The sequence below is a fragment of the Vibrio sp. Hep-1b-8 genome (genome assembly GCF_006124995.1).
GTDB lineage: Bacteria > Pseudomonadota > Gammaproteobacteria > Enterobacterales > Vibrionaceae > Vibrio.
This window is the reverse complement of record NZ_QEWN01000013.1, coordinates 1-52742: the sequence shown is the minus strand read 5'-3', so window position 1 is coordinate 52742 and position 52742 is coordinate 1. Positions and strand designations below refer to the sequence as shown.

Below are 52742 nucleotides of genomic sequence, written 5' to 3'. Positions count from 1 at the left end.
GTACTTCGCCATCTGTTCAGGAGTTTGGATGTTAGTCCCATCTTCTGGCTTGCGGTCGTTACCGATAATGTATGGTTTGATCGCTTCAAGGCGCTCAATGAACGGCGTCATATCAACGATAAGATCTTTCTCAATCGGGAAGTTCGCTAGTGGTTCAATTTTCACACCGTTCGGGTAGTCACGTAAGAAGCTCTTACACGCTAGCTTAGGTACACCGTTTACCATGATGCCGCATGAACCACAGATAGCCATACGACAAGACCAGCGGTATGACAGATCTTTGTCTAGGTTATCTTTGATGTAGCCTAGCGCATCAAGCGTAGACATGGTTTCATCAAACGGTACTTCAAAGGTTTGAAAGTGCGGCTCTGCGTCATGCTCAGGGTCATAGCGCAGAATCTCGACTTTTTGGATGCGATTGCCTGACATTATGCTTGCTCCTCTGCATTCTTCTCTGCTGCTTTAGCTGCTTCTTCAGCCGCTGCTTTCTCTGCTGCTTCACCGTATAGACGAGCTTTTGGCTGTGACTTAGTGATTGTCACTGTGCTGTAGTCGATTGCAGGTGCTGCATCTTCTTTGTAGAAGGCCAGAGAGTGCTTGAGGAAGTTCACATCGTCACGCTCCGTACAACCATCATCTAGACGCTGGTGGGCACCGCGAGACTCTTTACGTAAGATTGCTGAGTGAACCATAGCTTCTGCTACTTCTAGGCCATAACCCACTTCGATAGCGTATAGAAGGTCAGTGTTAAACACTTTGCCCTTATCTTTGATGCTGATGCGCTTGTAACGCTCTTTTAGTTCAGTGATTTTGTCGATCGTCGCTTGCATCAGATCTTCTTGGCGGTAGATACCACAGCCCGCTTCCATGGTGTGACCCATTTCAGTACGGATTGTTGCCCAGTTCTCATCACCTTCTTGGTTCATCAGAGCGGCAATACGTTCTTCAACCGCTTTAACTTGAGCTGCGATGGACTCTTCGTTCCAGCCTTTGAATTCAGCCGCACGTTTCACAGCTTGCTCACCCGCTACACGACCGAATACCACAAACTCAGCCAGTGAGTTTGAACCTAAACGGTTCGCACCATGCAGACCTACAGACGCACACTCACCGACTGCGAACAGACCTTTAATGCGTGTTTCACATTCGCCGTTAGTCTCAATACCACCCATGGTGTAGTGCACGGTTGGACGAATTGGGATGGGTTCTTTTGCTGGGTCTACGTTTACGTAAGCTTTAGCCAGTTCACAGATGAACGGCAGACGTTCTTGAAGGTACTCTTCACCCAAGTGGCGAAGGTCTAGGTGCACCACGTCACCCAGAGGGTGCTTGATGGTGTTGCCTTTTTGTTGTTCATGCCAGAAAGCTTGAGAAACTTTGTCACGTGGACCCAGTTCCATGTATTTGTTCTTCGGTTGACCAACTGGAGTCTCAGGTCCCATACCGTAATCTTGTAGGTAACGGTAGCCGTTCTTGTTAACGATAATACCGCCTTCACCACGACAGCCTTCCGTCATTAGGATGCCTGTACCTGGTAGACCGGTTGGGTGGTATTGAACGAACTCCATATCACGTAGAGGTACGCCGTGGCGGTAAGCCATTGCCATACCATCACCCGTAACGATACCGCCGTTCGTATTACAGTGGTAAACGCGGCCAGCACCACCAGTAGCTAGAACAACCGACTTGGCTTTGATCGTAACCAATTCACCTTCTGACATGTGAATCGCGATAAGACCCTGAACCTCGCCTTCATCGACAAGAAGGTCTACCACAAAATATTCATCAAAACGTTTGATGTTTTGGTACTTCATCGAGGTTTGGAACAAAGTGTGAAGCATATGGAAACCAGTCTTATCGGCAGCAAACCATGTACGTTCAACCTTCATACCGCCAAAGCGACGAACGTTAACTTCACCGTTCTCTTTACGGCTCCATGGGCAACCCCACTGTTCCATTTGAATCATTTCGCGAGTTGCGTTCTTCACGAAGTACTCAACAACATCCTGTTCACAAAGCCAGTCACCACCACCAACGGTATCGTTGAAATGGTTGTCTAGGCTATCTTCATCCTTGATAACTGCGGCTGAGCCACCTTCTGCAGCGACCGTATGGGAACGCATTGGATAAACTTTAGAAATCAGTGCAACTTCTAAGTCAGGGTTTGCTTCAGCTGCTGCTATAGCAGTGCGAAGACCAGCGCCGCCTGCGCCGATCACTGCGATATCTGTGGTGATAATTTGCACAGTTATCCTCCAGTGTGAAAATGCGGAATAGTCCGCTTGTTATAATTAATTGGGGAATGCCCCAAAAGTGGTAGGGCTAGTGTAGAAGAGCTACATGGCAGAAAAATTGATGTATTTGGGTTTTTGCTCTGGTAGTGCATATAAGAGCATAAAATTTATAGGTTATGTGATTGCAATCACGGCAAAGAAGGTTTGCTCTTCTTAGATCGCACCGTGTTTTGTTAAATGACTGTTGCGTAACATTTGTTTGATTGATAACAGGCTGGTGGCGAATGTTTTCTGCACTGTAATACGATAAATACTTGCTTCAAAAATAGACAGAGTGGTGTGTTGTGCAGAGTACAAATGTCGACGTTTATTGCTAGGAAAAGTCGGATAAACTTGATACTTTCTCGCCAGATTAACCCAAAGAGAGTTTTCCAATGAACCACGACTGGCAGCCAACTGCTTCAATTGAACAGCTTCGTCAACGTGCTGATCTAGTGAGTCAGATTCGTCAATTCTTTCGTGCCCGAGATGTATTGGAAGTCGATACACCCGCGATGAGTCATGCCACCGTCACCGATATTCATCTGCATACTTTTCAAACAGAGTTTGTCGGCCCTGGTTATGCCGATGGTAGCAAACTCTATTTTATGACTAGTCCAGAATTTCACATGAAACGCCTACTGGCAGCGGGTAGTGGCTGTATCTATCAGATTAATAAAGCTTTTCGCAATGAAGAAAACGGTCGTTACCATAATCCGGAGTTTACTATGCTGGAGTGGTATCGCGTGGGTTTTGACCACCATAAATTGATGGATGAGATGGACGATTTGCTACAACTTGTTCTCAAATGTGGCCAAGCTGAGCGCATGACCTACCAGCAAGCCTTCATCAATGTACTTGGAGTGTGCCCTTTAGAAAGTACGATGGGTGAGCTGAAGGAGGTTGCAGCCAAGTTGGGTTTAAGGGATATCGCTGAACCAGAACAGGATAGGGATACGCTTCTCCAACTGCTGTTCAGTGTGGGTGTGGAAGCTAAGATTGGCCAAAATGTCCCTGCTTTTGTTTACGATTTTCCAGCGTCACAAGCGGCATTGGCAAAAATCAATGCGGAAGATCCAAGAGTGGCGGATCGTTTCGAGGTTTACTTTAAAGGTATCGAACTGGCGAATGGCTTCCATGAGCTCGACAATCCGAGTGAACAACTAAAACGCTTCGAATCAGACAATGCTAAGCGAATAGAGATGGGGCTCAACCCACAGCCGATCGACTACCACCTTATTGCCGCTCTGAAATCGGGGCTGCCAGAATGTGCTGGAGTCGCCTTAGGCATTGATCGCTTAATTATGCTTGCGTTCGGCTGTGATCACATTGATCAGGTGACGGCATTTCCGTTTCCAATTGCGTAGCGAAAAGTGCAACAGATTCTTATTCTGAGTGTAATTGGCTCGCTTAGGCATCTTAACCTCGCTATACTTCCAATCTGAATTTTTAGCCTAGGGCAGTCACACATTGTTGGAAATGTGGGCGGTTCTATCATCAAAGAGCACAGGACATGCAAGAGTACATCGCATTTTTTCAAGAGAACATGATTCTATCTTTGGTATGGGTGGGTCTATTAGTCGCCCTTATCATGAACATTGTTAAATCATCTACTGCCGCTTACAAAGAGATTACAGCTGCACAAACGACACAACTTATGAACCGTGAAAATGGTGTAGTTGTTGATATTCGTAGTAAAGATGAGTACCGCAAAGGGCATATTACAGATGCAGTTCACATTTTGCCGTCTGATATCAAGGCTGGCAACTTGGGTAGTCTTGAAAACCACAAATCAGCCCCAATCATTGTAGTATGCAAGACAGGTCAAACGGCTCAAGAGAGTGCTAATCTTCTTGCCAAAGCAGGCTTTGAAAACGTCAACCTGCTTAAAAATGGTTTGATTGCTTGGAGTGAAGCCAACATGCCTTTGGTTAAAGGTAAAAAGTAGATTAACTCGCTAATACCTTAAACGCTGATTGAAAAATCAGCGTTTGTCTTAGAGAGATGTGAACAGTTCCACGAAAATCATTGGAAACCTAGTCATTCCCAACTCTCTCGGTTAATCTCCAAGCAGATATTTTATTGCAGGATTAAAGGATTTTTAAAATGGCTGAAGCAGCACCACAACAAGAAGCGCAAAACTTCGCAATCCAACGCATCTTCCTTAAAGATGTTTCTTTTGAAGCTCCAAACTCACCTAGCATGTTCCAAAAAGACTGGAACCCAGATGTTAAACTGGATCTAGATACTCAAAGCCGTGAACTTGGTGAAGGTGTTTATGAAGTGGTTCTTCGTCTAACAGTGACAGTGAAGAACGCAGAAGAAACAGCGTTCCTATGTGAAGTTCAGCAAGGTGGTATTTTCACTGCTGAGAAAATGGAAGCAGGCCAGCTAGCACATTGTTTAGGTGCATTCTGCCCGAACATCCTATTCCCATACGCGCGTGAGACGATCTCAAGCTTAGTCGTTAAAGGTACGTTCCCTCAACTAAACTTAGCACCAGTTAACTTTGACGCTCTGTTTATGAACTACCTACAGCAGCAAGCTCAGCAAGAAGGCCAAGCTGAAGCATAATCAGTGAGACCTCTGATCAGTCAGAGGTATGGTATAAAATGCACAGAGTGTCTTGCACAAGATACGATGTGCATTTTTTGTTTTACGTGCCAGTTACTGGGTTTTTGTTACTAATTTCTAAACGCTAGAGAGTAGTAACAAGATTCTAGTCAACCTAATGACAATCAGGCGGAACAATGAAAGACAACACCAACAATGCTTACGGTAAAGAAATTGCAATGACAGTCCTAGGTGCTGGCTCATACGGCACTTCACTTGCAATCTCACTCGCGCGAAATGGTGCGAACGTAATCATTTGGGGCCACGAACCAGAACATATGGCTCGTCTAGAAGCCGACCGAGCTAATCACGAGTTTTTACCTGGGATTGAATTCCCAGATTCACTGATCGTTGAATCCGATTTAAAAAAAGCGGTTCAAGCGAGTCGCGATCTTTTGGTGGTCGTTCCAAGCCATGTGTTTGGTATTGTGCTAAATAACGTCAAGCCATACCTGCGTGAAGACTCTCGAATTTGCTGGGCGACGAAAGGTTTGGAGCCAGAAACGGGTCGGCTACTTAAAGATGTAGCAAATGAAGCGCTTGGTGAAGGGTACTCGTTAGCAGTCCTTTCAGGTCCTACCTTTGCTAAAGAGTTGGCGATGGGAATGCCGACTGCCATTTCTGTGGCTTCTCCTGATGCTGCTTTTGTTGCCGATCTTCAAGAGAAAATTCATTGCAGTAAGACATTTCGAGTTTATGCCAACAGTGACTTTATCGGCATGCAATTAGGTGGTGCGGTTAAGAACGTGATTGCGATTGGTGCAGGCATGTCTGATGGCATCGGCTTTGGTGCCAATGCGCGTACAGCACTCATCACCCGTGGTCTTGCTGAAATGACACGTCTTGGTGCTGCGCTAGGTGCTCAACCAGAAACCTTTATGGGTATGGCTGGTCTTGGTGACCTTGTTCTGACCTGTACCGATAACCAGTCGCGCAACCGTCGTTTTGGTTTAGCGTTAGGTCAGGGTAAAGATGTCGATACGGCACAGCAAGAAATTGGTCAAGTAGTGGAAGGTTACCGCAATACCAAAGAGGTCTACCTATTGGCTGAGCGTATGGGCGTAGAGATGCCGATTGTTGACCAAATTTATCAAGTATTGTATCAAGGAAAGGATGCCAACTTGGCGGCCAAAGATTTACTTGCCCGAGATAAGAAAGCGGAAGCATAAGAGTACGACAGCAACACTGGATTTGTATCTAGATACTAGGGATTCAGTTCTAGGAAACGACATGAAACAATGTGAGAAACAGAAGGTATGGCACACCATTGTGAAGGAAGCACGTGAGCTTTCTGAGCAAGAGCCAATGTTAGCCAGCTTTTATCATGCGACCATTATTAAGCATGATAGCCTAAGCGCAGCGCTTAGCTATATTTTGGCAAACAAGCTAAATACGGCTTCTATGCCTGCAATGGCGGTTAGGGAAGTGGTAGAAGAAGCGTTGAATGCTGATCCGAGTATCAGCTCAGCAGCGGCCTGTGATATCTGCGCTACTGTTACTCGAGATCCTGCTGTTGCTATGTACTCAATGCCACTGCTCTATTTAAAAGGCTACCACGCGCTTCAGGGGTATCGAGTTGCCAACTGGCTATGGAAGCAGGGGCGTATCGCTTTAGCAACCTATCTACAAAATCAAATTTCTGTTGCGTGTCAGGTTGATATCCACCCAGCGGCTAAGATTGGCTATGGTATCATGCTTGACCATGCCACTGGGATCGTCATTGGTGAAACAGCGGTTGTTGAGAACGATGTGTCGATTCTTCAGGATGTCACGTTGGGCGGTACAGGTAAAGAGTGTGGCGATCGCCATCCTAAAATCCGTGAAGGTGTCATGATTGGTGCGGGTGCCAAAATACTGGGTAATATTGAAGTGGGAGAAGGGGCGAAGATTGGTTCTTGCTCGGTCGTGCTTCAACCAGTGCCTGCCCATACAACCGTTGCTGGTGTACCTGCTAAGATTGTGGGTCGCCCAACAACCGATAAACCGTCGTTGGATATGGATCAGCAATTTAACGGCAAGTCGCAAAGTTTTATCGGTGGCGATGGGATATAGCGTTAAGAACGCTTCGTTCCGAGTTTGGGTTTTATTAATTGAATTTTAAAGAAAAGGGTTGGCACTAGGTGCCAACCCTTAAATTTTTCTCACTTCTCGGTTACGCTAGCGTATCCAATTCAGTCAGTACTTCTTGAGCCCACTCAACCCATGCTTGGCGAATCAGTAGGTTTCTGCGAAGCGTTAGACGTTCTAGACGTTGCTGCTTATCAAGTGTTGATGGCGTTGAGTAGTAAGCGTTTTCAATCTCTTGATAGTGAGCTACGAGCTTACGTGACTCTTCAACAAGTTCACCTAGCTGGGTACGGAATGGCGCAGAAGGTTGCACGGCACAAGCCATCAGCTTTGCAGAGAACTCGTCGCGAACCGTTGGGTGTGCGGTTGGTTGGTCGAACCATTCACCAAGAGCGGCGCGGCCCGAATCAGTAATTGAGTAAACCTTACGGTCTGGTTTTCCTTCTTGGGGTTCAAGAACACAAGTAACAAGATTGTTCTGAGCCATCTTATTAAGCTCACGGTACACTTGCTGGTGGCTCGCCTTCCAGAAGTAACCAATAGTCGCTGAAAATTCTTTAGTGATATCGTATCCAGTAGCGTCGCGCGTGCTTAATACGGTCAAGATAACGTGTGGTAATGACATGTCTTCAATCCAAATGGTCAATAAACTACAAAACTTAACCACTTCTTACAGTCGTGCTTCTAAAGGCACTCATTATCAGTATTTAAAGTGGCACCAACAAAGTTGGTCATGTCACCTAAAAAAGCCGTTTATCACCTAGGATCGATAAAAAGATTATCGAAAGCTGCAGTCTGTAGATTATATAGTTAACCGCAGCGGTTGAGTAGTATATCTAAATAATAAGCATAAAGTAGAATAGAAGGACAAAATATCCCAAAAAAGTTACAAATAACTGCTTTAGGTTTATTTTGCGGGATATTTATCTTTGTTATGGTTGCTAATGTCTCTCGGGTGACATTATTTACTATCAAAGAAAAGGTTGGTGTGATGACACCAACCTTTAACTGTGAGGGTTAGCCCGTGTTTCGCATACCCGCAGCAATACCCGCTATCGTAACCATCAGCGCTTCTTCCAGTTCTGGAGCGGCTTCTTGATCTTGACGAGTACGGTAAAGCAGTTCTGCTTGCAGCATGTTCAATGGTTCAACATAGATGTTACGTAAGCGGATGGACTCTTGTCCCCAAGGGTCACTTTGCATCAGGTTCTCGTTGTTCTCTACATTAAGCACTGCTTTGATATCTTTCTGCAGTTGTTCACGTAGACGATCACCCAGTGGCAGTAGTTTAGGGTCTACCAAGCGTTCATCATAGTAACGAGAAATTTCCATATTGCACTTAGTGTAAACCATCTCAAGCATACCAAGACGTGTAGAGAAGAATGGCCATTCGCGACACATTTCCTCTAATAGCGCTTGATGTCCTTTGTCTACGGAGTATTGAATTGCCTCACCTGCACCTAGCCATGCTGGAAGGACAAGACGGTTTTGACTCCAAGAGAAAATCCATGGAATTGCACGTAGGCTTTCTACGCCACCGTTAGGATTACGTTTAGCTGGTCGAGAACCAAGCGGTAGCTTACCCAGTTCCAACTCTGGCGTTGCTTGACGGAAGTAAGGCACAAAATCTGGCTCGCCACGAACGATGTTTCGGTATGCTTCACAGCTGACCTCTGACAAGACGTTCATCAAATCACGCCATTCTTGTTTTGGCTCTGGTGGTGGCAGTAGGTTTGCCTCAAGGATTGCACTTGCATAGAGGCTAAAGCTATTGACAGCAACTTCTGGAAGCCCAAGCTTGAAGCGAATCATTTCGCCTTGCTCTGTCACACGCAGACCGCCTTTTAGACTCTTTGGTGGCTGAGAAAGTAGTGCTGCATGCGCTGGTGCGCCACCGCGACCAATAGTACCGCCTCGGCCATGGAATAGGGTCAGTTCGACGCCCTCATCTTCAGCCACTTTTACAAGAGATTCCATGGCATGGTATTGAGCCCAGCCAGCAGACATCACGCCTGCGTCTTTAGCCGAATCTGAATAACCGATCATGACCATTTGATGGTTTTGAATAAAGCCACGGTATAGGTCGATGCCCATCAATTGTTTGATGACAGACTCTGCGTTGTTTAAGTCGTCTAACGTTTCAAACAATGGACAAACGTCCATACGATAAGGACAACCCGATTCTTGTAGCAACAGGTGAACGGCGAGTACATCGGAAGCGGTACGAGCCATCGAAATGACATAGGCACCGAAAGCTTCACGAGGTTGAAGGGCGATGATATTACACGTGTCCAAAACCTCTTGAACGGCTTCAGATGGCTGCCAATCGCGTGGTAGTAGTGGACGTTTAGAGGCTAACTCGTTAGTTAGAAAAGCAATCTTATCTTGCTCGCTCCAATGGTTGTAATCACCAATACCTAGGTAGCGAGTCAGCTCAGACAATACATCTGAATGACGGGTACTTTCTTGACGAATATCGAGACGAACTAGATGGACACCAAAAGCTTTGATTCGGCGTAGGGTATCGAGTAATGAACCGTCAGCAATGATACCCATGCCACATTCGTGTAGGGATTGGTAACAGGCGTAGAGAGGTTCCCACAACTGTTCGACACGTTGCAGCGGCGCTTTGACCGCCAGTTTTTGACCATGAATCTTGGCGTCGAGAATCTCTTTGGTTTCGTTTAACAGCTCTCGAAGTTGCTTCAGTACAGCGCGGTAAGGTTCATGTTCATCGTCCCCCGCGAGTGCACGAACCGCGTCGTTACATTTGGTCATCGACAATTCGCTAACCAGTTCGTTGATATCGCCTAGGTAGAGATCGGCCGCTTTCCAACGTGAGAGCAGTAGTACTTCACGAGTAATGGTATGGGTGACAAATGGGTTACCATCTCGGTCACCACCCATCCATGATGAGAAGTGAACTGGTCGTGCATCAATAGGTAGCCCTTCGCCTAGATAGCCTTCCAAACGTTGGTCTAGTTCTCTTAAAAAATCAGGTACCGCTTCCCATAATGAGTTTTCAACCACTGCAAAGCCCCATTTGGCCTCATCAAGTGGTGTTGGGCGCTGTTGACGGATGGTATCCTAGTGCCAACTTTGTGCGATTAACTGCTCAAGACGACGTTCCGTTTTTTGGCGCTCTTTAACGGATAGATCACTCAGTTCCAGTTTAGAAAGGCACTTGTTGATCTTAATCAGCTTGTGAATCATGGTTCGACGAGTGATTTCAGTAGGATGCGCGGTTAGTACCAACTCAATATTTAGATCGCGTACAGCTTGGGCTGTATCAAGTTTACTGATGTCGTTTTGAGCCAGTTTTGAGAAAAGCGTATTGATAGCGTCTGGTTCGCATACATGAGCATCGCAGTGACGTGAAATCGTATGGTACTGCTCTGCCATGTTCGTTAGGTTTAGAAATTGGTTGAATGCATGAGCAACTGGAGTCAGTTGATCATTTGGCAGGCTTTTTATTTCATCAATCAAGCTTTTTCTATCTTGCAGATTGTCTGCGAGGGCGGACTTGGAAAGTTTACGAATGGTTTCTACTTTCTCTAGAAGTACGTCACCATGTGCGTCCTTGATGGTGTTGCCGAGCAAGTGTCCTAGCATGCTCACATTGCTTCTGAGCGCAGAGTATTTCTCGTTCATTATCTTCCTGCCTTGTAAAAAAATTACATCCAATGTTTCTTTGTTAGGTAGACAATCTAGCGAAAAATATCGCCGCGAGTCAAATACTGTAGGCTAAGTTTGCAAATATTGTGCAAATGAATGTAACGTCCAAAGATGCATGCGATTGACTAATTATGTTGAAAATTTATTACAAAAAAGGTTGGCGTAACACGCCAACCCTTCAATTTATCCGAATCCACTATTCAAGAGCGATTGCTTCTTCTTTGCCTCTAAAAACAATACTTATGCATCGCTTTTGACAAAACATCGATCGTTGGATCAATAAACTCGAACGCGAGGAATTCATCCGGTTGGTGCGCTTGATCGATTGACCCCGGCCCTAGAACGAGAGTCGGGCAGAGTTGTTGCAGGAAAGGCGCTTCTGTGCAGTAGTTGACAGTTTGAGATTCGAGCCCACAGATCTCTTCCACACCACCAATAAATGGGTGGTCATGCTGACATTCATAACCCGGAATGGGTTCATGAAGTGGAGTAATGCTGATTCGGCCAGGCCACTTAGCTTCAACTTCTTTAAGTGCGCCGCGCAACATATTGTCCAAGCCGTCTAAACTGATGCCCGGTAAAGGACGTACATCATAATGCAGTTCGCAACAACCACAGATGCGGTTCGCACTGTCGCCACCATGAATATGACCAAGGTTAAGAGTGGGACTAGGGATAGCAAAACCTGGGTGGTGGTACTCTTTGATCAATTTATCGCGTAGCTGCATTAGTGCAAATAGAACTTCATGCATGATCTCAATCGCATTCACACCTAATGAAGGATCTGAAGAGTGCCCGGATTTCCCCGTAACTCGCACGGCATTGGCGACATGGCCTTTGTGACCTCGGATAGGCACTAAGCTGGTTGGCTCACCAATAATGCAGTAGTCCGGTTTAAACGGTGCATTCTCAGTAAAGTGGCGTGCACCCAGCATGGTTGTCTCTTCATCACAGGTAGCCAGTATATAAAGAGGCTTGGTCTGTTTACTCCAATCGACTTTTTTTACGGCTTCTATAATAAAGGCGAAAAAGCCCTTCATATCTGCCGTACCTAAACCATAGAAGCGATTGTTTGCTTCAGTTAACGCGTGAGGTTCAAAATTCCATCGCCCTTGATCGAATGGCACGGTATCGCTGTGACCCGCGAGTAGCAGACCACCTTCTCCACTGCCTTTCTTGGCAATTAGATTGAGTTTCCCTTCTTCGACGGTTGTGACTTCGACGCTGAAGCCGACATCCTTTAGCCATCCTGCTAATTTTTCAATGACTTTGGCGTTGCCTTCATCCCAACTTGGGTCTGTCGAGCTAATAGAAGAGGTGGAAATCAGGCCGCTGTAGACCTCAAGAAAACTTGGTAATTTCATATTTAGTTTACATTCCCTGTTGACAGAGTACGGTTAAGAAGGTAAAACACATATTAAATCACTTTTATTGAATAAAAAACCAATAAAAGCGAAATTAATTAAATTTATAGTCACTCATTGAGTGGTGATTTTAGGTCGAATTGGATGTCTCAGATGCTTAAAACCACAATCATAGGCGCAAGCGGTTATACCGGAGCAGAGCTTGCTCTGATGGTGCACAAACACCCTGAACTTACGCTATCAGGTTTGTATGTTTCCGCCAATAGCTTAGATGCGGGGAAATGCATCTCGCAATTACACGGTAAGTTAGCTGGGATTATTAGTCAGTCTGTACTTCCTCTTACTGATGTTGAAGCTGTCGCAATTGGAAGTGATGTGGTGTTTTTAGCGACCGCACATGAAGTCAGCCACGACCTAGCTCCTCTTTTTCTTGCTCAAGGCTGTCAGGTCTTCGACTTGTCTGGCGCTTTCCGTGTAAAGAAAGAAGGGTTCTATAACCAGTTTTACGGTTTTGAGCATCAGCATGAATCTTGGCTAGATAACTCGGTTTATGGCTTAGCGGAATGGAACGATGACGGAATCAAGCAGTGTCAGCTTATCGCTGTCCCTGGTTGTTACCCAACAGCGTCTCAATTGGCAATTAAACCGTTATTGGAAGCGGGTCTTGTTGATGAAAGTCAGTGGCCAGTGATCAATGCGACTAGCGGTGTCTCTGGAGCGGGTAGAAAGGCAACCATGACCAATAGCTACTGCGAAGTGAGCTTACAGCCTTACGGTGTATTTAATCATCGTCATCAGCCAGAAATTGCTAGCCACTTAGGTCGTGAGGTGATTTTCACACCGCATCTTGGCAACTTTAAACGCGGGATACTTGCCACGATCACGCTCAAACTTGCTCAAAATGTGACAGAGCAGCAGGTCGCTCAAGCATTTCATGCAGCTTATGAAAATAAGCCGGCAGTGCGTCTCACCGTTGACGTGCTACCAAGTATTCAAAATGTAGAAAATACACCTTTCTGCGATATCGGCTGGAAGGTTCAAGGTGAGCACATCATCGTAGTCTCTGCGATTGATAACTTACTAAAAGGTGCATCAAGTCAAGCGATGCAATGTTTAAACATCCACTACGGATTTCCAGAGTTAACTGCCCTTATTTAGGCAAATACGCTTAAGCAAGTAGGTAAAGGGACGAGTAATGACAGATAACAAATCAACTCCATTAGTGATCAAATTAGGCGGTGCTGCACTGTCTTGTACTGAGACTCTTAGCCAGATATTTGGCGCAATTGCGAATTATCAAAAGCAGGCTCAGCGACGAATTGTGATCGTCCACGGAGGGGGTTATCTGGTGGACGATCTAATGGCTGCCCTACAACTTAAAACAGTGAAAAAGGGCGGCCTAAGAGTCACTCCTTACGATCAAATTGGAGTGATTACCGGTGCTTTAGCAGGCACGGCAAACAAGATGCTGCAAGGTCAGGCGATTAAAGATGGGCTGAATGCGGTCGGTCTAAGCCTTGCGGATGGCGGGCTATGCCATGTTGAAGAGCTCGATCCTGAGTTGGGTGCGGTTGGCAAAGCAACCCCAGGCGACTCAACCGTGCTTCAAGCTGTTCTTGCCGCTGGCGCTTTGCCAATCATTAGCTCGATCGGCTTAACAGCAAATGGTCAGATGATGAATGTGAATGCCGATCAAGCGGCAGTTGCTGTCGCAGGTGCTCTCGACGCTGAGTTAGTTCTGCTATCAGACGTGAGTGGTGTTCTCGATGGAAAAGGTCATTTGATCAAGAGCCTTGATGAAAAGCAAGCACAGAGCTTAATTCAAGGGCATGTGATCACTGACGGTATGATCGTCAAAGTGAACGCTGCACTTGAAGCTGCGAACGATTTAGGTCGCCCAATTGAAGTTGCGACTTGGCGTTACCCAGACAAGCTGGTTGATCTGTTTGCCGGACAAAGCATCGGAACTCAGTTCTTACCTAAGCAATAAACCAATGAATTAGCTGCAACGCATGTAGCGGTGCAGTCAAAAAAAACAATCAGGATGTAACCCGTAGCACTGACCGCCAAGCGCAGAGCCGGGATTTTGGAGAAAAGAAAGATGAGCAAAGTTCAAGTAAATAAAGTTGTTGTCGCATACTCTGGCGGTCTGGATACTTCAGTCATTATTCCGTGGCTAAAAGAGAACTATGACTGTGAAGTTATCGCATTTGTCGCAGATGTTGGCCAAGGTGCAGAAGAGCTAGAAGGTATCGAAGCAAAAGCAAAAGCTTCTGGTGCATCTGAGTGTTATATCGCGGATCTAAAAGAAGAGATGGTCGCGGAATACATTTATCCAACGCTTAAAACGGGCGCTTACTACGAAGGTAAGTACTTACTAGGAACCTCAATGGCGCGTCCGATCATTGCTAAGGCTCAGGTAGAAGTAGCACGTAAAGTAGGTGCGGATGCACTGTGTCACGGTTGTACTGGTAAAGGTAATGACCAAGTTCGTTTTGAAGGAGCATTCGCCGCTCTAGCCCCGGATTTGCACGTTATCGCACCTTGGCGTGAGTGGGATCTTGTTAGCCGTGAAGAGTGTCTTGACTACCTCGCTGAGCGTAATATTCCGTGTACCGCATCATTAACGAAAATTTATTCACGTGATGCAAACGCATGGCATATCTCAACCGAAGGTGGTGTTCTTGAAGAGACTTGGAATGCGCCGAATGAAGATTGCTGGGTTTGGACTGTTGATCCAGAGCAAGCGCCAAACGAAGCGGAATATGTCACGCTAAAAGTTGAAAAAGGCGAAGTGGTTGCTGTTGATGGTGAAACAATGACGCCATACAACGCACTGGTTTACCTAAATGAAAAAGGTGCTAAACACGGTGTAGGGCGTATTGATATCGTCGAGAACCGTTTGGTTGGTATGAAGTCACGTGGTTGTTACGAAACTCCAGGGGGCACTATCATGATGGAAGCACTACGTGCAGTAGAGCAACTGGTGCTGGATAAAACATCATTTGAGTTCCGTGAAGAGCTAGGCCTAAAAGCATCTCATCTAGTGTACGACGGTCGTTGGTTCACACCGCTATGTAAATCGATTCTCGCTGCATCAGAAGAGCTGGCTCAGGACGTGAACGGTGAAGTAGTGGTTAAACTATACAAAGGTCAAGCGACAGTGACTCAAAAGCGTTCAGACAACAGCCTATACTGTGAGAAGTTTGCGACCTTCGGTGAAGACGAAGTGTACGATCAAAGCCACGCGGAAGGCTTCATTCGTCTCTACTCGCTATCAAGCCGTATTCGTGCGTTGAATAGCCAGAAAAAATAATTGAGATATGCATTAACAGTTAGAGCCCATTTGGTATCCAAATGGGCTTTTTACGTATATGTTCATCGCAGATGAGTGATAGATTTCATCGTGAATAAATATGTAAAAATAATGAATTAATACTTTATTTTTGTTGGGTTTTGCCGTAACTTTGATTCATCATAAAAACTGAATCAGATTCAGAGTCATTTTAAGCAATATAGCTACTAGCACAAATAGTGAGCAAGGTAATCAGGAGAAACGCGATGGCATTATGGGGCGGAAGATTTACCCAAGCGGCAGATACGAGATTCAAAGACTTTAACGACTCATTGCGCTTCGATTACCGACTAGCTGAACAAGATATTGTAGGGTCAATCGCTTGGTCTAAGGCTCTGATGTCTGTTGGCGTGCTGAGTGAAGAAGAGCAGCAGAAGCTCGAACTGGCATTGAATGAACTCAAGCTAGAGGTGATGGAAGACCCACACCAAATTTTGCGCTCAGATGCGGAAGACATCCACTCTTGGGTTGAGCAGCAGTTGATTGGCAAAGTGGGAGACTTAGGTAAAAAGCTCCACACTGGTCGTTCGCGTAACGATCAGGTCGCAACCGACTTAAAGCTATGGTGTCGTCAACAAGGGCAGCAGTTACTTATGGCGCTTGATCGTCTTCAAGCTCAGATGGTATCGGTAGCGAAACAGCATCAGGATACGGTTCTTCCTGGCTATACCCATCTACAACGTGCTCAGCCAGTGACCTTTGCTCATTGGTGTTTGGCGTATGTGGAAATGTTCGAGCGTGACTACTCGCGCTTACATGATGCGATTACCCGTCTTGATACCTGTCCATTAGGTTCAGGTGCGCTAGCAGGCACGGCTTATCCGATCGATCGTGAAGTGTTAGCGCATAATCTGGGTTTCCGCAGAGCAACACGTAACTCTCTTGATTCAGTTTCCGATCGTGACCATGTTATGGAGCTGATGTCTGTCGCCTCTATTTCGATGCTGCATTTGTCTCGCCTTGCTGAAGATATGATCTTTTACAACTCGGGTGAGTCTAACTTTATCGAATTGGCTGATACCGTCACCTCTGGCTCATCACTGATGCCACAGAAGAAAAACCCTGATGCTCTTGAACTGATTCGTGGCAAAACTGGTCGTGTTTACGGTTCATTAGCAGGCATGATGATGACGGTTAAAGCTCTGCCTCTTGCGTACAACAAAGATATGCAGGAAGACAAAGAAGGCTTGTTCGATGCGCTCGATACGTGGAACGATTGTATGGAGATGGCTGCACTCTGCTTTGACGGCATCAAGGTAAATAAAGAACGTACGCTTGAAGCGGCCAAGCAAGGCTATGCGAATGCGACTGAGTTGGCTGACTATTTGGTCGCGAAAGGGATCCCATTCCGTGAAGCTCACCATATTGTTGGTGTTGCTGTCGTGGGTGCGATTGCTAAAGGCAGTGCTCTAGAAGAGCTTTCTATCGCTGAGCTCAAAGAGTTTTCAGACGTTATCGAAGAGGATGTATACAGTATTCTGACCATCGAGTCGTGCTTAGAAAAACGCAGCGCTTTAGGTGGGGTTTCACCTAAGCAGGTTGCCTATGCGGTTGAGCAGGCCGAAGGGCGTTTGATTAAACGTGATACCTCCGCGGTGAAGGTGAGACCAGCACGTCTGACGGATATTGAAGCATTGGAAGGTATGGTGGCTTACTGGGCGAATATGGGTGAAAACTTACCGCGTTCACGTAGCGAACTTGTGCGTGATATTGGCTCATTTGCTGTCGCGGAACATCATGGGGAAGTGACTGGTTGTGCATCCCTTTATGTGTATGACTCGGGTTTAGCTGAAATTCGCTCATTAGGTGTTGAAGCTGGCTGGCAAAAACAGGGACAAGGCAGTGCGATTGTTCAGTATTTGGTAGAAAAAGCCCGTTTGATGGCAATCAAAAAAGTGTTTGTTCTAACGAGAACACCAGAGTTCTTTATGAAGCAGGCCTTCTTGCCGACATCGAAGTCATTATTGCCTGAGAAGGTACTAAAAGATTGCGATCAATGTCCAAGGCAACACGCTTGTGACGAAGTGGCACTTGAAGTCAATCTGGTTGAGCAAGCCATTGCACGCGTCAGCGTCGCGTAAGTGATTGAATCTGAATGTATCAAAAAAAGATCAAAAAAGATCGTTCTTTTTTTGAACTAATAAGATTAAGCAGAGTCTATAAAAATACCACTGCTTTTTCTTAGAAGAATCTAAGAAGGCCCCAAACCAGATATTGGTTTTGGGGCTTTTTCTTTTTTAGCGTATCGCTAAATTTGATTGGCTCGAGCACTTCGCTGTTATGGTGCTACTCTTTGCCATTGCGTTTTCGCCATGGAAGGATCACAAAGCGCATCCAAAGGTGCAGGAAGAGTAGACCGTTGAAAGCAAAACCAGCCAAAATAAGCGCGATCGATTCGATAGTTTTCGGGTTATCTTTAAACGTAAACCACCATACAATCCAACATAAAACAGAAAGCACAGAGAGTTGATCGATACATCTTTGGCAGCGGCCAAGTTTTTTCCAAAACCATTGGCTGTTTTTACAATACTGGCATGTCATGCTGGTGGCTTATTAGTGAGCGTATTGAGTGGTTTATATCCTAACCCAGAGAGAACGTGCTGTTCCACAACCAGATACAAAAAAGCGAGCCATTTAGGCTCGCTTTTGATTTTGGATTAGCAGCCTGGGCCGCAATCTAGACAGTGTTTGATCATCTCTGGACCTAGATGTAGTTTAGCGTTTAGGTCACGTAAGGCTGTGCGTACACCCTCTTCGATCACCGGATGATAGAAAGGCATATCTAACATCTCAGACACAGTCATTTTATTCTGGTGTGCCCAGGCTAGCAGGTGAGCTAGGTGCTCTGCATTCGGTCCCATCATCTCAGCACCGAGGAAGCGACCAGTACCCTGTTCTCCGTATACGTGAAGGATGCCTTTATTGCGTAACATAACGCGAGATCGACCTTGGTTTTCAAATGAAACTTCACCCGTCGCGAAACAGCCACAATTACCTAAACGTGTGGTTAGCTGCTTATAGGTCTCACCAACCATTGCGATTTGTGGGTCAGAGAAGACGGCTGATATTGGTGAACGACGCAGGCCTGCACGAATATCTGGGAAACGACCTGCGTTATCCCCTGCGATACGCGCTTGATCTGCTGCTTCGTGCAGCAATGGAATTTGGTTGCTGGCATCTCCAGCAATAAAGATGCTCTCTACTGACGTTTGCAGCGTGTAATATTCAGCGGTTGGAACGCCGCGCTCATCCAGCTCTAGAGTGGTATTCTCCAAGCCTAGCTTATCAACGTTTGGTCGACGTCCAGTGGCTGCCAATACATAGTCAACGATAAAGCTTTCCAATTCACCATCTTGATTAATAAAGAGAATTTCAACTTTGTCTGTGCCGTCAATACGCTTCATGCTTTCGATTTTAACGTCCGCATCCAAGTAAAACTCTTGCTTGAAGGCTTTATCTGCGTAAGCCATGACTTCAGGGTCTGTGATTGGGCCTACTTGACCACCAAGACCAAACAGCTTCATGTTGACACCTAAACGATGCAGCGCTTGTCCAAGTTCAAGACCAATAACACCAGGGCCAAATACAGCAACAGCTTGAGGAAGATCATCCCAGTCAAACACATCGTCATTAATGATGAGACGATCCCCGAGTTCGTTCCAAACCGCAGGGTATGCTGGACGTGAACCCGTCGCGATAACAATACGTTTCGCGTGGATCTGAGTATGGTCATCCACCATCAAGGTGTTGTTGTCGATAAATTTTGCGTAACCAGCAATCTTGTCTTCTGCTGGGATCTCATCGACACCTTCCAGTACAAAGCCTACAAAACGGTCACGTTCACGTTTTACACGATCCATCACTTCGCGGCCGTTAATCACGATTTCGCCTTGAGGATGAACACCAAAACCTGGTGCTTTTTCGATTTGGTGAACGCTTTCAGCCGCAGCAATCAATAGCTTCGAAGGCATACAACCTACGCGAGCACAAGTGGTGCCGTATGGGCCGCCTTCAATCATCACAACGCTGTTTGTATGTGCTTTTGCTGCGCGGTATGCGCCTAAACCTGCTGTACCACCACCAATAACGGCAACATCGACATTTAACTGTTTCATAATTGGGTCTCGCTGTTTACTCCAAGCGTTTCCGAGTGAGAAAGCTTGAGGATTTGAATCTATGTTTGTATCAATCTGGATAAGTCGTGGGACTGCCTTGAGACAACGACTTATCAAGACTGGGGAGGAGTAGAATTTAGGTGTCCCCCGCACCGCAGTGGCGCGGGAGACCGAGGGTTTTATTAGCCTAGGTAAGCTTCTAGCTCTTCGCTGCCACCGATGTGTTTACCACCGATGAAAACTTGAGGAACTGTAGAGCGGCCAGTGACTGCTCGTAGACTTACGGTTGTCGCATCTTTACCCAAAACCACTTCTTCATACTGAAGACCGTGGTCAATCAGGTTTTGTTTCGCTTTCGCACAGAATGGGCAGCCTGGTTTAGTAAACACAGTGATAGATTCTTGTGTTTTGTAGTCAGGAGCGATGTACGCAAGCATTGTGTCAGCGTCAGAGACTTTGAACGGGTCACCTGGTTCGTTTGGTTCGATGAACATTTTTTCTACTACGCCATCTTTAACCAGCATGCTGTAGCGCCATGAACGTTTGCCGAAGCCAAGGTCGTTTTTGTCAACTAGCATACCCATACCGTCTGTGAACTCACCGTTACCGTCAGGAATGAAGGTAATATTTTCTGCTTCCTGATCCTGTTTCCATGCGTTCATAACGAATGTGTCATTGACCGATACACATAGGATTTCATCAACACCATGCTCTTTGAATACAGGAAACAACTCATTGTAACGAGGTAGGTGGCTTGATGAACAAGTCGGAGTAAACGCACCAGGTAGGCTGAATACTAATACAGTTTTACCTTTAAATAGCTCATCAGTGGTTACGTTAATCCATGCATCACCTTGACGAGTTGGGAAAGTAACTTGTGGTACGTTTTGACCTTCTTTAGATGCAAACATATTTGTTTCCTTTTGATTTTATGTAATTTGGTGGTAAGTCTTATCAGTGCTTTCACTGTGCGCCGTTTCGATGAAGCTATTATTAAAAAAATCCTTTGATAGCTCTAATCGTTTAATGCTATGGTTTTGATAGATAATTTCTATCTACTAGGATGGAGAAACAACCAATTATGAATATTCGAGATTTTGAGTATTTAGTCGCGCTCGCTGAGCACAAACATTTTCGTAAAGCTGCTGAGGCGTGTTTCGTCAGTCAACCTACGTTGAGTGGTCAGATCCGCAAACTAGAAGATGAATTAGGAGCGGCCCTACTGGAAAGAAGCAGCCGCAGGGTACTGTTTACCGACGCGGGGTTGCAATTGGTTGACCAAGCAAAGCGAATTCTCGCAGAGGTGAAAACCTTTAGAGATATGGCCAGTGGTCAAGCTGGTGAGATGGTCGGGCCAATGCATATCGGTTTTATTCCGACAGTCGGACCTTATCTGCTGCCTAAAATCGTCCCTATGCTAAAAGAGCGTTTTCCGGATTTAGAACTGTTTCTACATGAGGCTCAAACGCATCAATTGGTGCGCCAGCTAGAGGATGGCAAACTTGACTGTCTTGTTCTGGCGGCTGTGACAGAAACGGCGCCTTTCAAGGAGATTGAGATCTACAATGAGCCACTGAGTGTCGCTGTTCCTTGTGGCCATGAATGGGCTGATCTTGATGAACTTGATATGTTGGAACTCAATGGCAAAACTGTGCTGGCATTGGGTGATGGACACTGTCTACGTGATCAGGCTTTGGGCTTTTGTTTTGCCGCAGGTGCGAAAGATGACGAGCGCTTTAAAGCAACCAGTTTGGAAACTCTGAGAAACATGGTTGCCGCAGGCGCGGGAATTACACTCTTGCCTCAGCTGTCATTGCCAAAAGAGAAGCAGAAGGATGGCGTTTGCTACGTTAAGGCGATCAATCCTGTGCCTTCACGTAGTATCGTGTTGGCTTACCGCCCAGGGTCTCCCTTAAGAGCTCGTTTCGAGCAGCTTGCTGAAGCCATTGCACATCAGTTAGCGCAATCGCAGGCGTAGAATACTGAGATAAAAAAAGAGGTTGATGTCTGCACATCAACCTCTTTTTTATTGGTTAGAACAGCTCTTCACCACCATTTTCTGAGGTATAGATGCTGTTTGAGAGCTCATTGGTGACAAACTCAGTCGGTTCTGTTCCTTCAAGGAAATATTCGAACATGGAGCTTGAATCAAACTTATTGGTAAGTAGACCTGAGTCTCTGTCGATGCGAACACGGACAATGTTTTCAGGGATGACTTTCGTTTGTTCAGGTACCCCAACTAAAGCGGTGTGCATAAAGTCTACCCATGCTGGTTGAGCGGTTTTGGCTCCCGCTTCTGCACCTGAAATCTGATTTTTATCCAAGTTGCTGTTTGGCTTGGTTGTCCCTAGATTACGATTGTGGTCATCAAACCCAACCCAAGCGATTGCAACCATACCTGGGCCATAGCCGTTGTACCAAGCATCTTTAGAGTCGTTTGTGGTACCGGTTTTACCCCCTATATCACGACGTTCTAACGATTGAGCTCGCCAACCTGTGCCGTTCCAGCCAGTACCGTCACGCCAGTTACCGCCACCCCAAATATTGCTGTACATCATTTCGCGCATTAAGAATGCAGTCTGCTCAGAAATAACTTGAGGTGCATACTGGGGTGGCTGTTGTTCTGTCACGTCTTGCTCAGCAAATTGGCCGCTAATGCTTTGCGCTGACTCACAGCCCTGACGGCAGATGGTTTTAGGTGTGGCCTCAAATTCTAGGTCTCCAAATGGTCCTTCTACGCGACTAATATAGAAAGGTTCCACATAGTAACCACCGTTGGCGAAAACAGAATAGCCTTGCGCCATTTTGATTGGCGTTAAGCTGCCTGCGCCGAGTGCAATTGTTTCTGAGCGTGGTAACTGATCAAGTTCAAAACCAAAACGCGTTAGGTACTCACGGGTCTCATCAAGGCCGACTTCACGCAGCACGCGCACTGCCATCACGTTTTTCGATTGAGCTAAACCAATACGTAGACGAGTTGGGCCAATGTAGGTTGGTGGTGAGTTCTTAGGACGCCACGCTGTTCCCTGACTTTGATCCCATTGGTTAATCGGTGCGTCATTGACCAGCGATGCTAGGGTCATTCCTTTGTCGATCGCGGCAGAGTAGATAAATGGTTTAATACTTGAACCTACCTGACGTACCGATTGTGTCGCACGGTTAAATTTGTTGTGGACAAAGTTGAAGCCACCCACCAGAGAAAGTACAGCGCCATTTTCAGGATTCATAGCAACGAAAGCCGTGTTAGCATTTGGAACCTGACTGAGATGCCATGCAAATGTTGCTTCGTCGTTATCTGAGGTGATCTTGACTTGGCGTACCCAGATTTGTTCACCAGCTTTGAGCACTTCTTTTGCGTTTGATGGTGACTGACCTTGGCGGTCATCCGTTAGGAACTTACGTGCCCATTTGATGTTATCCCAAGTTAAGGTTTGAATGCCTTGTCCTTTTACTGAGATGGTTGCTTGTTTGTTTTCAACCTTAGTGACAACAGCAGGGATGAGTTCACCGTAGCTTGGTACATCGTTGAGAGTTTTATCTATTTGGGCTTGTTCAAACGCGGCTTGGTCTTCTTTCCACAACACTTTCTCAGCACCGCGGTAGCCGTGACGCTCATCGTAAGCGAGTAGGTTGTTAATCGCAGAGTCGTTTGCTGCGGCTTGCAGTTTAGAATCGACCGTGGTGTAGATCTTCATACCAGAGGTGTATGCCTCGTCTTCACCGTAGCGTGCAACCATCCAAGCACGAGCAAGTTCAGCTACATAAGGTGCACTTAGTTCAATTTCAGCGCCATGGTATTGAGACATGATCGGTTCTTCACGAGCTTGGTCGTACTCATCTTGCGTGATGTATTTTTCATCGAGCATACGAAGTAAAACAACATTGCGTCGATGAGTGGCACGTTCTAATGAGTAAATTGGGTTCATTGTCGACGGAGCTTTAGGCATGCCCGCTAAAATGGCAATCTCACTTAGGCTTAAATCTTTAAGCTCTTTGCCAAAATAGGTTTGTGCAGCGGCACCAAAGCCATATGAACGGTAGCCTAAGAAAATCTTGTTGACGTACAGCTCCATGATCTCTTCTTTGCTTAGAAGCTGTTCAATATGGATGGCAATGAATATCTCTTTGATTTTACGCATTATCTTCTTCTCGTTGGAGAGGAAGAAGTTACGCGCTAGCTGCTGCGTAATGGTACTCGCACCTTGTTTCGCTGAGCCAGAAAGTGCCACCACAACCGCCGCTCGAGTAATACCAATTGGGTCAATACCTGGGTGGTCATAGAAACGGCTATCTTCGGTTGCGATAAGCGCTTCAATAAGATGTTGGGGAATGTCGTCATAGGCGACAGGTATGCGACGTTTTTCGCCGAACTGAGAGATCAGTTTGCCATCTTGACTAAATACCTGCATCGGAGTTTGCAGTTTAACGTCTTTTAGGGTGGCTACATCTGGTAGCTCGGGTTTGACATATAAATAGAAACCGAAAATAGTTCCGATTCCAAGAAATATGCAAATCAGTGTGAAAATAAACAAACGCTTTATGAACTTCACCGGAGATTCCCTGAATAATTGGGTTCACTATATGCAAACCCTTGTATTTTAAGCTAACAGTTAGCTCAATCATTTATGTGCTTATTGAACCATTCACTTACGCATAAGAGCTTAGCAACTATAAGGCATTAGCAGCATGGGTAAATCAGTAGTTTCAGGTATTGATATCGGCCACCACAGTATAAAAGTGGTCGTACTTAAACCATACAAGGGCAGATACGCACTGGTAGGTTACCAAGAGTTACCGATTGAAGCTGGCATTTTCTCTGATAACCACATGTTAAATTATCAGAAAATTGTAAAGAAACTCAAAGAACTAAGGAAGACTTTACCAAGAATTAGTCGCAAAGTAGCACTTACTCTCGCTGATAATTCAGTAATAAGTAAAGTATTACAGATAGATAGTGCCACTAGTCGGCATGAAATAGAATTTGCTCTTCTCGATGCTTTTTCGTCTCAGTCCCCCTTTCCTGTAGAGGAGTTGTGCTTAGATTACGTTGAACTGGAGGAGCAAAACACCGATCAATTTCGATTGTTTCAAGTTTTCGCGACCAAAAAGGGTGTCGTGAATAATCGAATTGAAGTGCTGCGAGCCGCAGGAATGTCCCCGCTGCTGATAGACCTTCGTTCACACAGCCTAGCCCGAGTTTGGCAACTGGCGGCGAGTCAGTTAGGTCGCAATGACTGGATGCTCATCAATATCGATCGGCATCTATCGACAGTGTGTATTGATTTTCCTCTTCATGCTCCTTATTGCAAGGATATTCATGTCGGCAATGAAGATGAGCATAAGCCGGCCTTATCACAGTGCCAGTTCAAGGCATTCGCGCAAGGATTAGTCGAGAAGCTAAAACGACAAATTCAGCTCATTGCATCCATCTACAATGTCAACATTCAGGGAATTTGGTTATGCGGAGAGGCAGGGCAGCTGTCAAAACTCTCTAAATGGCTACACATTTACTTAAAGCTAGAATGTCAGGTACTTGATCCCTTTGAACTACTAGAGTGGTCGTCTTGTCGCGTGCCAAGAAGTGAGTTAGAGGGAGGGGCATTTGCGATCGCCACCGGAGCGGCCTTGCGAGGTGTTAGCTGGTTGGAGTCGAAGAGTGCTGTATAACGTTAATTTACTTCCTTGGAGAGAATGGCGCAGGCACCAACAAAAGCAGCGCTTGAAGTGGTTAGTTAACTCAGGTGTTATGGTGGCTCTTGCTATTCAAGGTTGGGCGGGTATCTATATTGATCACCAAATTGATATCAAGCTATCTCACTTGGCATTATTGAACTCAGAGTTAGCACAGACAAAACAGCAACAAGGAGAGTTGGACAATGTGCGGCGAGAGCTGAATAACGTCCGTGGGCATCATGAAGAATTAGTTGAGCTGAAGCAACGAACCGACACCGTCGTTCAGTTTATTGAATCACTTCCTGTCTATATCCCGTTACGTGTGTATCTCGTTAGCCTTCAGATGGTGGGGAATAAGATTGAAATGGTGGCGATCAGCAGAGAGATCGCCAATATCAGAGCACTACTAGACTCACTCGAAAATTGCCAACGGTGCCAACAGGTCCGAATTCATTCGATAACCAATGACAGTTACTTTTCTGGCCTTCTTTACCACAAAGCGGAGCTCTCATTTTCGCTAGATGGCAGTGAGGGACTCCCAAATGGCTAAGCTAACTTTCAACATTGAACAATGGTCACAATGGCCATTGCGTTACCAACTACTCATCACTCTACTCTTTTTCGTGTTTATACAGGGTATTGGTTATCAATGGTATCTAACCCCAAAACTAGCCCAAGTCGTCGTCACTGAAAAACAGCAACAACAACTGCAATTGCTGATTGATGAGAGTTTGGTGAAACTTGCTGAATTGGCAGACATTAAAGCGAACTACCGTCTGGCACTGGAACAAAAGAGGCAGATCTCGGCCCCCTTCTTGTCTCAACCCGATATCACCGATGTGGTGGTTGAAATGAACCGGCTTGGTGTAGAGCGAAACCTGACATTCACTCGTATCGAAGTGCAAGAGCAAGACATGGACCGGTTATTCTATCGCCAGCTTATCAATATTGAGCTAAGTGGGCGCTATTTTGATATCGGAGCATTTATCCGCGATCTCGCTCAACTCCCTCAAGTGATCGTCGTTGAAGAGGTTCATTGGCAAAATAGCGCAGAGGCAAATTCGCCATTGAAACTCCGACTGCGGGTCTATCTTTATCAGTTGTTGATTGGAGAGAACAATGAAGACTAAGGTTCTCTCTGCCTTAGTGGTTGGCTTGATGGCAAAAGGATGCCTAGCCAAGCAAGAACTCGTGGCATCTAAGATGGATTATCTTACTGAGGCATCGGCATCTGTATTATTGGCTAGGGATGCACAAGGTCTTAGTGCTAAACGGGCGGTTCGAGATCCGTTTGAGCTGCCAGTCATCGAGATTCAGACTCAAAATAATAGCGTCGAGAACCAATTATCAACGTGCCAGGCCACGATTGATTGTCCGCTCAACAACTGGTTACTCAAAGGCACCATCATTGGTGCGAAAGCAGCCTCTGCGTTTCTCCAAACACCTCAAGGAGAGATAAAACGTGCGACGACAGAGCAATCTCTCGATTCGGGAACAATGGTAGTTGAGCAGATAACGGCTGACTCAGTCGTGATGCGAGAAGTGCTTTCTGAACCAGAACGGCGGTCAGTTCGACATTCTCTCAAACTGCGTTGAGTAAATAGAAGGTATCTTATGAGTGAGTCTTGGCCGAGGAAAATGAGTAGCAACATCCACTCTCTATCACTGTGGTTGCTTGTCACGATGCTATGTATATGGACAAGTGATAGCACTGCTAATGCGCTGGAGTCTACAGGTCGCGACGAATACAGCGACCAGCAAAGGAATGAGGTAGAGGTGGATGGAGACCAACTGTCGATTAACTTCCAAGATATTCCAGTGAGAATCGTATTGCAGTTGTTGGCGGAACACAGCGATTTTAACATTGTGGTGTCAGATTCGGTTAGTGGGAATCTGACTTTACGACTCACTAAGGTCTCTTGGCAGCAGGTGTTTAATACCATTCTCAAGTCAAAACAACTGGGGAAATGGGTCGAAGATGGGGTGATCATCGTTGCGCCATTATCTGAAGTTGAAGAGCGGGAAAAACAGATTCTAAATAGCACTCGATCGGAGAGGGAACGACAACAGGCGATCTCGGAGGTTATTTGGGTCAAATACGCTAAGGCTGCCGATTTGTTACTGATGCTAAGTAACAATGAAAGTGGCCGTAACCCGTATCTATCAGAGAGAGGCACCCTGAGTGTTGATGAGCGCACCAACGCTCTACTTATTCATGATTTAGAACCTAATGTGATAGGCGTTAGAAACATCGTACGTTCACTGGATATTCCCCTCAAGCAGGTGCAGATAGAGGCTCGTATTGTCACAGTGGATGAAGGGCAATTGGACGAGTTGGGCGTCCGATGGGGATTAGATCGCACAAACCGAAACACGGTGATAGGGGGCAGTATTGAGGAAAATACACTTGAAGAATTTACCCTCGACCAAATGCTGAATGTCAACCTCGGTTCGACTTCAGTTAATGCCGCCAATATCGCTTTTCAGCTTGCGACTTTAGGCTCGGATGTATTACTCGATCTTGAGTTGTCAGCAATGCAATCAGAAGCGAAGGCGGAGGTCATATCAAGACCGAGACTCATGACCACAAATAAACAGGCAGCCTACATAGAGCAAGGGACAGAAATTCCCTATTTTGAAACATCGGATAAAGGTGTGGTTAGTGTTGAATTCAAAAAGGCGGTACTGAGCTTAGAGGTCACACCGCAGATTTTGTCTGAAGATAAATTGATACTCGATTTGAACGTGACTCAAGACCGGCCAGGTAATGTGGTCAAAGCGGGGAAAAATGAAGCGCTGGCGATCAATACTCAGAGACTCGAGACGCAAGTTTTGGTCAACGATGGTCAAACCGTCGTCCTGGGAGGGATCTATCAATACAGTGTGACTGATTCTATAGATAAGGTTCCTATGCTTGGTGATATTCCCATTCTGGGAACGCTGTTTCGTCGTACTTACCAAAATATCGCTAAAAGCGAGTTGCTGATTTTCGTCACTCCAACCATAGTCACTGAGTCAGATTTCTCTGAGGTGCGAAAATAAATTTGCATTAATGGCACCTTATCTAGATAATTTCGGGTCTTATCACGAATTATCTGTGAGGAATCGGTGCCACAAGCTTTTCCATCGCTAGTACTATACTGGCTTTTCTTGTGGCGATGTCATTGAATTAACGTTGTAAATTACTGCTAAACATGGCTGAGAAACGCAATATTTTCCTTGTTGGCCCTATGGGTGCCGGCAAAAGCACAATTGGTAGACATCTAGCTCAACAGCTTCATATGGAGTTTGTTGACTCAGATACTGTCATCGAAGAACGCACAGGCGCAGATATCGCTTGGGTATTTGACGTAGAAGGTGAAGAAGGCTTCCGCGTTCGCGAGGAAAAAGTGATTAATGACCTCACTGAAGAGCAAGGTATCGTACTTGCAACAGGTGGTGGTTCAATCAAGAGCAAAGAAAACCGCAATCGCCTTTCTGCTCGCGGTATTGTTGTTTACCTAGAGACAACAATTGAGAAGCAACTTGCGCGTACTAACCGCGACAAGAAGCGCCCATTATTACAAACTGATAGTCCACGTGAAGTGTTGGAATCCCTAGCGGGTGAACGTAACCCTCTTTACGAAGAAATTGCGGACTACACAGTACGTACAGACGATCAAAGTGCAAAAGTGGTAGCCAACCAGATCGTAAAAATGCTAGAAGAAAGTTAAGACTTTTAGCAACTGGAGAATACCCATGGAACGGATTACGGTCAGCTTAGGTGAACGTAGCTATCCAATCTCAATTGGCGCCGGATTATTTAATGATCCGGCCCACCTTTCTTTCTTATCTGCAAAACAAAAAGTTGTCGTCATCACCAATGTGACGGTGGCGCCTTTATACGCGGATAAAATCCTCTCTCTTATAGAACAACTTGGCTGTCAAGCCTCTGTGTTAGAGCTACCAGATGGAGAGCAATACAAATCACTCGATACCTTTAACACCGTCATGAGTTACTTGCTTGAAGGCAACTATGCCCGTGATGTTGTGGTTATTGCGCTAGGCGGTGGCGTGATTGGTGATTTGGTCGGTTTCTCTGCGGCTTGTTATCAGCGTGGTGTCGATTTTATTCAGATCCCAACAACGCTACTCTCTCAGGTTGATTCCTCGGTGGGAGGAAAAACAGCAGTAAACCATAAGCTTGGCAAGAACATGATTGGGGCTTTTTATCAGCCTAAAGCGGTCGTGATTGATACTGATTGTTTGAAAACTTTGCCGAGTCGTGAGTTTGCGGCGGGGATGGCTGAAGTCATCAAGTATGGCATCATCTACGATCCTGAATTTTTTGTTTGGCTAGAAGAGAACCTCGACAGATTATATCAACTGGATGAGCAAGCACTGACTTACGCGATTGCACGTTGTTGTGAAATCAAAGCGGAAGTGGTTGCACAGGATGAGAAAGAGTCGGGAATTCGCGCATTGCTGAACCTAGGTCATACATTTGGTCATGCGATTGAAGCTGAGTTAGGTTATGGTAATTGGCTACACGGAGAAGCCGTTTCGTCAGGTACCGTGATGGCAGCAAAAACCGCACAGCTTCAAGGGCTTATCACTGAGCAGCAAGTTGAGCGAATTATTTCTATACTGAAGAGAGCACAACTACCAGTCCATACACCGGAGCAGATGTCATTTGCTGATTTTATCAAGCACATGATGCGCGATAAGAAAGTATTGTCTGGTGAACTTCGACTGGTTTTGCCTACCAGTATAGGAACAGCCGAAGTAGTAAAAGGTGTTCCTGAGTCGGTACTTGAGCAAGCGATCGACTTCGCACGCACCGTATAATTCTTCTAGTCTGTAATACCAAACTGGCATCAATGATGTTGGTTTGGTACTACTCATATTGTCATTAGGATAACGCAAATGAGCTTGGCGCATGATCCACGTGTGTTGGAATTAGACTCTCAGACAGAACTGCTGGAACGATTGCAGCTGTTAACTAATTTTGGCTCAAACTTGGTGACATTAGGAGGAGCTCCGGGAGCTGGAAAAACTTGGCTAGCGCAATGCTATCTCGAAGCGTGGGCTCAAGATAAAAACCAGTCTCTACTCATGTGTCATGCCAACCAAGGTGATGACCAGCGTCGCTCGACAATCTTAACTCAGCTCGTGTCCGAGCCGCTATTTAACCCATCCGACCCTCTTGTGGAATCTTTTGCGCGCTTAATGGAAGGTGAAAGCTGTGATGTGGTTATCGCAGTGGATGATGCTCATCTGCTGAGTGAGTCTTTTGTGTCTGAGCTTTGGATGTTAGTGCTTGAAGCGCAAACCAACCCGAGCTGGACTGTTAATGTGCTGTTGTTTGCAGAGTCTAACAGTATGGATGCGCTCCTAACTCGTTTAAGTTATGGTCAGGAACACAAACCAATTGATCTTGAAATTGAACCACTTAGCCAGCAGGAAGCGGATCGTTTTTTTGAACATTTGGTGATTCGATTTGTCGAAGATGACATGGAAAAACGGGTACGCAACGCGTATCGGACGGTCGCTCGCCGCCCTGGCGAGATCATGGCGTTAGGGGATTATAAAGTGGAAAAAAGGATTATTATCCGCTCGATAGTGGGTTCTCCGGTGAATATTGCATTACTGGTTATTACTTTGCTGTTATTAATCGGTGGCGGGTACTGGTGGATGATGATGCAACCATCTGCGGACGACAAAGCACAGCAAATTACCCAGTCGATGGAGCAGACGGTGATTCCTACTCTCCCTGAAAGTGAATCTGAAACAGAAGCTAGCGCAGTTATCATTGAATCAGAGCCCGTTATAGATCAGACCTTGGTGAATGCGGTTGATGACTCTATGGCTTTGCCGCCCGATGTCACCGAGCAGGTAACAAGTGTCGGTACTGCCGATGATGCCCAACAGCGTGTAGTGATCACATCAGACGTTGTCGATGCGCTGATGGAAGGGAAACCTGAACAAGTGGATACCAGCGTGATCGATGAGGTGGTTGAACAATCTATGGTCGAAGAACCGACTCCGGTTGAAGAAGCGGTATCGCCTCAAGAACAGACGCCATCAACAACAGAAACGGTCATTAAGTTCTCCTTTACTAAAGATGAACTTAAGAGTTTTTCTTCGCGCAGCTACACTTTGCAGCTTGCTGCCGTTAGCTCACTTCAAGAAGTTCAGAAATTTATCGATCAGCATCAACTTGCTAACCAAGTGTTTATTTATCCAACGGAACGCAATGGTGTTGAATGGTACATTATCACCTATCAAAACTACCCAACGATTCAGGTTGCACGTGATGCAGTGGCTGGATTATCGAGTGAGTTACAAAAACTGGATCCGTGGGCAAAGTCGTTGAATCAAGTTCAACGCGAGATAGATCGTGGCAGCCAAGAGAACTAGATTGTTTTTCACCGCAAAATAGCCTGAGATTAATTACAAAATATGTTACATTCCGCAGCCTTAATTTGTGGTTGATAGATAGAGCAGTAGATGAAGAAGCAGCGAGCCTTCCTGAAATGGGCAGGGGGTAAATACGGACTTGTCGAAGATATCCAGCGTCACTTGCCTGAAGCTCGTAAACTGGTAGAGCCGTTCGTAGGTGCTGGTTCTGTTTTCCTCAATACGGACTACGAGCAATACCTGCTGGCAGACATTAATCCGGATCTGATCAACCTGTATAACCTTCTTAAAGTAAATCCACAAGAGTACATCTCGGAAGCGAAGCGTTGGTTCTGTGCTGAGAATAATCGTAAGGAAGCTTATCTCGATATTCGTCAGCAGTTTAATGCCACTGACGATGTCATGTATCGCTCCTTAGCATTTCTTTATATGAACCGTTTTGGTTTTAATGGCTTATGCCGTTACAATAAGAAGGGTGGGTTTAATGTCCCTTTCGGTTCGTATAAGAAGCCGTACTTCCCTGAAGCAGAGCTAGAGTTCTTTGCGGAAAAATCAAAGAAGGCGACTTTCGTATGTGAAGGCTACCATGAGACCTTCAAGCGTGCGCGAAAGGGCAGTGTGGTTTATTGTGATCCTCCTTATGCACCGTTATCTAACACAGCGAACTTTACCTCATACGCAGGCAATGGGTTCAGCTTAGATGATCAGGCCGCTTTGGCGGATGTTGCCGAGCGAGCTGCGGTAGAACGTGGAATCTCAGTTCTTATCTCTAACCACGATACAACACTCACTCGTCGCTTATATCATGGCGCAGAGCTTAACGTGGTTAAGGTGAAGCGTACTATAAGCCGCAATGGTGCAGGGCGAAATAAAGTCGATGAACTGCTAGCGCTATTTAAGCCAACAGACAGTGAATAATCACATTTCATCAAGCTTTCCTATCTTCTGACCTTTAGCTTAGGTAGAATTGCGCGCAAAATGCTCTGTAATTCAGAGAATCTGTTTTGAATGCAATGATGCCAATTACTACTAGAGGTCAGGTATGAAAGATTTCCTTATCGCTCCATCGATTTTGTCTGCAGACTTTGCTCGCTTGGGTGAAGACGTTGAAAAAGTGCTCGCAGCAGGCGCTGACGTGGTTCACTTCGACGTAATGGATAACCACTACGTACCAAACCTGACTTTTGGCGCACCTATCTGTAAAGCATTGCGTGATTACGGTATTACCGCGCCGATTGATGTTCACCTTATGGTTAAGCCGGTTGATAGCATCGTTCCAGATTTCGCCAAAGCTGGCGCATCGATGATCACATTCCATATCGAAGCATCAGAGCATGTTGATCGTACGTTACAACTGATTAAAGAGCACGGCTGTAAAGCGGGCGTTGTACTCAACCCTGCGACCCCTCTGTCACACCTTGAGTACATCATGGACAAAGTGGATATGATTCTACTGATGTCAGTGAACCCAGGCTTTGGCGGTCAGTCTTTCATTCCAAATACCCTTGATAAGTTACGTGCAGTGCGCAAGATGATTGACGAATCGGGTCGCGATATCCGTTTGGAAATCGATGGTGGTGTGAAAGTGGATAACATCAAAGAGATCGCGGAAGCTGGCGCAGATATGTTCGTAGCCGGTTCTGCAATCTTTAACGAGCCAGATTACAAACAAGTGATCGACCAAATGCGCGCAGAATTGGCTCAGGTGAAGTAATTCGATGAATAAGCGTATTAAACTGATTGCCTTCGATTTGGATGGTACTTTGCTTGATAGTGTACCTGATCTCGCGGTAGCGGCTGATCAAGCCGTTCAAGCATTGGGCTTTCCCTCTGTCACTGAAGAGCAAGTTCGAGACTATGTGGGTAACGGTGCTGATATTCTTATCGGGCGTTCACTTAGCCGTAGTTTGACCGTGTCACCTGATCTTGACCCACAATTGCATGCCAAGGCTCGTGTGTTATTTGATGATTATTACCAACAAGGCGGGCACAAGTTAAGTCATTTATACCCAGCGGTAAAAGAGACTTTGGCTGAACTGCACCGTGCTGGCTTTACGATGGCGCTGGTGACCAACAAACCTTCCAAGTTTGTTCCTGAAGTGTTGGCTCAGCATAACATTGGCCAATACTTTGTAGATGTGATTGGTGGTGATACTTTCCCTGAAAGAAAACCTAACCCCATCGCACTTAACTGGCTGCTTGAGAAGCACAACTGCCAGCCTGAAGAAATGTTGATGGTTGGCGATTCAAGCCATGACATCAAAGCGGCGAAGAATGCAGGTTGTTACTCATTTGGTCTGACTTATGGCTACAACCACGGTGAGCCAATCTCTGACTCTGAGCCAGATTACGTCGCGGACACCATCGCAGATTTAGTCGATGTTGTAACGGTTTGCGCGTAAGTGCAATAAAATATCTTCCAAAATACTCGTTAATGAGTACACTGAGTAAACCGTGTCACTAGGTGATTGAGAACCTGAATCGACACGGTTTTTTCATATATTTAGATTAAGAAGTCAAAGGAATCATTCCCATGAGCAAACCCATTGTATTGAGTGGTGTTCAACCATCAGGTGAACTAAGTATCGGTAACTACTTGGGTGCTCTACGTCAATGGCAACAAATGCAGGACGATTATGATTGCCAATACTGTGTAGTAGACCTTCATGCAATTACTGTCCGCCAAGATCCAAAGGCACTGCATGAAGCGACGCTTGACGCATTAGCAATCTGTCTTGCCGTTGGTGTTGATCCGAAAAAGAGCACGCTATTTGTTCAGTCTCATGTACCAGAGCATGCTCAACTTGGTTGGCTTCTTAACTGCTATACCCAGATGGGTGAACTTGGTCGTATGACTCAGTTTAAAGATAAGTCTGCTCGTTATTCAAAAGATACCTCTAGCCAGTTCGGTGATGTGAATGTGGGTTTGTTTGACTACCCTGTATTGATGGCAGCTGACATCCTGCTTTACGGTGCTCACCAAGTGCCAGTAGGTAGCGATCAGAAGCAGCACTTGGAGTTAGCACGCGATATTGCTAACCGTTTTAACAACATCTATTCGCCAGAGCAGCCTATCTTCCAAGTACCAGAACCGTATATTCCAACAGTGAATGCACGCGTGATGAGCCTTCAAGATGCGACTAAGAAGATGTCAAAGTCAGACGATAACCGTAAAAACGTGATTACTCTGTTGGAAGAGCCTAAGTCAATCATTAAGAAGATTAACAAAGCTCAAACAGACGCAGAGACACCACCACGTATCGCGCATGACTGGGATAACAAAGCCGGTATTTCTAACTTGATGGGTCTTTACTCGGCAGCGACGGGTTTAAGCTTTGAAGAGATTGAAGCTAAGTACCAAGGCGTTGAAATGTATGGTCCGTTCAAGAAAGATGTCGGCGAAGCCCTTGTCGCAATGCTTGAGCCTATCCAAGCTGAATACCATCGTATCCGCGCTGATCGTGCTTACATGGATCAAGTGATGAGACAGGGTGCGGAAAAAGCGTCAGCTCGTGCTGCTGAAACATTGAAGAAAGCATACCAAGCAGTAGGTTTCGTTACACGCCCGTAGTGCTGAGAAAAGCCAGAACGCTGCGCTTCGAGATCGGGCTACGCCCTTCGAGATGCTAGATCGCTTCGCTCCGAGAACGGACTTCGTCCTTCGAGAGGCTCTTGTGGTGAGTGAGTCGAAAGTTGCAGGCAGCGCTGGCTAACGCTTAAGTCTAATTGTCTGATTTTAAAAGAAAAGGGTTGATATACACTGTCAACCCTTCCAAGTTTTTCTCGCTTCTCGCTTCTCGCTTCTCGCTTCTCGCTATTGCGCCCCTTCAAAGCCCATTTGACGCCACGCTTCAAAAGCAATGATCGCCACCGCATTGGAGAGGTTGAGACTGCGTGCATCAGGCATCATTGGAATGCGGATGCGCTGTTCCATAGGCATACTTTCAATCAAATCAGCGGGTAGGCCGCGAGTTTCTGGGCCGAATAACAGCACGTCACCTTTATGGAATTGAGCGTCGACGTGATGACCTGTGGTTTTTGTTGTGCAGGCAAAGATGCGATAGTCACCGCGCTCTTTCTCTAAGTATTCCACAAATGCCTGATAGCTTTTGTGTCGAATAACGCGAGCAAGATCATGATAGTCGAGCCCTGCGCGACGTACTTTCTTCTCTTCCAAATCAAACCCTAGTGGCTCAATCAAATGTAAGTTGGCACCACAGTTGGCACATAGACGAATAATGTTACCAGTATTAGGTGCGATCTCAGGCTCATATAGGGCGATATCAAACATATTGTGATTCTTTAATTACTGACAGGATTGAGGCCTGAAAGTATAAGGCGGCTTGCCACAGCCGCCAAGTCTGATGTAGTGATTTTGTAGGGATACTTAGTGATGGAGAGGGAGTGTGATCGTCACGCACAGTCCACCTAGCTTGCTGCGCGTTGCACTCACGGTTCCGCTGTGCTGCCTTACTGCACTTTCGGTGATGGTTAATCCTAGTCCGGTACCACCACTGTGCCTATCACGAGCCGTTGACACGCGATAGAAAGGGCGGAAGATCGCATCGAGTTCATGGTCAGGTACCCCATCACCGTTGTCATCAACAGTGATCGTAATGTACTGGTTGGACTCTACCACTTGAACTTCGATACGATCCTTTCCGTAGTAGATGGCGTTGCGGACGATATTGTCTACCGCACTCATCAGCAACTTGGGATTACCTGATATTGCACAACTTGGCAAGGGAGTGAAAACCAGTTCTTTATCCATTTGTTCTGCTTCAAATTGAGCATCAGAAAGGATGGCTTCCCATAGACTACTGACGGGCTGTAGCTCTCGATTTAAGTGGCTGTCGACTTGCATTCTTGACAGCTCAAGAAGTTCAGCAATCATCTGCTCTAAGCGTTGCGCTTCGGTATCTATGCGAGTTAATTCCGCGCTCTCCCCTTGTTTTCTGGTGGCAAGCGCGTTTGCCATGCGCAGACGAGTGAGAGGAGAACGAAGTTCATGGGATATGTCGGACAGCAATCTCTGTTGACCTGAGATCATCTGGTTCACGGCCTCAACCATTTGGTTGAAGCTAGCTCCTGCTTGGCGGAATTCACTGGTGCCTTTCTCCAAGCTAGGGTCGACAACAAACTCACCTTTCGCGACACGCTTTGCCGCTCGTTCAAGCTTACGAGCGGGTTGACTTAGTGCCCACGCTAACCAAAGCAGTAAGGGCGTACTTACGATCATTACCGCAAATAATAGCTGGAACGGTCGGTCAAACATTCGCAGCAAGAAAGGAGGTGGCTGGTTCCACTTTACACCAACAAACAGTAATAGATCCTGTTTTGCTAATGTCACAGGTAGGGGGCCGGCAAACATGTAGTGACCGTATAGTTTTTGTTTTGGCTTTCCTGAAAGCTCGACACTCGTGATGAAGTTTTGTAGCGCTTTCGATCTATGTTCTCTTGAATCTTGTGTGGTGAGCAGGCTGCCGTCGAGGTCGGTAACAAAAAAGCGCGGCCGTGTATCACGAGGCGAGCGAGAAGGACCTTCCAGTTTGAATAGAATATTGGCTAGGTTTTCCTCGTTGACGAACTGCTTCTCAATCGTCATTTTGAGTTCGATTAGACGATCATACTGATCGGCGGGAATATCACGAGCTTTCCTTGGATCAAGGTGAGGCAGAGACAGTACCGCCATCAGCACCAGAAACATGGTAAACCAAAAGATCGCAAAGATACGACCGTACAGACTGGTGATTTTTGGAAGTCGCATTAGTCCTCCTCAACCAGTAGATAGCCACGACCACGAAGCGTTTTGATACGTGATTTACCATCTTCTCTATCCGGAAGTTTTTTCCGCAAGTTAGATACATGCATATCGATAGCGCGATCAAAAGCGGCTAGACGTTTGCCCAGAACATCGAGGCTAAGGGTCTCTTTGGTTAGTGTCTGTCCCGGGTTTTGAACAAAGTGGCTCAACAATGCGAACTCAGTGGTGGTCAGATCAAGCAGTTGGCCCTGACAGTAAGCCTCCTGCTTGCCGGGATAGATTTGAATATCTTGGTATTCGACACAGTCTGAGTTTTTACTTTGCTTGCCATTGGCTGAGCTTTGAGTGCGACGTAAGATTGCTCGGATTCGCGCGAGTAATTCACGATCGCTGAACGGTTTAGGTAGGTAGTCATCAGCACCCAGTTCAAGACCAATAACACGGTCAATCTCTTCACCTTTGGCGGTGAGCATCAATACTGGGGTTTGCCAATCTTCTCGGAGACGTTTGAGAGTTTCCATCCCATTGAGTTTAGGCATCATGACATCAAGCAGAATTAAATCAATATCATCGCTAAGTCGTGCTAGTCCTTCTTCACCATTGTTTGCTTCCGATACGTCGAACCCCTCAAAAGAGAGAACTTCTTTCAACAGGCTTGTGAGTTCTGTATCGTCATCAATTAACAGTATATGTGGCATAGCAAGGTCTCAACTTAGTTTGGTTACCGTTAGTTTACTGGGAAAACGTCCATTGATTTAGTGTCATTATTGTTCTTTACGATTCTTTACGCTCTATAGACGTTGCTTTACGCTGCAAGTCGTATTCTACACTTAACCGCTGTGAAGACAGCTCATTCAACAGATTAACGTGAAGGGTACGATTATGAAATTAGCAAAAAAAGTAGTATTGGCAGCCGCTGTTCTTCCTCTAGCATTGGGTACAGCAAGTGCATATGCATTTGGTGGTAAAGATCACAATAATGGTGGAAATGGTCGACACGGCGAATGTGGTGGTGGTTTTGACCGAGGCATTATGCGTCAATTAGACCTCACAGATGCGCAAAAAACTCAGCTTCAAGAGATGCGCGAAACGAATAACCAGCAGAAAAAAGCGGTATTCCACGCAGAGAAATTAGCTCAAAAAGCTAAAGTAGAACAGTTGCTACTTGCTGATAATTTTGATCAGGCTGCGGCAAACGAATTAGCCAAAGCTATGGTTGAACAACAAACTGAACGCAAAGTGAAAATGTTAGAAAGACAGCACAAGATGCTAAGCATTTTGACTCCTGAGCAGAAAGCGAAGTTTGTTGAACTGCAACAAGAGCGCGCTACTGAGTGTGCTGAAAAAATGCAAAAGCGTTTTGACTAACCTTGTTCAGTAACGCATTCGAAGGCGGCCGAAAGGTCGCCTTTTTTATGTCATTTTTATTCAACTTGTGAAGCGTTATACTTAGGGGATGTTTGCTTACTAATCAAAGTACTATGAAACAGGAATACGCTCGCCTTGTCACCATGGCGGCTTGGACAGCTACGATAGTGGCTACGGTTTTACTTATTGTTAAAGTCGCAGCTTGGTGGGTCACGGGATCGGTCAGTCTTCTTGCGTCACTAATTGACTCGATGCTTGATATTGCCGCCTCACTGGTCAATTTGGTTGTCGTGCGGTACTCATTACAACCGGCAGACCGAGAGCACACCTTTGGTCATGGCAAAGCAGAATCTTTAGCTGCCTTAGCTCAAGCGATGTTCATTTCAGGTTCGGCGGTCTTTCTTATTCTTAACGGTATAGAACGTTTCTTCAGGCCTCATGCTCTCCAGTCACCAGAGTATGGCGTATATGTCAGTTTGTTTGCCATTGCGGTGACATTGGGTTTGGTTACCTTCCAAAAACAAGTTGTCAAAAAAACGGGCAGCCAAGCGATCGCAGCCGATTCACTTCACTATCAGTCTGATCTCTATATGAACGCGGCTATTATGCTGGCGCTGGGTTTAAGTTGGTTTGGTATCACACAGGCAGATGCGGTGTTTGCTGTCGGGATCGGTGTGTTTATCCTATATAGCGCATTCAAGATGGTTCAGGAAGCCATTCAAACGCTACTGGACAGAAAGCTTCCGGATGATGAACTTAAAGCCATTCGACAATGTTGTTTGAATGTGAAGGGGGTACTGGGCGTTCATCAACTAAGAACACGGATGTCTGGCCCGACACGTTTTATTCAGCTTCATTTGGAATTGGAAGATAATATGCCATTGCTTGAGGCGCATCGAATCTCTGATCAAGTCGAGGATAAATTGCTTGAGCTTTTTCCTCAATCGGATGTACTAATTCATCAGGATCCCTATTCTGTGGTATTGGGAGCGGAGAAAGTCCAGAAATCTCAAGATTGGTAAGAGTAATAACACAGACAAACCGTCAACTATTGACTATCTTTTCAGCGATACCACTTTTAACTGTGATCCTGATGTGTATCAAGTAAGTCAATGTGCAAAGCTGTAATACTCTTACATAAGTAGAAAACTTACATAATTTGATGCAAATAAAAGTAGTATTCCTTTCTAGGAAAGGTAACATATTGCACAGTTAAAGGAATTTTGTTGGTGGCTTGTTTGAAAGCGGCTGACGTAAAAATTGAAATAAGATTCCCAAAAATCGAGGGTGAGCATGATTAAGAAGATCGGTGTCTTAACAAGTGGCGGTGACGCACCTGGTATGAACGCAGCAGTCCGTGGTGTAGTTCGTACTGCACTATCTGAAGGGTTAGAGGTTTACGGTGTATTCGATGGCTACTTAGGCCTATATGAAGATCGTATCAAACAACTGGATCGTTCAAGCGTTTCTGACGTGATCAACAAGGGCGGTACGTTCCTAGGTTCTGCACGTTTCCCTGAGTTCAAAGAAGTCGAAGTTCGCCAAAAAGCGATCGAAAACTTACAGAAACACGGCATTGAAGCTCTTGTTGTTATCGGCGGTGACGGCTCTTACATGGGTGCGAAGAAGCTGACTGAAATGGGTTACCCATGTATTGGTCTTCCTGGCACAATCGACAACGACATCGCAGGTACAGATTACACAATCGGTTACCTAACTGCTCTTAATACAGTTATCGATGCGATCGACCGTCTACGTGATACTTCATCTTCTCACCAACGTATTTCTATCGTAGAGATCATGGGTCGCCACTGTGGTGATCTTACGCTTATGTCTGCGATCGCTGGTGGCTGTGAGTACATCATCACACCAGAAACGGGTCTAGATAAAGAGAAGCTAATTGGTAATATCCAAGATGGCATCGCTAAAGGTAAGAAGCATGCGATCATTGCTCTAACAGAGCTAATGATGGATGCGAACGAGCTAGCTAAAGAGATCGAAGCGGCAACAGGTCGTGAGACTCGTGCTACGGTTCTGGGCCACATTCAACGTGGTGGTCGTCCAACTGCGTTTGACCGTGTACTCGCTTCACGTATGGGTAACTACGCTGTACATCTTCTAATGGAAGGTCAAGGTGGTCGCTGTGTTGGTATTCAGAAAGAGCAACTTGTTCACCACGATATTATCGATGCAATCGAGAACATGAAGCGTCCTGTACGCACTGACCTGTTCAAGGTAGCGGAAGAGTTGTTCTAAGCACATCGCTAAAATGATTCAAATAAAAAGCCAGTTGGGAAACCAACTGGCTTTTTTACTATTTGTCGTTTGGTTAGTTCACAATCATGGTTGAGATAACGTAACCGACAGTCGTAGCGGTAACCACGCCAATGAAACCTGGTAGCAAGAAGCTGTGGTTGAGAATGTACTTCCCGATTTGGGTTGTCCCTGAGCGGTCGAAGGTAATCGCGGCTAGGTCACTTGGATAGAACGGGAAGAAGAAGTAAGCATAACATGCGGGTAGTACACCAATCAGAACAGGGGCTGGAATGCCCATCGCAAATCCAAGTGGCAGCATGATGGTAAGAACCGCAGCCTGACTCTTGAGGAATACTGACACCACAAACATCGCGATGGCGAAAGTCCATGGATGCGCGGCCACAATGTCACTCACCAAACTGATTAAGTAGGGTTTGTGGAAGCCGATAATCGTGTCACTCATCCAAGCAATACCAAAGATGATGATCACCGCCGTCATACCTGCGATAAACACGTTACTGTGGACGATTTTTTTCGGCTCTACTTTAGTGGTGAGTAGAATCAACGCACCGACAGATAGCATCAGGAACTGAATCGCTACCGACATCTTAACTCCGCTTGGTAGCAGACCCAAATCTTTACCAAACATCGCGACAAATATGACGGTGGCAATACCCGCGAGGAAGATGGTTAAACCTTTCTTCGCAACGCCTTCGTGGCTAGGGGTTTGATCGTCTTCATCGCTAGCATCAATTAGCTGTGCTTTGAATTCAGGATCTTGGCAACGTTCAATGAATGCTGGATCTTGATCGAGATCTTTACCGCGTTTCAAACTCCATAAACAGCCAACAAGTACACCAATCAGAGTTGCTGGAATGGTGACAAGCAGTACGTCAACTAGGCTGATATCGAGACTGTTGTCTGCGGCAGTCGCCATGACAACAGCCGCTGCTGCTGCAATTGGACTTGCTGTGATCCCCATTTGTGAAGCGACCGTAGACATTGCCATTGGTCTTTCAGGGCGAATACCTTTCTTATATGCCACATCATAAATAACAGGAAGAAGTGGGTAAACCGAGTGGCCAGTCCCGACTAACACAGTAAGAGAGTAAGTACAAAGTGGGCCTAAGAAGACGATTTGACTAGGGTGTTTGCGTAGCAGGCGCTCTGCGAACTTAACCAGTAGCTTGAGGCCACCCGTTGCTTCGAGTGTGGCTGATGCTGCGACCACCGCGAGAATGATCAGCATTACGCTGATAGGAGGTGATCCCGGTGCGACACCAAAAACGAAGGCCAGAACAGAAACGCCCAGACCACCGAGTAAACCAAACGCAATGCCTCCATGGCGGATACCGATAAAAATGACCGTCAGAAGCAGGAGCATATGTACGTAAAACATAATCTAACCCTACAGTAAGTTGAAAGTTGTGATTATGCTAACCCGAAAGGGGTAGGTGAAATGTGAGGTCTTTTGCTTATCTCGCGCATGACTTTCACTATTCGCCTCTTCTTTGTTTGTTATCAAATAACGAAGCTTAAATGGAGGAAATAGGTCGATTTATATCTAAGGCTTATGCACCAGAACGTAATCTCTTACGTTTCTGGAATGTTTGGTGTACGCCTCGACGTAACGCCTTAACTCTGTTTTCTGCTTTATCTACGCCAAGCAGAACCGTGAGTGCGAGCAAGGTGATAACAACGGACTGTTGTAAGTATCCTAACCCTATCATCAAGCCTAGAGCGGCAAGCATCCAGATAACTGCTGCGGATGTCACACCGTGGATTTTGCCATCTTGCGTCATCATTACACCGGCACCAAGAAAACCAACACCGGTAATGATTTGCCCAAGCACGCGAGCTTGGTCAAGGGTGTTTGGCGAGAGTGATACGGCCATCGACATAAATAGATAGGTACCAGAAATGATCAGAATTGAAGTACGAATACCGACAGGTTTGCCACGAGTCTGACGTTCGACACCAATTAAAATACCATTGATAGCGCAGCAAAGCAGCGCTAGCCAACTAAACGGTCCTAAGTCTAATAGTTGATCTAAAGTTGGTTGCATTATGACCTCCAAAACGCTCGAGTATGCATAGATTACAGGTGTCGATCGAACAAAAGATTTCTATCTTTAAGAAAAAAACTAGCAGCCATCTGTGGTAAGAATGAAATTCGGAGGATCAGTTTCCGTCGCCTCGGTGTACTGTAAGAAGCAGTTTAGTCCAACTTGTCTTCGACTCGCCGGCATATAGAGAATGATGCCATCGTCACCATTGGTATTGCTAAAGTACCAGTCAGCATTGTCGCTGCCCCAAGTGGTGTTTTCTATGTTGGCATCAATAAGATGAGCCCATGCGTTTGCATTGTCTGCTCTCGCATAGCCGTAGACGAGCAAGACATTCTCACCTTCAATTTCAATCGAAGCGTTCTCCTCGGTGTCGAGACCTCGAACCGATGACAAACCAATTAACTGATCGTTTGCTCCTTGCATGGCACTACGTAACCCTTGTAGGGCTGAAATGCGTGCGTCCGACTGGATATTTAACATACGTGGCAACGCTGTGACCGCTAGGATACCGAGCACAACAATGACGATAATGAGTTCAATCAGGGTAAATCCACGTACGTTTTTCATTACTACTCTAAATGTAGGTCGAGAGGGGTTTTACTGGCGCGGCCGCCAATTTCTCTAGTCAGTTTCGGTACCAAGTAACCAGAGACTTGTTCCAGCACGCCGGCCATGATTCTTTTGGCTTCCTGATCGGAAATAAAGAAATGCGCAGCGCCTTGCACCTTGTCTAGTACATGGATGTAATACGGCAGAATGCCTGCATCAAACAGTGCGTTACTCAGCGCAACTTGGCTAGCAACACTGTCATTCACACCTTTAAGCATCACGCCTTGGTTGAGTAGAGTAACACCAACTTGTTTGAGTCGAGACAATGCGTTGGTCAGAGTTTGATCTATCTCCTGTGCATGATTGATATGCGTAACTAAGATCACCTGTAGACGAGTTTGAGCCAATGTGTCCGTCAGAGTCTGGGTGATACGATCTGGAATGACGACAGGTAAGCGAGAGTGAATACGTAAGCGCTTAATATGGCCAATATCTGCAATATGCTTGATGAGCCAATTTAACTCCTCATCCTTGGCCATGAGAGGATCGCCACCGGATAAAATGATCTCATCGATCTCAGGGTGCTGCTGAATGTAGTCGAGGCTGGTTTGCCAAACTTGCTTAGATCCTTTGTTTTCGTCGTACGGGAAATGACGACGGAAACAGTAGCGGCAATTGATGGCACAGCCGCCTTTTACAATCATTAATGCGCGATTACGATATTTGTGCAGTAATCCTGGGATGGCATTGCTCTGCTCTTCGAGCGGATCGTTGGAATATCCTTGATGAATTTCAAACTCCTCACTCAAGGGCAGCACCTGACGTAAAAGCGGGTCATAAGGGTTGCCTTTTTCCATTCTATCGACAAAACTTTGCGGCACACGTTGCGCAAAAAGCTTTCGAGCTTCAAACCCGTTCTGCCAAGGGGTCGGATCAATTTCAAGTTGTTCGAGCAGTTTTGCAGGATCCGAGATCCCATTCGCTAGCTGTTTAAGCCAGTTTTGCTCAACAGATTCAACTTTTCGGGTTATGATGTGCGGCATTGAATTTAGCTCTAAGAATGTAAGAGGAAAAAATGGCTACTGTTAGCACCAATGAATTTAAAGGCGGTCTAAAACTAATGCTTGATAACGAGCCTTGCGTTATCTTGGAAAACGAATACGTTAAACCTGGTAAAGGCCAAGCGTTCAACCGCGTAAAAATTCGTAAACTTCTTTCTGGTAAAGTGCTAGAGAAAACCTTCAAGTCTGGTGATACTTGTGAAATTGCAGACGTAATGGATATCGACCTAGATTATCTATATAACGACGGCGAATTCTACCACTTTATGAACAACGAAACATTCGAGCAGATTGCTGCTGATGTTAAAGCGGTAGGTGACAACGCTAAGTGGTTGGTTGAAAACAACACTTGTATGTTAACTCTTTGGAACGGCAACCCAATCGTGGTAACGCCACCAAACTTCGTTGAGCTAGAAGTAACCGATACAGATCCAGGTCTAAAAGGCGATACTCAAGGTACGGGTGGTAAACCTGCAACACTGTCTACAGGTGCAGTAGTACGCGTTCCTCTGTTCATCTCTATCGGCGAAGTGATCAAAGTAGATACTCGCTCTGGCGAATACGTTAGTCGTGTAAAATAAGCATTGCTTAGGTTAAGTTTTAGAAAAAGGTCACTTCGGTGGCCTTTTTTATTTTTATCTGCAAGGTTTGATGTGCCACAATTCTAGGTCAGTCCGATGGTACTAAACTAGAACCTATGAAACAGTCTCTTAAAATATGGCTAGATGCCGCTCGACCAAAAACCTTGCCTCTTGCATTGGTTTCTATCTTAACCGGTAGCGTATTGGCGTACTCCACTCACCAATTCTCTTTTATTGTCGCGTTATTGGCGTTTTTGACAGCGACTCTGCTGCAGATTTTATCGAATCTTGCCAATGATTATGGCGATGCAGTGAAAGGAACCGACAATGAAAATCGACTTGGACCGATGCGTGCGATTCAGTCAGGTGCAGTGAGTCAGTCTGCTATGAAGCAGTCGATGATGATTAATGTGGTCCTGACTGTTATTGCGGGTCTGACGTTGGTGATGTACGCGTTAGAAAGCTTACAGAGCATCTTGGCTTTTATTGGCTTGGGGATGTTGGCAATCGTTGCGGCAATAGCTTACACCGTTGGCAATAAACCTTATGGCTATGTTGGCTTAGGTGATATTTCAGTCTTTATTTTCTTTGGTTTACTTGGCGTAGCAGGGACGTACTTCTTGCATACCGGCATCGTGGCGCCTTTACTGATCCTGCCAGCGATTGGCTGTGGTTTACTGGCTGTCGCAGTCCTTAATATCAATAACATGCGCGATATTGAGAACGACCAAGAATGCGGTAAGAAGACGGTCGCCGTGCGTCTTGGGCAAAAACGTGCTAAGCAGTACCACTTTGTCCTACTAGTGGGTGCTGTTATTGCTTTTGCCGCCTATTTGGTGCATCAACCTAGCCCAATATGGATCAGTCTGCCTTTTCTTCTCAGTCTGATTGTGACCTACAAACATGGTCGAGCAGTCTGGTTGGCACAGCAACCAGCGCAGATTGCGCCAATGATGCCTGTAATAGTGAAATGCTCAATGGTGACCAACTTGCTGTTTGCTGGAGTGGTCATAGCTCAAACTCTGGTGAGTTAAATGATGCATGTCATTGCAATGACTTAATGACCCTATATACTCGATGGAGATAACGAACGGTATGGGAAGGAATACTATGGAATACAATACCTCTGCCTTGTGCGACATCTACTTAGAGCAAGTCGATGTCGTTGAGCCCATGTTTAGTAACTTTGGTGGGTGCGCATCGTTCGCAGGCCAGATCACTACGGTGAAATGCTACGAAGACAATGGGTTAATCCGTGAGATCTTAGAGCAAGACGGCCTTGGTCGAGTACTGCTTATTGACGGTGGTGGTTCTTTACGCCGAGCTTTGATTGATGCAGAACTTGCGTCAATGGCAGAAGAGAACGAGTGGGAAGGTATTGTTGTTTACGGTTGCGTCCGAGAAGTGGATGAACTGGAAGACATGAGTATCGGTATTCAAGCGATTGCTTCTATTCCAGTAGGCGCAACGTCCCAAGGTGTGGGGGAGGTTGATATTCCGGTTAACTTCGGTGGCGTCACTTTCCTTCCAGAAGATTACCTATACGCAGACAACACAGGGGTGATTCTTTCTCAAGAACCACTTGATGTCGATTTAGAAATCGACGATGAAGAAGAAATCGTGGTTAATGAATAACCCGTGAATCTTTACACAAACACCGGCCTAAAGGTCGGTGTTTTGTTTTATGGCCGTGAAGTAAGATAAGTACGACGAAGTTTGGTTGCATAAAGATAGCCCGCTGTTCCTCCGACAATATTGCCTAGTGCAATTCCGACAAAGAGTCCTTCAATACCGTACCACTGACCGCCAAGCCACGCGCATGGTAAGGTAAAAAGAAACAAACGCATAAAGCTCCATTGGAAAGCACGCATCGGTTGATGAAGGGCATTGAGTCCAGAGACCAACATCATCATTATGCCTTGAAAACCATAGCTAAAAGGCACCACCAACAGGTAATGCCAAAGCAGATCTTTTACCGCAACCTCCTGAGAGAAAAGGGCTGCAATCGGGATACTGAGTGGCACCATCATAATGAATATCCCGAGCTGGAAGACGATGGAAAAGCGCATGCTAAGAAATAGACCAGCAAAACTTCTCGTTGGATTATTCGCTCCCATATTCTGGGCGATGAAGGGCGTTAGAGCTGAAGTCAACGCCATTAAAACTAATATCAGAATTGACTCAACTCTCTGCGCTGCGCCATAAGCGGCAACTGCTGCTGTGCCATGAGAAGAGAGCATCATCATTAAAATAGCGCCTGAGATAGGAGTTAGAGCATTAGAGAGTGCCGCTGGAGTACCAATCTTAAGGATTTGTTGCCAGTCTTTTAAAAGAGAATCAAAGTTAGGCAGAGCAAGAAGCTTCTCACGTTTGGCCAATACATAAAGCGAACCGATTAAAGCCCCAAGCCAACTGAATGCACTGGCGATGGCAGCGCCTTGAATTCCAAGTTCTGGAAAAGGTCCGTAGCCAAAGATCAGTAGCGGGTCGAGTAGCCCGTTAATAAATCCAGCTAACATCATTATTTTTGCAGGGGTTTTTGTGTCGCCTGTGGCACGAATTGCACTGTTACCCGCCATTGGGATCACCAGCAGAGGAATGGTGAGATACCATATCTGCATGTACTGTTTTATCAGTGGCAGTAAATCAGTTTTTGCGCCAAGAGCTAGAAATAAAGGTTCTATGGAAAAGAAACCCATCGCTGAAGCGAGCACCACAAGAGTCACTGCCAAGATTAGACCGTGGGTAGAAAATCGCGCAGCGTCTTGAGCTTGACCTTGTCCCAGCAAACGTCCAATGCTGGTCGAGAGACCAATACCGATTCCCATAGTGATACAGTTGACCGCGAAGGTCACTGGAAAGGTATAGCTGATCGCCGCTAGGGCTTGTGTGCCCAGCAGAGAGATAAAGAAGGTATCGACTAAGTTGAACATCAGAATCGCGATCATGCCGAACGTCATCGGAACGGTCATCTGACGGAGAACTAGGGGAATTGAGCCTGTTAAAAGGCCATGCTTATCCTGCATTCGGCACAACTACTAGTGATCGGAAAAGCGTAGGATACTTGATTGAGCCAACAGACACAAAAAAGGCCAGCAAAAGCTGACCTTTATTCTTTTCTATTATCTAGAAAAATTACGCTTTAGCCGCTGCTGCCGCTTTTGCGATTGCTGCGAAGCTCTTAGCATCTAGAGATGCACCACCAACTAGCGCACCATCGATGTCTGGTTGAGAGAAGTAAGCTTCTGCGTTTTCAGGTTTAACAGAACCACCGTATTGGATAATTACTTGTTCAGCGACTTCTTGGCTCTTCGCAGCGATTAGAGCACGGATAGAAGCGTGAATACGCTGTGCATCTTCAGCTGTTGCTGCTTTACCAGTACCGATTGCCCAGATTGGTTCGTAAGCGATGATTGCATCGTTAAGTGCTTCTACACCGTAAGTATCGATAACAGCGTTGATTTGACGCGCACATACCGCTTCAGTTTCACCAGCTTCGTTTTGAGCTTCAGATTCACCGATACAGAAAACAGGCTTTAGGCCGTTCTCTTTCAGGAAAGCGAATTTCTTAGCGATGAACTCGTCTGATTCGTTGTGGTATTCACGACGTTCAGAGTGACCGATGATGATGTGAGTTGCACCGAAATCTTTCAACATTTCTGGAGACATGTCGCCAGTGAATGCACCACTGTTGTTTAGGTCCGTGTTTTGTGCACCAAGGATGATTTTGTTGCCACCTTTAGCGATTAGCTGTTCCGCTAAGTCAATGTATAGCGCTGGTGGAGCTACAGCAACGTCTACACCTTCAACGCCTTCAAGCTCAGCGTTTAGACCATTTAGCAGCTCTTTTACCATTGCTTTGCTGCCGTTAAGTTTCCAGTTACCCATCACTACAGGACGACGCATAGGAATATCTCCGTGTTTAATCAATTAATGTAAAAAATCTTCGTAAGAATATAACAGATAAAAAGGGTTAGATCATGATTACCGTCATGTCTTAACCGGATATAAATTATTGGTAGGAGCAGTCATGCCACATATCTGGTGCAATTGATGGACATATCAGTGATCCATGGTACAGATTGGCTGAAACATGCTCGGAATTAAGCATAGAAATTGGTAATAGTGTTGTCCATTCACCCTTTCTCGTGAAACTCTCTTACATTTGAGGAATACTATGCCAAATCTAGTCATGGAATACTCCAACTCTGTCGATGAACGTGTCAATGTTCAAGGGTTGTTGGAAGACTTACATCAGGTTGCGATCCAGTGTGGGTTGTTTGATATCGGTTCAATCAAGTCAAGGGCACTGCGTTACCACAACTGGTTGATTGGCGATGAAGGAGACAGCGTTGACTTTATCCACATCAGTTTTGAACTGTTAGATGGGCGTAGTACAGAGCAAAAAAGAGAGCTGTCACGTCAATTGATGGATGTGCTGTCAGAGCAGGCAGGGCATGTTCGTAGTCTAACGGTGAATATCCGCGACATGGATAAAGAGAGTTTTCAGAAAGTGGTGAATTAGATTACTTTTATCTAATTATGTTTAAATTTTGGGTATTTAAGATGTCAATGAAAGAACTGTTATTCTCGTTTCACGGTCGTATAGGACGTAAAACCTATTGGACTTGGAATGTGGCTTATTACTTACTAATTGTCGGTTTTGCGTTGGGAATGAATGTTCTGTTTCCATCCATAGCGCATCTTATTTTGCCGGTATTCTTGCTGATTGTTCTTCTACCGGATCTCGCCATCACCGCCAAACGTTGGCATGACAGAGGTAAGTCAAGTTGGTGGTTGCTGCTCAATATTCCTTTAGTGATTGGCCGAATGACCATGCCTGTTGGCGATCCAAGCCAAAGCGCGCAACCAACTACTTTACAAGCAGTGAGCTCAATGGCGGCACTGATTTGTGGTCTATGGATTCTAGTTGAGTGTGGTTTCCTTAAAGGCACGGATGGTGAGAATCAATACGGACCGGAAGGGAAGTAGAACGCTTCGCTCCGAGACCGGACTTCGTCCTGCGAGAGTTTAGAACGGGCTTCGCCCTTCGAGAGATGCACGTTATAGATGCTGAGTAGGTATCTGATACAGAGTTTTTGTTAGGGACTTACGTCTAAAATCCAGAAAAAAGGTTGACGCTTTCACGTCAACCTTCCAAGATTTTCTCGCTACTTCCTCAACAATACCTGTTCGACTTTATGATTTTGCCCTTTTTGCAAAATTAAGTGTGCGCGTCCTTTGGTTGGCAAAATATTCGCATCTAGGTTTACACCATTGATCGCTTGCCAGATGCTGTGCGCTTTTTCAATCGCCTGTGGTTCAGTCAGCTTAGTGTAATGGCTAAAGTAAGAGCCGGGCTTGGCAAAGGCACCCTGACGAAACTTCAAGAAACGTTCGACATACCACTGTTCAATAATGGTGCTCTCAGCATCCACATAAAGTGAAAAATCAAGAAAGTCGGAAACAAAGACGCGATGAGGATCGTGAGGGTAGTCCATACCACTTTGAAGGACATTTAAGCCTTCAATAATCAGCACATCTGGGCGATCGACCACTTTGACTTCGTCAGTGATGTCATAAGTGATGTGAGAGTACACCGGAACTTCCAGATTCGGTTTGCCGGCCTTTACATCAGAGACAAACGCAACTAACTGTTTGATATCGTATGATTCAGGGAAGCCTTTTCGGTGCATGATGCCGCGTCTATCGAGCACTTTCTTTGGGTACAGGAAACCATCGGTGGTCACCAGCTCAACTTTAGGGTGGTTATCCCAGCGAGATAATAGCGCTTTGAGCAAACGCGCGGTGGTACTTTTACCAACGGCGACACTTCCCGCGATACCAATGATAAATGGCGGAGCGGATTCTTGATTTGATAAGAAGTTGTTCAACACCGTATTTCGGCTTTGGCGTGCTGCTACATATAGGTTAAGCAGACGAGCCAGAGGCAGGTAAATCTCCTCGACTTCATCCATCGTGAGCCTTTCGTTCACACCTTGTAGCTCAACCAAGTCAGCCTCGGATAACGTCATAGGCACGGCATTACGCAATTCGGCCCACTGCTGACGATTAAAAGAGAGATACGGCGTCATGGTCATCCTAACTTGGTTTTACTAATACGATAGAGCAGCGAAAATACAACAACCGCTAAAGATTTCCAACGACATAGTCTACATAAGTCAATTTTTGGCGATGAATTGCGTGAATTTTCAGCAAACAAGCAGAAACTTTGTAAAAACAGAATTTTTTTTAAATTTGCTATTGCAAGGTAGAAAATCATTCAATAGAATGCGCACCACTTATGCCGACTTAGCTCAGTAGGTAGAGCAACTGACTTGTAATCAGTAGGTCACCAGTTCGATTCCGGTAGTCGGCACCATTTCTCCGCTTATCTCTTTTTAGAGAACGAGAGACTTGGAATAAAAATTTGGAGGGGTTCCCGAGTGGCCAAAGGGATCAGACTGTAAATCTGCTGGCACTGCCTTCGATGGTTCGAATCCGTCCCCCTCCACCATATTCTTAAGGAAATAGCTCACAGAGTTACGTGTTGCGGGCATCGTATAATGGCTATTACCTCAGCCTTCCAAGCTGATGATGCGGGTTCGATTCCCGCTGCCCGCTCCACTCAATAGTGATGCTGATATAGCTCAGGCGGTAGAGCGCATCCTTGGTAAGGATGAGGTCCCCAGTTCGACTCTGGGTATCAGCACCAGCTCTCAAGCACACTTTTCCTTTTGATACTTTCTCTCGACTAAACTACGTTTAGTGATTGAAGGTAACTATATCACCAATACTTTTTTGGTTGCGTGGTCATCAAAGCCACCTAAATCCGTACCTAGAGGGACAACTCATGTCTAAAGAAAAATTTGAACGTACTAAACCGCACGTTAACGTTGGTACTATCGGCCACGTTGACCACGGTAAAACAACTCTAACTGCTGCTATCTGTACTACACTTGCAAAAGTGTACGGTGGTGAAGCGAAAGACTTCGCATCTATCGATAACGCTCCAGAAGAGCGTGAGCGCGGTATCACAATCGCAACTTCTCACGTTGAGTACGACACTCCATCACGTCACTACGCACACGTAGACTGTCCAGGACACGCTGACTATGTTAAAAACATGATCACAGGTGCTGCACAGATGGACGGTGGTATCCTAGTTGTTGCTGCGACTGACGGCCCAATGCCTCAAACTCGTGAGCACATCCTACTAGGCCGTCAGGTTGGTATCCCATACATCATCGTATTCATGAACAAATGTGACATGGTTGATGATGAAGAGCTTCTAGAGCTAGTAGAAATGGAAGTTCGTGAACTTCTATCTGAGTACGACTTCCCAGGTGATGACCTACCAGTTATCCAAGGTTCTGCACTAGGCGCACTAAACGGCGAAGAGCAGTGGGAAGCGAAAATTGTTGAGCTTGCTGAAGCACTAGACTCTTACATCCCAGAGCCAGAGCGTGCAGTAGACATGCCGTTCCTAATGCCAATCGAAGACGTATTCTCAATCCAAGGTCGTGGTACAGTAGTAACTGGCCGTATCGAGCGCGGTAT

Annotated in this window: 49 protein-coding genes, 4 tRNA genes and 1 pseudogene; 35 read left to right on the top strand and 19 right to left on the bottom strand. The window is 45.8% G+C overall.

Features of this window, described 5'->3' with window-relative positions; all coding sequences use genetic code 11:
- Together DA100_RS04460 and frdA are read right to left on the bottom strand one after the other, a co-directional pair.
- The coding region (locus tag DA100_RS04460) for a 2Fe-2S iron-sulfur cluster-binding protein (protein ID WP_240800875.1) at nt 1-429 on the bottom strand (429 nt) is incomplete at its 3' end.
- A complete protein-coding gene (gene frdA / locus DA100_RS04455) occupies nt 429-2246 on the bottom strand; it encodes a fumarate reductase (quinol) flavoprotein subunit (protein WP_138971084.1) in 1818 nt (605 codons plus the stop codon). The genes frdA and DA100_RS04460, both read right to left, overlap by 1 nt.
- Nucleotides 2247-2668: 422 nt before the next feature.
- On the opposite strand from frdA, the gene epmA reads away from it, so the two are divergent.
- From epmA to cysE, 5 genes are all read left to right on the top strand, one after another.
- A complete protein-coding gene (gene epmA, locus DA100_RS04450) occupies nt 2669-3640 on the top strand; it encodes an elongation factor P--(R)-beta-lysine ligase (protein ID WP_138971083.1) in 972 nt (323 codons plus the stop codon).
- Between the two features lie 146 nt (nt 3641-3786).
- Nucleotides 3787-4221, top strand: coding sequence for a rhodanese-like domain-containing protein (locus DA100_RS04445; protein ID WP_138971082.1), 435 nt, complete (start codon nt 3787-3789; stop codon nt 4219-4221).
- A 158-nt stretch (nt 4222-4379) separates the two neighbouring features.
- Nucleotides 4380-4847 carry a protein-export chaperone SecB gene (gene secB, locus DA100_RS04440; RefSeq protein WP_138971081.1) on the top strand — a complete coding sequence of 156 codons (468 nt, stop codon included), beginning with the start codon at nt 4380-4382 and terminating at the stop codon, nt 4845-4847.
- Between the two features lie 176 nt (nt 4848-5023).
- Nucleotides 5024-6055, top strand: coding sequence for an NAD(P)H-dependent glycerol-3-phosphate dehydrogenase (gene gpsA, locus DA100_RS04435; RefSeq protein ID WP_138971080.1), 1032 nt, complete (start codon nt 5024-5026; stop codon nt 6053-6055).
- Between the two features lie 61 nt (nt 6056-6116).
- Nucleotides 6117-6938 (top strand): serine O-acetyltransferase, encoded by an 822-nt coding sequence (gene cysE / locus DA100_RS04430; protein WP_138971079.1) that lies wholly within the window; start codon nt 6117-6119, stop codon nt 6936-6938.
- A gap of 100 nt (nt 6939-7038) precedes the next feature.
- Here the strand turns inward: cysE and DA100_RS04425 are convergent, their stop codons facing one another.
- The 3 genes and pseudogenes from DA100_RS04425 to argE form a co-directional block, all read right to left on the bottom strand.
- Entirely contained in the window at nt 7039-7578 is a 540-nt protein-coding gene (locus tag DA100_RS04425; protein ID WP_138971078.1) for a PadR family transcriptional regulator, read from the bottom strand.
- Nucleotides 7579-7970: 392 nt separating this feature from the next.
- Nucleotides 7971-10604 (bottom strand): annotated as a pseudogene (ppc, locus tag DA100_RS04420) (phosphoenolpyruvate carboxylase).
- 251 nt (nt 10605-10855) lie between these two features.
- The gene (gene argE, locus DA100_RS04415; protein ID WP_138971077.1) at nt 10856-11992 is read right to left on the bottom strand and encodes an acetylornithine deacetylase; all 1137 of its coding nucleotides are present in this window, start codon (nt 11990-11992) and stop codon (nt 10856-10858) included.
- A 153-nt stretch (nt 11993-12145) separates the two neighbouring features.
- Between argE and argC the strand changes: the two genes are divergently transcribed.
- The 4 genes from argC to argH all read left to right on the top strand — a co-directional run bounded on the left by argC (nt 12146) and on the right by argH (nt 17428).
- The gene (argC, locus tag DA100_RS04410) at nt 12146-13150 is read left to right on the top strand and encodes an N-acetyl-gamma-glutamyl-phosphate reductase (RefSeq protein WP_138971086.1); all 1005 of its coding nucleotides are present in this window, start codon (nt 12146-12148) and stop codon (nt 13148-13150) included.
- Nucleotides 13151-13187: 37 nt separating this feature from the next.
- Complete coding sequence (gene argB / locus DA100_RS04405) at nt 13188-13982, top strand: acetylglutamate kinase (protein WP_138971076.1); 795 nt, start codon at nt 13188-13190, stop codon at nt 13980-13982.
- A 111-nt stretch (nt 13983-14093) separates the two neighbouring features.
- Complete coding sequence (locus DA100_RS04400) at nt 14094-15308, top strand: argininosuccinate synthase (protein WP_138971075.1); 1215 nt, start codon at nt 14094-14096, stop codon at nt 15306-15308.
- Nucleotides 15309-15553: 245 nt separating this feature from the next.
- Nucleotides 15554-17428, top strand: coding sequence for an argininosuccinate lyase (gene argH, locus DA100_RS04395; protein WP_138971074.1), 1875 nt, complete (start codon nt 15554-15556; stop codon nt 17426-17428).
- A 205-nt stretch (nt 17429-17633) separates the two neighbouring features.
- Here argH and DA100_RS04390 read toward each other — a convergent pair whose 3' ends face one another.
- The 3 genes from DA100_RS04390 to DA100_RS04380 form a co-directional block, all read right to left on the bottom strand.
- On the bottom strand, nt 17634-17888 hold the full coding sequence (locus tag DA100_RS04390; RefSeq protein WP_138971073.1) for a DUF3624 domain-containing protein: 255 nt from the start codon (nt 17886-17888) through the stop codon (nt 17634-17636).
- Between the two features lie 116 nt (nt 17889-18004).
- The gene (locus DA100_RS04385) at nt 18005-19462 is read right to left on the bottom strand and encodes a dihydrolipoyl dehydrogenase (RefSeq protein ID WP_138971072.1); all 1458 of its coding nucleotides are present in this window, start codon (nt 19460-19462) and stop codon (nt 18005-18007) included.
- A 182-nt stretch (nt 19463-19644) separates the two neighbouring features.
- Nucleotides 19645-20373, bottom strand: a complete 729-nt coding sequence (locus DA100_RS04380; RefSeq protein WP_138971071.1) for a redoxin family protein — start codon at nt 20371-20373, stop codon at nt 19645-19647.
- A gap of 170 nt (nt 20374-20543) precedes the next feature.
- Between DA100_RS04380 and oxyR the strand changes: the two genes are divergently transcribed.
- Nucleotides 20544-21440: a DNA-binding transcriptional regulator OxyR gene (gene oxyR / locus DA100_RS04375; RefSeq protein WP_138971070.1), complete on the top strand. Its 897-nt coding sequence runs from the start codon at nt 20544-20546 to the stop codon at nt 21438-21440.
- Between the two features lie 55 nt (nt 21441-21495).
- On the opposite strand, the gene DA100_RS04370 is transcribed toward oxyR, so the two are convergent.
- Nucleotides 21496-24012 carry a PBP1A family penicillin-binding protein gene (locus DA100_RS04370; RefSeq protein WP_138971069.1) on the bottom strand — a complete coding sequence of 839 codons (2517 nt, stop codon included), beginning with the start codon at nt 24010-24012 and terminating at the stop codon, nt 21496-21498.
- 136 nt (nt 24013-24148) lie between these two features.
- Between DA100_RS04370 and pilM the strand changes: the two genes are divergently transcribed.
- The 12 genes from pilM to trpS all read left to right on the top strand — a co-directional run bounded on the left by pilM (nt 24149) and on the right by trpS (nt 35105).
- A complete protein-coding gene (gene pilM / locus DA100_RS04365) occupies nt 24149-25129 on the top strand; it encodes a type IV pilus assembly protein PilM (RefSeq protein WP_138971068.1) in 981 nt (326 codons plus the stop codon).
- Nucleotides 25119-25685, top strand: a complete 567-nt coding sequence (locus tag DA100_RS04360; protein WP_138971067.1) for a PilN domain-containing protein — start codon at nt 25119-25121, stop codon at nt 25683-25685. Before pilM ends, DA100_RS04360 begins: the two co-directional genes overlap by 11 nt.
- Nucleotides 25678-26265: a type 4a pilus biogenesis protein PilO gene (gene pilO / locus DA100_RS04355; RefSeq protein WP_171052135.1), complete on the top strand. Its 588-nt coding sequence runs from the start codon at nt 25678-25680 to the stop codon at nt 26263-26265. Before DA100_RS04360 ends, pilO begins: the two co-directional genes overlap by 8 nt.
- Entirely contained in the window at nt 26255-26731 is a 477-nt protein-coding gene (locus DA100_RS04350) for a hypothetical protein (protein ID WP_138971065.1), read from the top strand. The genes pilO and DA100_RS04350 overlap by 11 nt, the downstream gene beginning before the upstream one ends.
- An 18-nt stretch (nt 26732-26749) precedes the next feature.
- Nucleotides 26750-28177 (top strand): type IV pilus secretin PilQ, encoded by a 1428-nt coding sequence (pilQ, locus tag DA100_RS04345; RefSeq protein WP_138971064.1) that lies wholly within the window; start codon nt 26750-26752, stop codon nt 28175-28177.
- 152 nt (nt 28178-28329) lie between these two features.
- Nucleotides 28330-28848, top strand: coding sequence for a shikimate kinase AroK (aroK, locus tag DA100_RS04340; protein ID WP_138971063.1), 519 nt, complete (start codon nt 28330-28332; stop codon nt 28846-28848).
- A 25-nt stretch (nt 28849-28873) separates the two neighbouring features.
- Nucleotides 28874-29962 (top strand): 3-dehydroquinate synthase, encoded by a 1089-nt coding sequence (gene aroB, locus DA100_RS04335; RefSeq protein WP_138971062.1) that lies wholly within the window; start codon nt 28874-28876, stop codon nt 29960-29962.
- A gap of 78 nt (nt 29963-30040) precedes the next feature.
- Entirely contained in the window at nt 30041-31534 is a 1494-nt protein-coding gene (locus DA100_RS04330) for an AAA family ATPase (RefSeq protein WP_138971061.1), read from the top strand.
- A gap of 90 nt (nt 31535-31624) precedes the next feature.
- Nucleotides 31625-32452 carry a Dam family site-specific DNA-(adenine-N6)-methyltransferase gene (locus DA100_RS04325; protein ID WP_138971060.1) on the top strand — a complete coding sequence of 276 codons (828 nt, stop codon included), beginning with the start codon at nt 31625-31627 and terminating at the stop codon, nt 32450-32452.
- 124 nt (nt 32453-32576) lie between these two features.
- Nucleotides 32577-33248 carry a ribulose-phosphate 3-epimerase gene (rpe, locus tag DA100_RS04320; protein WP_138971059.1) on the top strand — a complete coding sequence of 224 codons (672 nt, stop codon included), beginning with the start codon at nt 32577-32579 and terminating at the stop codon, nt 33246-33248.
- Between the two features lie 4 nt (nt 33249-33252).
- Nucleotides 33253-33936 carry a phosphoglycolate phosphatase gene (locus DA100_RS04315; protein ID WP_138971058.1) on the top strand — a complete coding sequence of 228 codons (684 nt, stop codon included), beginning with the start codon at nt 33253-33255 and terminating at the stop codon, nt 33934-33936.
- A 131-nt stretch (nt 33937-34067) separates the two neighbouring features.
- Nucleotides 34068-35105, top strand: a complete 1038-nt coding sequence (gene trpS, locus DA100_RS04310; protein ID WP_138971057.1) for a tryptophan--tRNA ligase — start codon at nt 34068-34070, stop codon at nt 35103-35105.
- Nucleotides 35106-35348: 243 nt separating this feature from the next.
- On the opposite strand, the gene trmL is transcribed toward trpS, so the two are convergent.
- From trmL to DA100_RS04295, 3 genes are all read right to left on the bottom strand, one after another.
- Nucleotides 35349-35825 (bottom strand): tRNA (uridine(34)/cytosine(34)/5-carboxymethylaminomethyluridine(34)-2'-O)-methyltransferase TrmL, encoded by a 477-nt coding sequence (gene trmL, locus DA100_RS04305; protein WP_138971056.1) that lies wholly within the window; start codon nt 35823-35825, stop codon nt 35349-35351.
- 96 nt (nt 35826-35921) lie between these two features.
- Nucleotides 35922-37301 (bottom strand): envelope stress sensor histidine kinase CpxA, encoded by a 1380-nt coding sequence (gene cpxA / locus DA100_RS04300; RefSeq protein WP_138971055.1) that lies wholly within the window; start codon nt 37299-37301, stop codon nt 35922-35924.
- The gene (locus tag DA100_RS04295; protein ID WP_138971054.1) at nt 37301-37996 is read right to left on the bottom strand and encodes a response regulator; all 696 of its coding nucleotides are present in this window, start codon (nt 37994-37996) and stop codon (nt 37301-37303) included. The genes cpxA and DA100_RS04295 overlap by 1 nt, the downstream gene beginning before the upstream one ends.
- Before the next feature lie 184 nt (nt 37997-38180).
- Between DA100_RS04295 and DA100_RS04290 the strand changes: the two genes are divergently transcribed.
- The 3 genes from DA100_RS04290 to pfkA all read left to right on the top strand — a co-directional run bounded on the left by DA100_RS04290 (nt 38181) and on the right by pfkA (nt 40922).
- Entirely contained in the window at nt 38181-38666 is a 486-nt protein-coding gene (locus tag DA100_RS04290; protein WP_138971053.1) for a CpxP family protein, read from the top strand.
- A 113-nt stretch (nt 38667-38779) separates the two neighbouring features.
- On the top strand, nt 38780-39688 hold the full coding sequence (fieF, locus tag DA100_RS04285; protein ID WP_138971052.1) for a CDF family cation-efflux transporter FieF: 909 nt from the start codon (nt 38780-38782) through the stop codon (nt 39686-39688).
- 271 nt (nt 39689-39959) lie between these two features.
- Nucleotides 39960-40922, top strand: a complete 963-nt coding sequence (gene pfkA, locus DA100_RS04280) for a 6-phosphofructokinase (protein WP_138971051.1) — start codon at nt 39960-39962, stop codon at nt 40920-40922.
- A gap of 73 nt (nt 40923-40995) precedes the next feature.
- Here pfkA and DA100_RS04275 read toward each other — a convergent pair whose 3' ends face one another.
- The 4 genes from DA100_RS04275 to epmB form a co-directional block, all read right to left on the bottom strand.
- Nucleotides 40996-42321, bottom strand: a complete 1326-nt coding sequence (locus DA100_RS04275) for an anaerobic C4-dicarboxylate transporter (RefSeq protein WP_138971050.1) — start codon at nt 42319-42321, stop codon at nt 40996-40998.
- A 172-nt stretch (nt 42322-42493) separates the two neighbouring features.
- Nucleotides 42494-42988 carry an MgtC/SapB family protein gene (locus DA100_RS04270; protein WP_138971049.1) on the bottom strand — a complete coding sequence of 165 codons (495 nt, stop codon included), beginning with the start codon at nt 42986-42988 and terminating at the stop codon, nt 42494-42496.
- A 78-nt stretch (nt 42989-43066) separates the two neighbouring features.
- Nucleotides 43067-43558, bottom strand: coding sequence for a type II secretion system protein (locus DA100_RS04265; RefSeq protein ID WP_138971048.1), 492 nt, complete (start codon nt 43556-43558; stop codon nt 43067-43069).
- A gap of 2 nt (nt 43559-43560) precedes the next feature.
- Nucleotides 43561-44583 (bottom strand): EF-P beta-lysylation protein EpmB, encoded by a 1023-nt coding sequence (gene epmB / locus DA100_RS04260; protein ID WP_138971047.1) that lies wholly within the window; start codon nt 44581-44583, stop codon nt 43561-43563.
- 32 nt (nt 44584-44615) lie between these two features.
- Here epmB and efp point away from each other — a divergent pair, with 32 nt between their 5' ends.
- From efp to rraA, 3 genes are all read left to right on the top strand, one after another.
- Nucleotides 44616-45182, top strand: a complete 567-nt coding sequence (efp, locus tag DA100_RS04255; protein WP_138971046.1) for an elongation factor P — start codon at nt 44616-44618, stop codon at nt 45180-45182.
- A gap of 116 nt (nt 45183-45298) precedes the next feature.
- Nucleotides 45299-46216: a 1,4-dihydroxy-2-naphthoate polyprenyltransferase gene (locus DA100_RS04250; protein WP_138971045.1), complete on the top strand. Its 918-nt coding sequence runs from the start codon at nt 45299-45301 to the stop codon at nt 46214-46216.
- A gap of 76 nt (nt 46217-46292) precedes the next feature.
- Nucleotides 46293-46817: a ribonuclease E activity regulator RraA gene (rraA, locus tag DA100_RS04245; protein ID WP_138971044.1), complete on the top strand. Its 525-nt coding sequence runs from the start codon at nt 46293-46295 to the stop codon at nt 46815-46817.
- Nucleotides 46818-46864: 47 nt separating this feature from the next.
- On the opposite strand, the gene DA100_RS04240 is transcribed toward rraA, so the two are convergent.
- Together DA100_RS04240 and tpiA are read right to left on the bottom strand one after the other, a co-directional pair.
- Nucleotides 46865-48208: an MATE family efflux transporter gene (locus DA100_RS04240; protein ID WP_171052134.1), complete on the bottom strand. Its 1344-nt coding sequence runs from the start codon at nt 48206-48208 to the stop codon at nt 46865-46867.
- A gap of 109 nt (nt 48209-48317) precedes the next feature.
- A complete protein-coding gene (tpiA, locus tag DA100_RS04235) occupies nt 48318-49088 on the bottom strand; it encodes a triose-phosphate isomerase (protein WP_138971043.1) in 771 nt (256 codons plus the stop codon).
- Between the two features lie 271 nt (nt 49089-49359).
- Between tpiA and DA100_RS04230 the strand changes: the two genes are divergently transcribed.
- Both DA100_RS04230 and DA100_RS04225 read left to right on the top strand, forming a co-directional pair.
- On the top strand, nt 49360-49707 hold the full coding sequence (locus DA100_RS04230; RefSeq protein WP_138971042.1) for a 5-carboxymethyl-2-hydroxymuconate Delta-isomerase: 348 nt from the start codon (nt 49360-49362) through the stop codon (nt 49705-49707).
- A 41-nt stretch (nt 49708-49748) separates the two neighbouring features.
- Nucleotides 49749-50174 (top strand): DUF805 domain-containing protein, encoded by a 426-nt coding sequence (locus tag DA100_RS04225; RefSeq protein WP_138971041.1) that lies wholly within the window; start codon nt 49749-49751, stop codon nt 50172-50174.
- A gap of 179 nt (nt 50175-50353) precedes the next feature.
- Here DA100_RS04225 and coaA read toward each other — a convergent pair whose 3' ends face one another.
- Nucleotides 50354-51277 (bottom strand): type I pantothenate kinase, encoded by a 924-nt coding sequence (coaA, locus tag DA100_RS04220; protein ID WP_138971040.1) that lies wholly within the window; start codon nt 51275-51277, stop codon nt 50354-50356.
- A gap of 211 nt (nt 51278-51488) precedes the next feature.
- Between coaA and DA100_RS04215 the strand changes: the two genes are divergently transcribed.
- The 5 genes from DA100_RS04215 to DA100_RS04195 all read left to right on the top strand — a co-directional run.
- A tRNA-Thr gene (locus tag DA100_RS04215) sits at nt 51489-51564 on the top strand.
- 50 nt (nt 51565-51614) lie between these two features.
- Nucleotides 51615-51699, top strand: a tRNA-Tyr gene (locus DA100_RS04210).
- A gap of 35 nt (nt 51700-51734) precedes the next feature.
- Nucleotides 51735-51809: transfer RNA gene (locus tag DA100_RS04205), tRNA-Gly, on the top strand.
- Between the two features lie 12 nt (nt 51810-51821).
- Nucleotides 51822-51897: transfer RNA gene (locus tag DA100_RS04200), tRNA-Thr, on the top strand.
- A 138-nt stretch (nt 51898-52035) separates the two neighbouring features.
- The coding region (locus DA100_RS04195; RefSeq protein WP_138971039.1) for an elongation factor Tu at nt 52036-52742 on the top strand (707 nt) is incomplete at its 3' end.

Bases quoted from the DNA above. Each gene is read 5' to 3' on its own strand.
- pilQ (WP_138971064.1), top strand. From the start codon at position 26,750: ATGAGTGAGTCTTGGCCGAGGAAAATGAGTAGCAACATCCACTCTCTA.
- DA100_RS04230 (WP_138971042.1), top strand. From the start codon at position 49,360: ATGCCAAATCTAGTCATGGAATACTCCAACTCTGTCGATGAACGTGTC.
- DA100_RS04380 (WP_138971071.1), bottom strand. From the start codon at position 20,373: ATGTTTGCATCTAAAGAAGGTCAAAACGTACCACAAGTTACTTTCCCA.
- gpsA (WP_138971080.1), top strand. From the start codon at position 5,024: ATGAAAGACAACACCAACAATGCTTACGGTAAAGAAATTGCAATGACA.
- rpe (WP_138971059.1), top strand. From the start codon at position 32,577: ATGAAAGATTTCCTTATCGCTCCATCGATTTTGTCTGCAGACTTTGCT.
- DA100_RS04390 (WP_138971073.1), bottom strand. From the start codon at position 17,888: ATGACATGCCAGTATTGTAAAAACAGCCAATGGTTTTGGAAAAAACTT.
- DA100_RS04325 (WP_138971060.1), top strand. From the start codon at position 31,625: ATGAAGAAGCAGCGAGCCTTCCTGAAATGGGCAGGGGGTAAATACGGA.
- DA100_RS04315 (WP_138971058.1), top strand. From the start codon at position 33,253: ATGAATAAGCGTATTAAACTGATTGCCTTCGATTTGGATGGTACTTTG.
- DA100_RS04250 (WP_138971045.1), top strand. From the start codon at position 45,299: ATGAAACAGTCTCTTAAAATATGGCTAGATGCCGCTCGACCAAAAACC.
- cysE (WP_138971079.1), top strand. From the start codon at position 6,117: ATGAAACAATGTGAGAAACAGAAGGTATGGCACACCATTGTGAAGGAA.
- coaA (WP_138971040.1), bottom strand. From the start codon at position 51,277: ATGACGCCGTATCTCTCTTTTAATCGTCAGCAGTGGGCCGAATTGCGT.
- DA100_RS04265 (WP_138971048.1), bottom strand. From the start codon at position 43,558: ATGAAAAACGTACGTGGATTTACCCTGATTGAACTCATTATCGTCATT.
- DA100_RS04295 (WP_138971054.1), bottom strand. From the start codon at position 37,996: ATGCCACATATACTGTTAATTGATGACGATACAGAACTCACAAGCCTG.
- fieF (WP_138971052.1), top strand. From the start codon at position 38,780: ATGAAACAGGAATACGCTCGCCTTGTCACCATGGCGGCTTGGACAGCT.
- DA100_RS04225 (WP_138971041.1), top strand. From the start codon at position 49,749: ATGTCAATGAAAGAACTGTTATTCTCGTTTCACGGTCGTATAGGACGT.
- cpxA (WP_138971055.1), bottom strand. From the start codon at position 37,301: ATGCGACTTCCAAAAATCACCAGTCTGTACGGTCGTATCTTTGCGATC.
- argE (WP_138971077.1), bottom strand. From the start codon at position 11,992: ATGAAATTACCAAGTTTTCTTGAGGTCTACAGCGGCCTGATTTCCACC.
- secB (WP_138971081.1), top strand. From the start codon at position 4,380: ATGGCTGAAGCAGCACCACAACAAGAAGCGCAAAACTTCGCAATCCAA.
- DA100_RS04425 (WP_138971078.1), bottom strand. From the start codon at position 7,578: ATGTCATTACCACACGTTATCTTGACCGTATTAAGCACGCGCGACGCT.
- DA100_RS04240 (WP_171052134.1), bottom strand. From the start codon at position 48,208: ATGCAGGATAAGCATGGCCTTTTAACAGGCTCAATTCCCCTAGTTCTC.
- epmB (WP_138971047.1), bottom strand. From the start codon at position 44,583: ATGCCGCACATCATAACCCGAAAAGTTGAATCTGTTGAGCAAAACTGG.
- DA100_RS04290 (WP_138971053.1), top strand. From the start codon at position 38,181: ATGAAATTAGCAAAAAAAGTAGTATTGGCAGCCGCTGTTCTTCCTCTA.
- DA100_RS04270 (WP_138971049.1), bottom strand. From the start codon at position 42,988: ATGCAACCAACTTTAGATCAACTATTAGACTTAGGACCGTTTAGTTGG.
- DA100_RS04330 (WP_138971061.1), top strand. From the start codon at position 30,041: ATGAGCTTGGCGCATGATCCACGTGTGTTGGAATTAGACTCTCAGACA.
- DA100_RS04275 (WP_138971050.1), bottom strand. From the start codon at position 42,321: ATGTTTTACGTACATATGCTCCTGCTTCTGACGGTCATTTTTATCGGT.
- DA100_RS04350 (WP_138971065.1), top strand. From the start codon at position 26,255: ATGAAGACTAAGGTTCTCTCTGCCTTAGTGGTTGGCTTGATGGCAAAA.
- pilM (WP_138971068.1), top strand. From the start codon at position 24,149: ATGGGTAAATCAGTAGTTTCAGGTATTGATATCGGCCACCACAGTATA.
- DA100_RS04400 (WP_138971075.1), top strand. From the start codon at position 14,094: ATGAGCAAAGTTCAAGTAAATAAAGTTGTTGTCGCATACTCTGGCGGT.
- trmL (WP_138971056.1), bottom strand. From the start codon at position 35,825: ATGTTTGATATCGCCCTATATGAGCCTGAGATCGCACCTAATACTGGT.
- aroK (WP_138971063.1), top strand. From the start codon at position 28,330: ATGGCTGAGAAACGCAATATTTTCCTTGTTGGCCCTATGGGTGCCGGC.
- efp (WP_138971046.1), top strand. From the start codon at position 44,616: ATGGCTACTGTTAGCACCAATGAATTTAAAGGCGGTCTAAAACTAATG.
- rraA (WP_138971044.1), top strand. From the start codon at position 46,293: ATGGAATACAATACCTCTGCCTTGTGCGACATCTACTTAGAGCAAGTC.
- argC (WP_138971086.1), top strand. From the start codon at position 12,146: ATGCTTAAAACCACAATCATAGGCGCAAGCGGTTATACCGGAGCAGAG.
- argH (WP_138971074.1), top strand. From the start codon at position 15,554: ATGGCATTATGGGGCGGAAGATTTACCCAAGCGGCAGATACGAGATTC.
- aroB (WP_138971062.1), top strand. From the start codon at position 28,874: ATGGAACGGATTACGGTCAGCTTAGGTGAACGTAGCTATCCAATCTCA.
- DA100_RS04385 (WP_138971072.1), bottom strand. From the start codon at position 19,462: ATGAAACAGTTAAATGTCGATGTTGCCGTTATTGGTGGTGGTACAGCA.
- epmA (WP_138971083.1), top strand. From the start codon at position 2,669: ATGAACCACGACTGGCAGCCAACTGCTTCAATTGAACAGCTTCGTCAA.
- oxyR (WP_138971070.1), top strand. From the start codon at position 20,544: ATGAATATTCGAGATTTTGAGTATTTAGTCGCGCTCGCTGAGCACAAA.
- pilO (WP_171052135.1), top strand. From the start codon at position 25,678: ATGGCTAAGCTAACTTTCAACATTGAACAATGGTCACAATGGCCATTG.
- tpiA (WP_138971043.1), bottom strand. From the start codon at position 49,088: ATGCGTCGTCCTGTAGTGATGGGTAACTGGAAACTTAACGGCAGCAAA.
- trpS (WP_138971057.1), top strand. From the start codon at position 34,068: ATGAGCAAACCCATTGTATTGAGTGGTGTTCAACCATCAGGTGAACTA.
- pfkA (WP_138971051.1), top strand. From the start codon at position 39,960: ATGATTAAGAAGATCGGTGTCTTAACAAGTGGCGGTGACGCACCTGGT.
- DA100_RS04445 (WP_138971082.1), top strand. From the start codon at position 3,787: ATGCAAGAGTACATCGCATTTTTTCAAGAGAACATGATTCTATCTTTG.
- argB (WP_138971076.1), top strand. From the start codon at position 13,188: ATGACAGATAACAAATCAACTCCATTAGTGATCAAATTAGGCGGTGCT.